We start from the raw sequence: 43,254 nt of genomic DNA, 5'->3' as shown, positions 1-43,254 counted from the left end.
GCCTGGCGGCGATAGCGCGGTGGTCCCACCTGACCCCATGCCGAACTCAGCAGTGAAACGCCGTAGCGCCGATGGTAGTGTGGGGTCTCCCCATGCGAGAGTAGGGAACTGCCAGGCATCAAATAAACGGAAAGCCTCTGGATAATACCAGAGGCTTTTTCGTATCTGAATACCTCAAATCACCCATAATTTTAACTTATTTGACCATCGTAATTAACGATAAATCATTAAGTGTATACATTATTCTTTGCCTGCAAACAGGATCCTGTTTTACTGTATATATGTTGGATAGTTATGTCCTACGAACAGGAGAGAAAAAAACGTATGACGGGAAATATAAATTTAAAAACATTAACGCCCGGAGAAAATGATTCTCGACAGAGGATCAAGGCAATTGTGGGAGCATCATCGGGAAACTTGGTAGAGTGGTTTGATTTCTACGTATATTCGTTCTGCTCTTTATATTTTGCTCACATCTTTTTCCCTTCTGAAAATCCGACTACACAGCTTCTACATACCGCGGGTGTATTCGCTGCGGGCTTCCTGATGCGTCCAATCGGGGGATGGTTGTTTGGATTCATAGCCGACAAGTACGGACGCAAAACGTCAATGCTTATCTCCGTCTGCATGATGTGCTTCGGGTCTTTGGTTATCGCCTGTCTGCCCGGTTATGACACTATCGGCACCTGGGCACCTATACTGCTCCTGTTTGCTCGTCTCTTTCAGGGATTGTCTGTTGGCGGGGAATATGGCACTAGCGCCACCTATATGAGCGAAGTTGCAATTGAAGGACGGAAGGGGTTTTTCGCGTCGTTCCAATACGTCACGTTGATCGGCGGTCAGCTACTGGCCCTGTTAGTGGTTGTCATATTGCAACACACAATGCCTTCTGAGAGCTTGTATGCTTGGGGATGGCGTATTCCATTCTTCATTGGTGCAATTCTGGCTGTTGTTGCCTTATTTTTACGCCGCTCGCTTAATGAAACCTCGGATAAAGCGTCGCGCTCACATAAGGACGCAGGCTCTTTGCGTGGACTATGGAATAATCGCAAAGCGTTCTTGATGGTCTTGGGATTTACGGCGGGCGGGTCTCTGGGGTTCTATACATTTACCACCTACATGCAGAAGTATCTCGTCAATACTTCTGGTATGGCACCTGAACTGGCGAGCGGTCTGATGACGGTGGCGCTTTTTGTATTCATGCTGTTGCAGCCTCTGTTCGGACATTTGTCCGACAAGATTGGACGTCGCAACTCCATGCTGTGCTTTGGTGCATTAATGGCGTTGTTGACGGTGCCTATTCTGACCCTTCTGCAGAGCGTGACCAACCCGATAATTGCCTTTGTGTTAGTTCTTCTTTCGCTGATTATCGTCAGTTTTTATACGGCAATCAGCGGGATTTTGAAGGCAGAAATGTTTCCTCCAGAAGTCAGAGCAATGGGCGTAGGGTTGTCCTATGCGGTAGCTAACGCACTGTTTGGAGGTTCCGCTGAATATGTGGCGCTTTCACTGAAATCATTGGGATCGGAAAACGCCTTTTTCTGGTATGTTTCGGCCATGGGCGCGATCTCATTCCTGGTCTCTCTGGGACTGCATCGCAAAGGGCAAGGCAAGACACTTTAACGCAGCGCGAGCCAAATGCGTCATAAGGCCTATAAACGAACATATAGGCCCTGTGTCCTGCGTCTTTCGGGCGCGGGACTTACCTACTCCTATTCAAGGTAGATAGATCTGCGAGCGATATCCTTGTCGATTTTAGGTGACAGGCATACCTATATTTGGGGCGCTGTAGCTGAATACTCTCTATTTATAAGGTAGCTAGCTGCGAAATAATAAAGCAGACGTTTCCTGAAAACAGGATTAATTAATGGGTTGCGTCAAAGTTTGTTAGCCGAGTTAATACATTCACATTACTCCGCTTGGAAACTTTGGCGCAACGGCTAAAAGTAAAGTACTTAATCAGATCAGTGAGAGAGATGAATAAAATTGATCGCTCATCGGCTGTCATCGAATATTTCATAAAAGACATCACAGAATACGGCTAATGAGCTTATCTATTCTCACCCTGCGTACACGGCGAATGAGCTTGCGAACTTTGACCGGATATTGTGCGATACTTTCCAGCTGCTGATAGCTGCTCAAAATATGTGTGTTTTCACGAATACAAGTCAGTTCTTTAATTCGCTGTTCCAACAACTGTTTTTGAGGATCGTGGATCAAAATAGCATTCTCGAGATCCAGTCGCCAGGCGCGAGGATTAAGATTATTGCCGGTCAATAGCTGCCATTTATTGTCTACCCACAGTCCTTTTAAGTGGAAACTATTATCGCCATCTTTCCATAGACGTACGACTAATTGCCCATTGTCGATATATTTTTGCAATCGACTGAGGAAACGGCGGAGGTTGATTTCATACAGGTAGGGAAGCGCGCCTATAATTTTGAATGGCTCTGTTTCCGGGATATAAAAATCATTAGCTGTCTTATCGCCAATAATAATTTCGATCTTTTTTCCATTACGCAGTAGGCTGACAACGTTTCTGACCAGCGGTGCAGGTAGATTAAAATAAGGTGTGCACATCACCAAATGTTGTTCAGTACAGCACATCAAATGATGAATGGTTTTATTTAATGGACTCTGTTTCCCTAATCCCACCAACGGCGTTATGGCTAGCTGATTATTATTACTTGGTACGTTTGGTAGGCGATAATTGAGGGTGCGTAGCATCTGACGGAATCGACGAATCGCATTTTTGATTTCAGCGGTCTTAGGTCTGTCTTTCATATCAAGACGCTGTATCGCCGATGCCGCCAGTAGCCTCTGTATGTAACCCGCCATCGAATCTGCCAGCGTCTTATTATCAATCAGCTGATATCGGTCATAACGGTATTTATCGTGTTGCTGTAAATAGACGTCATTCAGGCTGGCGCCGCTGTACAAGACGACATCATCGATAATAAAGCCTTTCAGATGGAGTACGCCCAGGGCTTCGCGTGTATTAACCGGAACCCCATAAACGGGAAACTCGATACCTTCACAACGCTCCTTCATTGCGTGATACCAGTCTGCATTGGTATTCGCTGCCGCAGCGCCAATACGACCGCGCTGTGCGCGGTGCCAGTCCACTAATACGCGAATATCCAACTCAGGGCGCTGGCGTTTCGCTTGGTAAAGTGCGGATAAAATCGTCTCACCGCCGTCATCGTGCTCTAGATACAGAGATACGATATAGATGCGTTGTTCTGCCTGGAGAATCCGTTCGACAAGCGTGCGACGGAATTCCTCTGGGCGATGGAGTGTTTGCACGGCGTCGGCTGACTGAGGAATTTTGGGCAGTTGTGCAAGGTGTTGTTGGTATTTAGTTCGCTTTAGTTTTGACAACATCACAGTGCGATTCTTCTCTTATCATGGTATGACCGGGCTGGTCATGGTGAACGTTAAATATGGCCGAATCGGGCAATAATAACATCACTTTCCCGCTGTTGTGAGCAGGTTTTGTCTTTTAGTCAGGACTCTTGACCTTAACGATGACTCGATTCGACATGGTACTCAAAAGGCTATTCGGTTCATATAATGTCTTTCCCCCGCCATACTGTCTAAGACATATTGGCTTAAAACGGATGCCGTTCTGCCTCGCCCGTGAATAAGTTCACGTCTGTTGCCTTAACCACTGAACACGTGAAAAATCAGCCTATTCCGATGCAAAAACATGTGACGTGTATATCCAAAGTGAGGGGATTAACGTGTGTTTTCGCTTCTGTCTGCTGGATGGTGAGGTTTTCCCGCGAGGTAACTTTTTCTGAAGTGTTCAAAGTGATGATTCAATGTTTGCGCCGCCACGTTATCCCCAGCCTGCTCCAAGAGCGCCACGGCGATCTCGGCAGTACACTGCTGACCCGCTAAACTCGCTTCACGCAATTGATAGCGAGATAAGGCCTCAATACTAAGCGACAAAATGGGCAGGCTATCCAGGTAGGGGCTTTTACGGAACATCTTGCGGGCTTCTGGCCAAGTGCCATCCAGCATAATAAAAAGTGGAGTTTTACCCGTATCAGGCAACTGGTGAAACACCTTTCGTTCCTTTTTTTCTTCTTCGGCCAGAAAAACCACATAAGGTTGATAGTGCGATGATTGAATAGCCGCTAAAAGCGCTGGATTGGGCATTGTGCGTGACCATTGAAAAGCTAATGTGTTCGGCAGAATATCCGCGATGAGGCGACCCGTATTGCTGGGTTTCATGGGTTCCGTATCGAACATGATCAGGCAAAAGCGGCTTCGTGCTTGCTGTGGAACGATGGTGTGACACAAGCAACGAATGGTGGGAAGCAGGCATCGTTGACACCGAACAACGCGACTTCCTCGAGCGTTAAACGGGCGAGTGGCGAGCGCTAAGCGCTGTTCGCGCAATTGAAGGACGGCGTTTTGTGTCATAGTGCCCCGCAAAAAGACGCCATTCTAATCGAGCCACGGCGGGACCAGAAGCCCCGCATAGTGAAATTGTCCTGCAAGCGGCGTCAGAGTGACTCTTCCAGCCAGCTTTCGAAAGGCGCTTTCGGCATGGCGCCATTGAGCATATCAACCATCTGCCCATTCTTGAAAATCATAATCGTCGGGATGGTGCGAATACGAAAACGCTCGCTCAGTTCGGGTTCGGCTTCTGTATTCACTTTCACAAAGCGAATTTTGCCGCCGTTTTCTTCTGCTACGCTGCTATAAACGGGCGCGAAATTAACGCACGGACCACACCATGGCGCCCAAAAATCAATGACGACGGGAAGATCGTCTTGAAGTATTTTATCGAGGGTTTTTGTCGTGGCGTTAATCACTTCTCCTTTGAATAGCGTCTCCCCGCAGCGTCCGCAGGTGGCGTTATCTTCAATGCGCGTTTCCGCTAGGCGGTTGGTAGTGTGGCATGATGCACAAACCGTATTCATAACAAGGCCTCAATAATCAAAGGACTAACATGGGTCAGTGAGATGTTGAAGGACACCGCCGCGAGTGCAACTGAAGACCAGCAAGCGGCGATTGTGAGTGTGACTTAAGTATCGTGACCGGAACCTTAAGGAACAACGTGGTTTACTCAATGGCTACAATAGTTCCTGACTTTTATGTGCCGGTCGGTAGCTAAGCGAGGGGACATAAGGTACTCTTCGCGGCGAGCGCGTAGGTGGAGAAAAAGATGAGCGATTCATTCAGTGGGAAAGGCGGCAAGGTCCGCGTTATGTACGTCCGCAGTAACGATGAGGACGATAAAAAGGATAAGAATTCACGTCCGTCGGACTCGCGACGCAATAATAGCAGCGACAATCGCGATAAAAAACCGCGCGATAAACGCGGCCCCGCGTCGCGGGATGGCGGCGGTCGTGACGAGGGTTCTAAGTGGCGTGGAGAGAAGCGTCAGGAAGAGCGCCCCGCTCGTCGAGAAACGACAGGTGATTACGACTCGCCCTGGAAAACGGTTTCACGTAGCCCAGATGCCGTTCCCGACCATGGCGGTATTGTCGGTAAAAGTCAGTTAGATCCTGCGCAGCTGCGCCGTCAGCGAGCTGAAGAAACTCGCGTATATGGTGAAAACGCCTGTCAGGCTCTCTTCAAGAGCCGTCCCGAATCGATCGTACGAGCCTGGTTTCTGCAAGAAGTCACTCCGCGTTTTCGCGATGCGCTGCGTTGGATGGCGGCAAACCGTAAGGCATACCACGTTGTCGATGATGAAGAGCTGACCAAAGCGTCCGGTACCGATCATCATGGCGGTGTCTGCTTCCTGATCAAGAAGCGCCGTGGCACCGAGGTAAAAGATTACCTGAGTGAAGCTGGCGAGAAAGACTGTGTTTTGGCGTTGGAAGAAGTGGGTAACCCGCATAACCTTGGTGGGATCATCCGTAGCTGCGCGCATTTCGGCGTGCGTGGCGTTCTAGTCCGTGACGCAGCGATACTGGAATCCGGCGCGGCAGTGCGTACGGCAGAAGGTGGCGCGGAACACGTAAAAGCCATCAGTACCGACCTGTTGACCGATGCGTTGGATGAGTTTCGACGTGCCGGCTACACCATCGTGACCACGTCCAGTCATAAAGGGACACCGCTTTCTGGCGCTAAATTACCTGCGAAATCGGTCATCGTTTTAGGTGAAGAGGGCGATGGTTTGACTGACGGAGCCTGGGAAAAAGGCGGCATGAAAGTTTCTATCGACGGGACTGGAAAGGTCGAAAGCCTGAATATTTCCGTAGCGACCGGTATTCTGCTGGCAGAATGGTGGCGCCAGAATCAAGGCTGACCGGTGACATCCGGTTTTTAAGCGTGATATAGTAAAGGCCAGTCAGTGTCAGCTGACTGGCCTTCTTCATTTGGCACCCTCGCCGGGCATGGCTAGGTGCCGGTCAACATTGAAGTGCTGAGTATGGCCCACATGAGTGGGTCATTCTTTACAGCGTTTTCACATCCAGTTCCGGCGGAATGTAGCCGTAATCCAGTTCTTCAACCACAAAGCTACGAGAACCAACGAATTTGATCTTCACGGTCGGCGCTTCAGTCCCACCGATACGGTACTCCATACCTGTTGTTTCAACGTCAGTAGGAATGCTATCGATGAAGGACGTTACCAGGCCGTTAGGCATGACATAGTGCGAGTATGTCTGGTAAGGCTGGCTGGACGGGTTACCTAACACCAGACCAGAACTGTTCATCGGCTGATATTGGCCGAACAGCTCGTTGCCCACAAAACCGTAAACACCATCCGGACCGGTCAAACCATCAGCATAGGTATACGTGTGGCTGATCGTCATCAGGTAGTACTTGTCGTCCTGGAATACGAAGTGAGGACGTTCAGTTTGATCGTTGACGCCAACAGCAGTAACCAGCGGCGGTAACAGTTCCCATTGATCGCCATCTTCATCCAGCGCAACAGCAATACCGATACAACCGGTCTGGTAGCGTGCGCCACCCACTTCTTCGTAACCTGGCGGTACATCGCCCAGTTCGTCATCACCGACGACATGAGAACCTCGTACACCCGCAACGTTACCTTCGAACAGCATGTACAGCTTGCCGTTTTTCGGGTCACGGAACGGCCATGGATCACGGAAGGCCCAGTACTGGTTTTGTTCTTCAGTCTGGTAAATCGCGCCATCGGCGTCGAACAGGCTGAACACTTTGTTGAAACCGACCATTTCTACACCGGTAGACGTCGTCACAACGCGGCCACGTACTTTGGAGACGGTCGAACCAGGGGTTACCGCAGTGTAGTAGAATGCGATATCGCCTTGTTCATTCAGCAGGATGGGCGAGCCGGCCCATTCGCGAGTGGTAGGTGAAACGCCTTCAGCCATCATGCGGCCACCGAAGGTCCAATCTTTGCTATTGCGAGAGAACCAGTAGCAGATCTTTGCACGACCATGACGGTCATTCCAGTCTAGAGTAATGTTGTAGTTGCCGTTTTCATCCAGGTAATCCGGGTTGTCTTCCTGACGATCCGCGGTAAGGGTGAAAATGACTGACCAACCATCGACTGACACAGTGTGACCGTTAATATCACGCAGCGGCATGGTATCCCAGATGAATACGTCTTCGCTCATGGTTTTAAAGTCGGCACTGACCACAGGCTGAGTCGTTGTGGGATCGTCAAACGTGACTTTCAACGCATCGGCACGAGTCCAGATTGTCGGTTTGTAAGCGGGGGTGGCTTTCAGCTCTTTACGAATGGCCATGAATGTATCTCCTATGAAAGTGATTTATTTAACTGTACATCTGTACAGTGCTGATACTATATACAGTATATTTATAGCATTCAATGGTGATTTGATAATTTTAACTAATTCGGGGTTATTGTTTTAATGTGGCAATTTTGTGGTTTATTATTTCAATTGTTGGTTTAAAAATGCGTTTTATTGTGGTTTTGTTCTGATGGTGTTTCGTTTTTGCGCATTTTGAAGTTTTAAGCCACGAAGGCGCGAAGTTGTTATAAAGAAGAAAATGCCGTAGGTGAAGGACATCTGAATGATGGCGTGACGTCAGAATTGAGGGTGAAAGCGTTCAGTAAAACCTGATGGAGAGCCTAGAACCGTATCCCCTTCGTCCATAGACAAAAAAGCCGTCCTCAAAGAGGACGGCACGGTGATAAGACGTCGCGGTGATTTAGTGGGCGCCGCCTCCGCTTCCAGAACTGGCAAAGGGCGGTCGAGCGAACCACACCAAAACAATCAGCGCTATAAATATTGCCGCCGCCGCCCAAAAAATTTCATTTGCAGCAATGATCAGCCCTTGCCCGGTGATCTGCTGGGCGAGATAAGAAGATACTTGCTGCTGGGTAAGCCCCAAGGCCTCCATTTGCTGATAGAACTGCTGTGCAATAGGGTTATAAGGTGAGATAGATTCCGTCAACTGTGCGTGATGCAGCGCTTCGCGTCGTTCCCAAAGCGTGGTTGTCAGCGATGTGCCTATGGAGCCAGCAAGGGTACGCGAGAAGTTGAACAAACTGGATGCCGCAGCCAGCCTCTCTGGTCCGAGTCCCGAAAGAGTAATCGTCGTCAGAGGCATGAAGAAGCATGCGACGGCAAATCCCTGCACGAACTGCGGCCACGCAGAGGCGGCGAAGTCCATTGAGGGTTCGAAGGTATAGGTCCGCCAATAGAAGCAGACGGCGTACATCACAAAACTGAAGCTGACCAGATAGCGCATGTCCAGGCGCGGCGCGAAGCGCCCAATAATAGGCGAAAGCAGCACTGGCATCAGTCCTACGGGGGCTGATGCCAATCCTGCCCAGGTGGCGGTGTAACCATAGACTTCCTGCAACAGCTGCGGCATAAGAACGATGGCGCCGAAATAGAACATAAACGCCAGGCTGGTGCACAGGCAGCCAATGGTGAAGTTGCGGGATTTGAATAAGGATAGGTCGACTACCGGATTATCGTCCGTCAGCTCCCATACGACCAGGAACACGAGTGCTATCACCGCGACGACGCAAAGCGTGATGATCTCTGTCGAGTTAAACCAGTCCAACTCCTTCCCGCGGTCGAGCATCATTTGCAGGCAACCCACTCCCAAGACCAGCAATACAAGTCCGATGGTATCGATTGGCCTGATCGTAACCGCAGTCTCACGTCCGCGCAGCAGCTGCAATGTCAGCAGGACCACCAGAGCGCCCAGCGGAATGTTGATGAAGAAAATCCATCCCCAATGATAGTTGTCGCTGATCCAGCCGCCGAGTATCGGACCGAAAATCGGTGCGACGACGACGGTCATCGACCATAGCGACAGTGCGATACTGCGTTTCGCTGGAGGATAGTTGTTCAACAGAAGGCTTTGCGAAAGCGGGATGATAGGGCCCGCGACCAGCCCTTGCAGGACGCGGAAGAAGATCAACATTTCAAGACTGTTGGAGATCCCGCACAGCCAGGACATAAGTGCAAACAGTCCCGTAGCCCAGACGAAAAGGCGCACTTCTCCAAAGCGTTTCGCCAGCCAGCCGGTAATTGGAATGGAAATGGCGTTCGCTACCCCGAAAGAGGTGATCACCCAGGTGCCCTGAGAGTTGGATGAACCCAGATTGCCGGCAATCGTCGGGATCGCCACATTGGCGATGGTGGAGTCCAGTACCTGCATGAAGGTGGCCAGCGCGAGCGCGATGGTCAACAAAGCCAGCTGTATTCCCTCTAGCGGTTTCTTCTGCACGTGTTTATCCCCCATAATCAGCCTGCGTTAGCATGGATAATCTCGTCGATGAGCTGATTGACCGGCGCCATGTCCAGTTCCAGCGCATTGCTTTGGTAGGCGGGTTCGCTACGCGGTATGTCAGATAAAACCTTGCCGTCCGCTTTGGCGGTATCGACATTGACCAGCATTGACAGACCGATGCGCAGGGGATGATCCGCCAATTCTTGCGGATCGAGCTCAATGCGAACGGGAAGGCGCTGGACGACTTTAATCCAGTTGCCGGTGGCATTCTGAGCGGGTAGGAGGGAAAAAGCGCTGCCGGTTCCCATATCAAGACCGACGACCTTGCCTTTATACACCACATCGTCTCCGTACAGATCGCTGACGATGGTGGCAGGCTGACCGATACGCATATTGGCCAGCTGCGTTTCCTTGAAATTGGCGTCTACCCACAGGCCTTTCGCGGGCACGACCACCATCAGAGCCGATGTCGAAGCAATACGGGCGCCGACTTGCACGCTGCGGCGCGACACATAACCGTCTACCGGGCTTACGATGTGCGTACGCTGCAAGGCCAGCCAGGCGTCACGTAAGTCGGCGGCACTCTGCTGTATCGCCGGCTGCTTTTCCAGAGGCGTGTTGAGAATGAGCGCCTGATTGGCGGCGAATTGCTGTTTAGCGGCGTCGAGCGACGCCTGAGCGCTGGCAACGGCATCGCGTGCGTGCTGCACGTCTTCGCGTCCGATGGCATTGACTTTGCCCAGAGCTTCTCGGCGGTTCAGATCGCTAACCGCCTGGTTTAGCGCCGTCTGCTGGAGTGCGATATTCGCCTGATACTGACGACCATTGATAATTAACTGATGAACCTGACGCACGCTATTCGCCAGCGCGGTTTGCGCGCGCTCGTAAGCCTGTTGGGCATCGGTCGGGTCGAGTTCGACCAGTACATCGCCTTTCCTGACGAAGTCCGTGCTGTCGACATTGACGCTGGTCACACTGCCGGCGACCTGCGACATAATCTGGATCTGATTACCCGCAACGTAAGCATCATCGGTCTCCTGATGATGACGTAAAACCAGGAACCAATAGGCGAGCCACAGGCAGCCTAGGAATAAAAAGAAAATAGTTAATAGCGTTAAGATGCGTTTCCTACGGGTTTTGTTTTTTTTGGCAGGTTGCGGTGCAGATGTTTCCACAGTGGAGCTCATGGTTTCCCCTAATGTACTTCTCATTATTGAATGGGTAATTGCCATACGGCGATGTAAGGATGGTGTCGCTAACGCTCTGGCTGCGATAAACAGACAGCTCGTGCCGGAGCCACACTGAGAACAACCCGTCATTCCTGGCACATAGGGGTGTGCAAGTCACAACAATGTCCGCCTGGTGTCGGTAAACGTCAGTGTGGTGCGGCATGGAGCTGACTGATGATGGTGAAACGCTATGACGTCATGTCTTTCTCAATTTCGTCAAGGCGGCCTAATAGCTTACGCATCAGTGTTTCCAACTCGAGCTGTTCTTCGTCATCCAAGACAGAGCATAGCCGATGCAGGCTGTAATGTTGCGGAGGAAGTAGCTCATTCAAAAAAGCCTTCCCTTTTTCTGTCATAAACAAATGCAGACACCGCCGGTCGCTTTCACTCTCTCTGCGCTCAATCCAGCCGCGTTTTTCGAGTTCATCCGCAATACGCGTGGCGTTGGTGCGTGATGAACCGAGCGCGGCGCTGAGCTCAGAAGGCTGAATGCTGTAAGACTCTTGAGATTCAAGCGTCAGCAATGCCATGAACAGCGTCTCATTGATGTTCTGCTCCTTCAGCATTCGGTTACGGTGTTCAAGTATTTTTGTCTGTAAATGTAGAAACAGACGGAGCATCGTCACTTCCTTATAAGGGAAGTCTGGATGACGAGTTGCGCGCATGCGCAGCATACTTTCAATTGGTGCAAACGAACTTTCCATTTATGTCAACCTCATTAATCACTTTCTGTATAGTAACGCAGGTTATTACTTAGGTAAATGACGGAAAGTACTAAAAGAGGAAAAAAACTGAGGCATGAAAGCACATAACTTAATATTTTGTTGATTTTTATGTGTTTTATTTTATTTCTCCCTGTTTTGTTTTGATAAAAAAAACAAAATTTCCGGAAGAAGAGATTTGAGGAAATCCTCTTTCGGGTCAAATGATTCGAAAGAGGGGGCTTGGAATTAGGAAACGTCGTTTCTATTGCACCACCAAACGACCAGGGCCGAGAGGCTGATTAGAAAACCCGCAATGGAAACGCCCAGCCAGCCAAAGTACTGAAACATCATGGCGGAGACCATCGAGCCTAGCGCCCCGCCGATGAAATAGGCGGTCATATATCCCGAAGTGATACGGTTGCGGGCTTCAGGCATATCGCGATAAATAATACTCTGATTCGTGACATGAACGCCCTGAACCGTGAGATCCAGCGCCAGAATCCCCAGCAGCAGCAGCAGGATCGAATGCATGCCAGCCGCGATAGGCAGCCACGACAGCGCTAGTACGATAAGGCCGGCGGTCGTGACCGTTTTAGCATGGCCGCGGTCCGCCAGGCGTCCAGCACGCGTGGCCGCCAGCGCGCCTGCCGCGCCGGCTAACCCAAACAGGCCGATAACCCCCTCGGAGTAACGATAGGGCGGTGAGGAGAGCAGAAACGCCATGGAGGTCCACAGGATGCTGAAGTTCGCGAACGTCAGCCCACCCAAAATGGAACGTATACGCAGCGGCTTGTACGTCATCATCAGATGGAAAATCGATGCCAGAAGCTGCGGATAGTTTAGCTGATTGTCTTGTTTGTAACGCGGCAGCGCCCGCCACAGCAGCAGGGACAGGACGATCATCAGAACGCTCGCGACCCAGAAAACCAGCCGCCATCCGCCCAGCGACGCCAGCGCGCCCGCCAGCGTTCGCGCCAGCAATATTCCCAGCAGCAGACCGCTCATGACGGTGCCTAGCACTTTACCGCGGGTTTCCGGCGAGGCCAGCGTCGCGGCCAGCGGCACCAGTACCTGTGCGGCGACGGAGAACATCCCGGTCAATGCGGTGCCGAATATCATCATCCACAGCGACGATGACGACGCGGTGATCAGCATGCCGGCGGCGGACAGCAGGCTCATGACCACAATCAGTCCTCGGCGCTCCAGCATATCTCCCAGTGGGACCAGCAAGAGCAGGCCCACGGCATAGCTGAGCTGGGCTGTGGTGACGATAAAGCCCGCCTGATTGGGAGAGAGCATGAACGCATTGGCGATGGCGTCCAGCAGGGGTTGTGCGTAGTAATTGCTGGCGACCATCAGGCCGGTTGCGGCCGACATTAAAAGGGTGAGCGCCGGGCTTAACGTTTGGGGGCGTGGTATGGCGGTATTCATGGCAGGGTTAACTATCTGTTAAGGCTACAGATAAATAGTATCGGACAGATCCCTCATTGATACCACCTTTTGAGTCAATTCAATGCGTCATAATTCCAGACTGAATTATCGTCGTCACTGTGACGTCAAGGGAAAGCAAGATAAGAGGGGCCAGTCAAAAGGATGGGGCGTCGTCGCGAAAAAGCGGGTAGGCGTATGGCGGAGGAAAGAGCGCCTGATGGCCAGGCGCTCCAAATAACGATTTACTTAGCCGCGTCGCGCGCGCTGTTGACCCATGCGTCAAACTGCTGCTGGTGGGCCTTAATCCAGCCGTCAACGTGACGTTCGATCGCGTCTTCAGACGACTCGCCTGCATGCATGCGCTGGTTCTGCGCATTCACATCGGCAACCGGCAGCCACATGCTGGAGAACAGTTTGGCTGCCGCCGGGTTTTTCTCTGCCCATGCCTTGTTGGCGGCGATACGAACGTTGTTCACCGGGAAACCATAGTCGGCGCCGTTAGGCAGCTTGGTGCTGACGCCTTTCATATCCCCAGGCTGGGAAGAGAAAGGAACCTGCAGCCAGACGACATCGCGTCCTGGCACCAGGACGTTGCTGACCCAGTATGGCGTCCAGGTGTAGTACAGGATCGGCTTGCCTTCGTGGAAACGAGTAATGGTATCGGCGATCATCGCCGCGTAGTTACCCTGATTATGCTCCACCGTCGGGGTCAGGCCGTAGGCTTTCATATGGTTGTTGATGGCCGCTTCGCAGCCCCAACCCGGGTTACAACCGGTCAGATCGGCTTTGCCGTCATCGTTGGTATCAAACAACTTGGCGATTTTAGGATCTTTCAACTGGGCGATGTTGGTGATCTTGTATTGTTCCGCTGTTTTCTTATCGATCAGGTAACCCTGTGCCGCACCCGAGATGTAGATGCCTTGACGAAAGAATTTAGCGTCGCCGCCTGCGGATTTATACTGGTCGTTCTGCAGCGGATCCCAGTTGACCGCCATGAAGGTCGCGTCGCCGGCTGCGATAGAGGTATAAGCGACGTTGTAGTCCACTTCACGTGTCGGTTGTACGGTGTAGCCCAGTTTTTCCAACGCTTTGTTCACCAGCTCCGTCTGGAACGTTTCTTCCGTCAGCGTACTCTGAATCGGCTGTACGGTAATGCCTTTGCCCGGAAGTTCGGCAGCCGCGAGAGAGGTACTAAGTACGGCGGTCAGGGCAAACGAAATTATGCCTGTTTTACGCATAACAATTCCTCTTGTTGATATCGGGGACACGTTGCTTCCCCTGTCATTATGATGATTTATCTTGATGTGACCGGCCGGAGCCGGTCACGAGAGTCAGGACTTGATGAAAGGACGGGCCAGTAGACCGATAGGACCGCTGTTGAACCAGCGCTGATTGTTACGGCTGCGTTTGTCGCGGCCCAGAGACTGAGTCAGTCGGTCAAGAATGATGGCCAGAATGACGATCCCGACCCCACCGATCGCAGCCTGTCCCATATCGAGCCGGCCGATGCCGCGCAGCACCATTTGTCCCAGACCACCGACGGCGATCATAGAGGCGATGACCACCATCGACAGAGCCAGCATCAGCGTTTGGTTGACCCCGGCCATAATGGTCGGCATCGCCAGCGGCAGCTGAACTTTGAACAGCAGCTGACGCGGGCTGGCACCGAAGGACTCTGCGGCTTCCAGCAGGTCGTCAGGGACCTGACGTATGCCCAGTATGGTCAGACGGACCATTGGCGGCAGCGCAAAGATAATGGTCACCACTACGCCCGGCACGTTGCCGATCCCGAACAGCATAACGATCGGCACCAGGTAGACGAACGCAGGCGTCGTTTGCATAGCATCCAGCAGGGGGCGGATAATCTTTGCAGCCCGCTCGCTGCGCGCCAGCCAAATTCCCATGGGGAGGCCGATGAGGACACAGAAGAACAAGGCGGTCAGCACCAGAGACAGCGTGACCATCGCCTGAGACCATGCGCCGATAGCGCCGATCACGATTAAGGAGATAAACGCCGCCATCCCCATGCCGAAGCTGGAGACCTGCCAGGCCAGCAGGGAGAACACGATGATGGCCACCGGTGCCGGCATTCCCATCAGCAGTTGCTGAAAGGCATTCAGGATAATATCGACCGGCACGCGCACGCCTTGGAATACTGGGCGGAAGTGCATGACTAGCCAGTCGATGCCGCGGGTCACCCAGCTATCCAGCGGGATTAGCGTATGTTTGAACGGATCGAGCAGGCTAAAATGCTCGGGTTCCGGCGCTGGCGCGCTGCTCAGCCAGTCGGTGCTCCCGGCGGGAACATCGGTGCCGCCGGCGGGTGGAGCGGCGTTGCCCCAGGCATCAGCTCCGCCGCCATCGGTCGGGGCGGGAGCTGCGCTCCAGGGATCGGCCTGCGGCGCGGCGGTCGGTTGCTGGGCGGCTTGTTCAGCGGTCGTGGTTGACTCCCACGGGTTAGTCGCATCAGTCATTCAGAGAGCCCTCTTTATCCAGTGCCTGCAGCAGCATCCCTTTGGAGATGATGCCCATGTACTCGTTGTTTTCGCCGACGACAGGTATAGCGCAGGGAGCCTGCGCCACGAGGGAAATCAGCTCGTTGAGCGGCATGTCGGCGGGAACCGGAGATGGTTCGGACAGTAACGCTTGGTCTAGCGGCAGTTGCGCCTTGTGGGCCGCTTTCAGTGATTCAATCGATACGATACCGATGAATTTCTGGCCTCGTTCCAGCACATAGCCGAACTCTCGGTCCTCTTCCTGCAAAATAGCCAGCGCGGAACGCGGGCCCACGCCGGCTGTTTTGCGGATGATGGCGACCGGACGGCGGCGCGCGATATCTTTGGCGCTGAACACCTGACTGATGTCGACGCCGCGGAAGAAGGTGCGCACATAGTCGTTGGCCGGGTTGTTCAGAATCTCATCCGGCGTTCCGACCTGAATGACTTCGCCGCTGCGCATGATAGCGATACGGTCGCCGATACGCATGGCCTCGTCGAGGTCATGGGAAATGAACACAATGGTACGCTGTTGACGAGATTGCAGCTTGACCAGCTCATCTTGCATTTCAGTACGAATAAGGGGGTCGAGCGCCGAAAACGCTTCATCCATCAGAAGGATGTCTGGGTCGTTCGCCAGTGCGCGAGCCAGGCCCACGCGCTGACGCATCCCGCCGGACAGCTCGTCAGGGTAGGATGCCGCGTAGGCTTCCAGCCCAACCTGTTGCAGGGCGTCGCGCGCTTTCTGCTCTCGTTCCGCTCTGGGGATGCCCGCCAGATCCATACCGAATGCGGTGTTGTCCAGGATGTTCAGATGGGGCATCAGCGCGAATGACTGAAACACCATACTGATTTTTTTGCGGCGAACTTCGCGCAGGGCGCTATCTGAGATTCGGGCGATATCCTCGCCGTCGATCAGCACCTGACCGCGCGTGGGTTCTATCAGACGATTGAGAAGGCGTACTAGCGTGGATTTTCCCGAGCCGGATAATCCCATGATGACAAATATCTCGCCTTCTTCAATGGCCAGATTGGCGTTTTCCACACCGACCGTAAGTCCGGTCTTTTCAAACACCTGATCTTTATTTAAGCCCTTGTCCATCAGCTTGAATGCACGGTCAGGATGTTCGCCGAATATTTTGTAGAGATTTTTTACTTCAAGTTTAATTGCCATGAAATTGGTTAGTTCCTATAGTGACGATATTGCTTTGATGTTATGCGCTATAGATCTGCCCTGTTAACTATAAAACAGCCGTACACCCTACCATAATAATCATTTGAGACAACCCCTAAAGCCGGATTGAGTAATTTCTCTCCCTTCTTATTTTCGGTTTTTTTACGTGTTTCTATACCTCAAATTTACAGGGCTAAATATCTAAATTCGAAAACCATTAATAATATTAAACAAATATAAAATGCATTAAAATCATTGTCTTGTGTTGTTTTTGGTCGTTTCTGTGTTGATTAATCGAAATATGTTTTCACTTCCCTGATTTTGTGGTTTTGCAATATTTAGATCGGCATGAATAAATAGGGTATTGGCAAGCAGCTTTCGGTGAAAAAAAAGGCCGGTCGCTGAAGGTGTTAGCCTAGTTTTGCTAAAATAACAACAGCGTATGGGTGGTTTTTCGCACGGGACGTTACCGGAACTCAGCGAACAGTAAATGTCGTTATCTTTCCGCGATGGATAATATCCCTTCGATACAACGGATATATTCCGCGTCCTTTACCGAATACAAGGCATTATTTTGCTCAGCGCCACACCTCCACACGTGAGGTCATCATCAAAAAGCGGACCTCATGAGCAGCGGATTCAGCGTTTTGCGAGAGGCGCGATGTTACCTCCGGTCTTCCAATCCGTGTTGACGCCCACTGTCGACTCGCGGCTTGTCCGTTGTGATGGGATTGAGCGGCGACGCCTCTTTGGAAAGAACGAACAAATAGGTGATTTTCGGCGTGCGGGAATGCGTTCTGCGTTGTGAATGCCCCCTCTGCCGCCAGTAACCGCATTTCGCCCAATATCCCCACTCCGTCGTGCTATGGCGGAGATATATCCCCCATCTTTGTCATCCTCCTCGCTGTTTTGTGCGACCTGACCTGTTGCGTGTCTGCAATATCGATACCCAGGCCGATATATCAAAACGAAAAAAAGTACTGAATTGAATATAAAGGAATTATGCACTCGAAGTGCGAAAAATAAATTAAATGCACTCAATTAAATTTACCTGAAAATAAAAATAAATTATGGATAACACTAAAAGTTTCAAATTTTATTGAATGCAAATTTAAAAACTTAAATAGAAATTACTTGGTGGGTATTTATTAATAAATAAAGTGATGTATGCATATTTTCATAATGCTACTCTCGGTCTTGCTTTTAATTTAAGCGAGGAAATATAAGTATTATGTATGGAAGTAACTCATTGGATATTAGAGGAAAAGGATATGACCATGTTGAAACTAACATCGCTTATGGCTATGAGCCTGAGTATTATTATTTCAAACGGCGTTGAGCCAGCGAAAGCCGAGAGTGCTCCAGCACCAGCTTCAATACAGCAATCCAATGATTATCCTTCATGGTGGAAGGAAGCTATTTTCTATCAGATATATCCACGTTCCTTTAAGGACACGAATGGAGATGGTATTGGGGATATCCCAGGTATTATTGAGAAACTGGACTATCTAAAAGGATTGGGTATCAATGCTATTTGGATGACGCCACATTATGATTCGCCGAATACCGATAGCGGTTATGACATTCGTGATTATAGAAAAATCATGAGTGAATATGGAACGATGGACGATTTTAACCGTTTGATGGCTGAAATGAAAAAACGCGACATGCGTTTGATGATTGACGTGGTGATTAACCACACCAGCGATCAAAATGAGTGGTTCAAGGAAAGTCGGTCGTCAAAAAGTAATCCTTATCGAGACTTTTATTTCTGGCAGGAAGGCAAGAATGGGGGGCCGCCAAACAACTATCACTCGTTCTTTGGCGGTTCAGCCTGGGAAAAAGATGCCAAGACCGGTCAATATTATCTCCATTACTTCAGCAAACATCAGCCGGACCTGAACTGGGACAACCCGAAAGTCCGGCACGATCTCTATGATATCGTCCGTTTCTGGCTCGACAAAGGGGTCTCCGGTCTACGCTTCGACACGGTCGGCACCTACTCCAAGTTCCCCGGTTTTCCCGATCTGACGCCTGAGGAACTCACCAACTATGCAGTAACCTACACGCAGGGGCCGAACCTGCATAAGTACATCCATGAGATCTACACTCAGGTCTTGTCTCAGTACCCCAACATCGTGACGGCGGGTGAAGTCTTCGGCGTACCGTTCAAACAGGTTCCTCTGTACGTCGATCAGCGTCGGGAAGAGCTGGATATGGTCTTCACATTCGATCTGATCCTGCTGTATCGCCACATGACTGAAAAATGGCACTACCGCGACTGGACGCTGAGCGAGTTCAAACAGGTGGTGCAGAAGATGAATGATGTCGTGGGAGATTATGGCTGGAACGCGTTCTTCCTAGGAAATCATGATAATCCACGCGCGGTTTCGGCTTTCGGCGACGATCGCGAGGAGTGGCGAAGCCTGTCCGCTCGGGCGTTGGCGACGCTTCAGATGACGCAGCGTGCGACGCCCTTCATCTATCAAGGGGAAGAGCTGGGCATGACCAACTATCCCTTCAAATCTATCTCGGAGTTTGATGACCTCGAAACCAAGGGCTCCTGGCAAGACGTGGTGGAGACCGGCAAGGTCAAGGCCACCTGGTTCTTGGAAAACGCTAAAAAAACGACCCGAGATAATGCTCGCACGCCGTTCCAATGGGATGCGCAGAAAAATGGCGGCTTCACCACGGGTACGCCGTGGATCAACGTGAATCCAAACTACAAAGTGATCAACGCCGCGAATGAGGTCGCACATGATGATTCCATTTACCACTACTACCGACAGCTGATCGCGCTGCGCCATCGAACGCCTGCGCTCACTTACGGTAAATACACCGATCTGGCGCCGAAGAGTGAGGACATCTATGCCTACACCCGGACCACCCAAGACGCTAAATATCTGGTCGTGATCAACTTCAAAGAAAAGGTGGTCAATTACTCGTTGCCGCAGGCGCTCACGATTGATAAAGCGCTCATCGAAAGCGGCGCGAAAGCCGCCCCGGCGCATAATGCGTCTTCGCTTACTCTCCAGCCCTGGCAGTCTGGCATCTACCAGTTGAACTGATTTGTTGATACAGGAGTACTGAACGCGTCTTCGCCACGGGCACAGCCTTTCGCTCACGTCGAGCCGGGCTGTGCCGCGTGGCGAAACGTATGGACGCATTGACGCAGTTGTCCCTCATGAAGCCGTTTATTCAGGCAGTTCCACCCGCCGTGTTTCTTTATATTCATTTCTTTCTGACGTCGCTCAGGTCATTAACTTATTGGAAGTGAGGAATAAGTTTTTTTGTTTAAATATGGTGGTGTGAATTATCGGTAAATAAGTGTAACGAAATGAATGGCTTTTCAACGCGTTATTCGCTTTGAGGCGCTGATGGCGAATAAATAAGATTAACGGAATGCGCTTTTTGTCGGTGATATTACAATGTTATTTGAAAAATAAAACATCTCGTTATCGATATGAATTTGTGAAAATCGAGGATGAAATAATTTTGGGCGTTATCCAATGGTGGTGATGAAGTTGCCGTGATGAGGTCAGGTTCTCTCAGTGTCGACGCTTTCAAAACGGGAGTGGTGGTTCTATTTGTTGATTTTTATTGGTTTTTGTCCCCCTCCGCCAAATGTGAATTCTCAATAATCACGCGAAGAGACGTTTTATTATCCAATCATAATAAGCTCAATGATTTTTAATGGTGAATATAAAAAAGAGGCTATTACTCTTCCAGTAATGTTTTTTTAGGTATTCTTTGTGTTTTTACTAATTCATGGGTATAGGGTTTTAAGGTATTAATTCAATATTAAAGTGATGTGTGCTTATTTTCATGGTGCTATTCTCGACCTCGCTGTATTTACATGCCTTCGCCATAACATCAGAAATAAAAACTGTATTTTTCTTATTGTTTCAAACAAGGAAAAAAAGGATATGAATAAACTGAGATTGGCATCGCTGATTGCGATAAGTCTAGGTATTGCCCTGTGCGGGAATGTCCCTCAGGTTCAGGCGGAGCCTGGGGAAGCCGCTTCTCCTCATGGCGCCGTTATTCAGCGTTCTGACGACTACCCGACCTGGTGGAAGCAGGCCGTCTTCTATGAGGTTTATCTCCGCTCCTTCAAGGATGGTAACGGAGATGGTATTGGTGATTTGAACGGCTTAATTGAGAAGCTGGATTATTTACATAATCTGGGCATCGACGCCATCTGGATCACGCCGCACTACGATTCCCCAAATCAGGACAGCGGATACGATGTGCGTGATTATAAAAAGGTCATGAAAGACTTCGGCACAATGGAAGATTTCAATCGGCTCGTCTCTGAAATGAAAAAACGCAATATGCGTCTGATGATCGACATCGTGTTTAACCACACGAGTGATCAACACCCGTGGTTTCTGAAAAGCAAAGAGTCTACCGATAACCCTTACCGCAGCTACTACTTTTGGCGTGATGGCAAAAACGGCGGCGAGCCTAACAACTATCCGTCCATCTTCAGCGGTCCGGCGTGGGAGAAAGATGCCAAGACCGATCAATACTATCTTCACTACTTCAGCGTACATCAGCCGGATCTCGATTGGGGAAACCCGAAAGTCAGAGCCGCGCTCTACGACATCATGGAGTTCTGGCTGTCTAAAGGGGTATCCGGCCTGCGATTCGACTCCATCAATACCATCTCCAAGCAGCCGGGATTCCCGGATCTGAATCAGCAGCAATTGGGACACGCCGCGGCCACTTATGGCACCGGTCCAGACGTGCACCGCTATATCAACGATATGAATCAGCACGTGATGTCACATCACAAGGATATGGCGTTTGCCGCTGAAGCCTTCGGTGTGCCGCAAGAGTCGCTGAAAGATTATGTCGACCAGCGTCGTCATGAAATGGACATGGCCTTTACCTTCGAGTCGGTGCTGTTCTACCGCTATCCGGGCGAAAAGTGGCATTACAAAGGCTGGGTGCTGCCGCAGTTGAAAGAGGTGGTGCAACACGCGAACGAATCCGGCGGCGAATATGGCTGGCTTGCGTTCTTCCTCGGCAATCACGATAACCCGCGCGTGGTCTCCACCCTCGGCGACGACCGCCCGGAATGGCGTGAACGCTCCGCGAAAGCGCTGGGCACGCTGCTGCTGACGCAGCACGCCACGCCGTTCATCTACCAGGGCGACGAACTGGGGATGGTCAATGCGCCGTTCAAGTCCATCGACGACTACAACGATATTCAAACCAAAGCGTTCTATAAAAACCTGGTGCTCAGCGGCAAAGTGAAGGAGGACGACTTCCTGAACAACATTCGCATCACCTCGCGCGAGCAGAGCAGAACGCCGCTGCAGTGGAACGCTGAAAAAAATGCGGGCTTCACCACCGGTACGCCTTGGTACACGGTCAACCCGACCTACAAAGAGATCAATGCGGCGAGCGAAGTGTCCAATCCGAATTCCGTCTACAACTACTATCGTGAACTGATCGCCCTGCGTCACCGCATCCCGGCGCTGGTTTACGGTAAATATGCCGATCTGGACGCGCAAAACCCCGACGTTTTCGCCTATACCCGCAGCTTGAAGGGCGAACGCTACCTGATGGTGATCAACTTCAAGGAAAAAGCGATCGACTACACGCTGCCGGATCATCTGGCGATAGGCGAAACGCTGCTGGAAAGCGGTGAAAAGGCAAAACCTGAAGCTAATGCGACGGTGCTTAATCTGCAACCGTGGCAGGCGGGGATCTACAAACTGAAATAACGCGCTACACGGGCATGGCCTTCATGCCCTGTATGACGTCGCCCTTACATCCCGGCTCAGGCCGGGATGTTTTTGTAGAGCGGGCGCGGTATTTCGGGTTACCCGGCAGCAAAACGTCTATTCCACACCGGACATAGACAGGCGGCGAAGCCGATAGCCTGGGCTGCGTTCATGGCGGGCCAGAAAGCGATAACCGCCCGCGCCCAGCGCCGCGCCGATAAACCAGTTGAAATTGGCGATCGCATGCCACGACGGCATAAAGCCGATAAAGAGACAAATGCCGACGGCGGGGAGCAGCGCCAGAACGGCGTTGGGATTAAAACCGCGGCGATACCAGTAACGCCCCTGTGGCGTCGCGTTAAACAGATCGTCGACGCACACGCGTCCGCCTTTGATCAGATAAAAGTCGGTCAGCAGGATCCCGAAGAGCGGGCCAATGAAAGCGGCCAGCACGTCCAGCGTGTAGTGGATCAGTTCGGGCGACTGGAAGAGGTTCCAAGGGGTTAGCAGGATCGACCCCACGGCGGCGATCATTCCGCCCGCGCGAAAACTGATCCGCTGTGGCGAACAGTTGGAGAAGTCGAAGGCCGGCGACACAAAGTTCGCCACGATATTGATGCCGATGGTCGCGATGATCATGGTCAGCAGGCCCAGCGCGACGGCAACGCCGCTGCCGATGTGACTCACGGTTTCGATCGGATCGGTGATCATCTTGCCGAACAGCGACTGCGTACCGGAAACGATCACCACCGTTACGATGGAGAACAGCAGGAAGTTGACCGGCAGCCCCCAGAAATTGCCGCGGCGCACGTCGCGCATCGTCTTGCCGTACCGGGAAAAGTCGCCGAAGTTCAGCAACGGCCCGGAGAAATAGGACACCACCAGCGCGATGGCGGTGATCATCTGCCACAACTGCTCGCCCGCGCTCAGGGAGTGACTGGACAGCGTGAAGGAGATGCCCTCCCAGCCGGTCTGGTAAACAATCCAACCGGCCAGCCCCAGCATCACTATATAGACCGCCGGACCGGCGAAATCGATAAAACGTTTGATGGCCGCCATGCCGTGCCAGAACACCATAGCCTGTAGCAGCCAGAGTATGCCGAAGCATATCCAGCCCAGCGCGGACAGGCCCAGCCAGTGAGGCTCGGTCAGCGGGATCAGTGAGGGGTAGAACTTCAGCAGCGCCAGCATCAGCGCGTTGGCGGCCAGATAGGTTTGTATGCCGTACCAGGCGAAGGCGATCAATCCGCGGATCACCGCCGGGATATTGGCGCCGAAAACCCCGAAGGCCTGACGACAAATCACGGCATAGGGAACGCCGCTCATCTGGCTGGGTCTGGCGATCAGATTGGCGCACAGTTGAACGATGCCAATACCGGCCAGCAGACAGACCAGCACCTGCCAGCTGGCCAGCCCCAGCGTAAAGAAACTGGCCGCGACGACGTAGCCGCCCATACTGTGCACGTCGGACATCCAGAAAGAAAAAATGTTATACCAGGACCAGTTCTGCGACCGCACCGGCGCGAGGTCCTCATTGCATAACCTGGGGCTGTAGTCTGTCCGCATGGCGCGGTTCGATGAGGTATTTTCTGGCATGGAATCTGCTCCTTTGGATAACCGAACGTCTTCTTCATACGATGGTGTATACAAAGGGTGTTTTGCAGGATTCGGGCCATAATCTATTTTTTGTATACAAAGCTTGAGGTTTGAAGTGTACGATTTAGCCATGAAATGGTGATGGAATAACGTGATGAACTATACCTATGGTCTTGAAGACGAAACGCTTTCTCAGCAAAAGGACGAAGTGATTTATCACGCTTTGCTGAATGCGATTGTGGAACACCAGCTGCTGCCGGGCACCAAATTGCCGGAAGAGGCGCTGGCGGAGGTCTTTGGCGTGAGCCGAACCGGCATCCGCAAAGTGCTGCAGCGTCTTGCCGCAGTGCAAATGATCAACCTGGCGCCCAAGCGTGGTGCACAGGTCGCCACCCCCTCGGTGGATGAAGCGCGGCAGATCTTTCATACCCGCAGTCTGTTGGAGTGCGCCAACCTCCCTCAGGTGGTGGCGCATTGCCGGGCAAGCCACTGTCAGGCGCTGGAAAAAGTGGTGCAGGCGGAAGACAACGCCCATCAGGATCAGAATGGCGCAGAGGCGATTCGCCTGTCCGCCGCGTTTCACATTCAACTGCAGGCCATCTCCGGTAATGCCGTATTGACCGGCATGGTGTCTCAGCTCACGCTGCGTTCTTCGCTGGTGATTGCCGCCTATGGCGCACCGTGGCCACAGGGGTGTCGTTATCACGATCATCAGCGGTTGGTCGCCCTGCTGAGAGACAAAAAGACGGCGGCGCTCACGTCGGAAATGCAGCGGCATTTCGACGACATCACCGCCCATCTGCGATTTGATCGCGACGACAGCGTCGCGCCGGATTTCTCCCGCCTGTTCGGTCATCTCAACAGGGAAGTGAAGGCATGAGCGGCTGTGTGATTCAGGTCATCAACCCGAACACCAGTCGGGAAATGACGGAGACCATCGGCTCCGCCGCCCGGCGAGCGGCCCACGCGGGCACCGAAATACGCGCCGTGTGCGCCTCTCACGGCGCGCCGTCGATAGAAGGGCACGTCGATGAGGCCATCGCCGCCCTCGGCGTGCTGGAGCAAATCCGGCAGGGCAAGGCGCAGGGCGTGCACGGTCACGTTATCGCCTGCTTCGGCGATCCGGGTCTGCTGGCCGCGCGGGAGCTGGCGGCCGCGCCGGTCGTCGGCATCGCCGAAGCCGCGATGCATATGGCGACGCTGGTGGCGACGCGTTTTTCTATCGTCACCACGTTGCCGCGCACGCTGGTCATCGCGCGGCACCTATTGCATCAGTATGGCTTTGAGCGCCACTGCGCCGCGCTGCACGCCATCGACCTACCGGTGCTGGCGCTGGAAGACGGGCAGGGAGTGGCGCAACAGAAAGTGCGCGAACAGTGTATACAAGCAAAACAACAGGATGGATCCGGCGCTATCGTGCTGGGCTGCGGCGGCATGGCGGATCTGGCCGGCGAGCTGACGCGGGAGCTGGAGATCCCGGTGATCGACGGCGTCAGCGCTGCGGTCAAACTGGTTGAATCCTTGGTCGGGATGGGGTTGACCACCAGCAAGCACGGCGACCTCGACTATCCGCTGCCCAAACCGCTGACCGGTCCGTTCAGCCAACTGCGCTGACATCGGTTTTATCTCCTCAGCCACAGAAAAGAGAACACAGCATGAAGACAGTGACGCAGGCGTTGCGGGAAGGGCGGGACTACCCGCGCGATCTGATGGGTTATGCGGGCCAGCCGCCGCACGCCCGTTGGCCGGGAGGCGCGCGCATCGCGGTGCAGTTTGTCCTCAACTATGAGGAAGGCGCGGAAAATAACGTGCTGCACGGCGACGCGGGCTCCGAGCAGTTTCTGTCCGACATCATCGGCGCGGCCAGTTACCCGGACCGCCATATGTCGATGGACTCGTTGTATGAGTACGGGGCTCGCGCGGGTTTCTGGCGCATTCACGCGGAGTTTCAGCGTCGCGGTCTGCCGCTGACGGTGTTCGGCGTGGCGATGGCGTTGGCGCGCAATCCCGCCGTCGTGGCGGCGATCCAGGCGGCGGACTACGACGTGGTCTGCCACGGCTGGCGCTGGATCCACTACCAGGACACGCCTGTGGCGGTTGAACGCCAGCATATGGCCCAGGCCGTGGAGACGATGACGGAGCTGTTCGGCCGCCCGCCGCTGGGCTGGTACACCGGCCGCGATAGCCCAAACACGCGTCGGCTGGTGGTGGAACACGGCGGCTTCCAGTATGACAGCGACTATTATGGCGACGATCTGCCGTTCTGGATGCCTGTGGCGGGGAATGACGGCGCGGCGCGGCCCCACCTCATCATTCCTTATACGCTGGAGGCCAACGACATGCGTTTCGCCTCGCCGCAGGGGTTCAACTGCGGGGAGCAGTTCCTGACTTACCTGAAGGACAGCTTCGATGTGCTGTATGCCGAAGGGGAAACCGCGCCGAAGATGATGTCTGTCGGCATGCACTGTCGGCTGCTGGGGCGGCCGGGTCGCTTCCGCGCGCTACAGTGTTTCCTCGACTACATTCAGCAGCATGATCGGGTGTGGATTTGCCGTCGGCAGGATATCGCCGACCACTGGCGTCAGCACCATCCTTATCGCGGTTGATACCGCCCTCGCCATGAAGTCAAAAAGGCCGCGCAGATCATCGCGGCCTGTCGTCATCACGCGGCTGCCCGGCGCGTTTACGTCATCAGGCTGACGTGGGCGGCCACAATGCGCCACCCCTGCTCGGTGCGGATCCAGGTTTGCATCTGGCGACCCACCTTCTCTGAATGCGCCCGACGAAACTCGGTGCTGGCGACGGCCATATCCCGGCCGTAGCTGGTGATCACCGTATTGTGCAACTGACGGTCGAGTCCGGCTGAGGAACGGGCGGCGCGAAACGCCCGGATTTGCTCAATCCCGTAGAGGTTCTCGGAAGCGCCATAGCGCACGGTGCGCGCATCGTGCCAGAACAGGGCGTCGAGTTCATCGACGTCGTTGCCGGTCAGCGCTTTTTCGTAGCGGGAGAAGGCGGCGGTGACCTCTTCCAGCACGTCGGGCAGGTTGATGTCGTTGAGCTGCAACATGTCGGTTTCCTTGCGTTTCAGGGCTGTAAGGGGATGACGGAATGCGTGATGCCTTGCTGCTCCAGACGACGGGCCGCGCGCAGCGCAATGTCCTCGCGCCACGGCGCGGCAATCAGCTGAACGCCGATGGGCAGCCCGCAGTCGGTGAGCAGCGGCACGGTGACCACCGGCAAACCGACGAACGAAATCGGCTGAGTCAGCATGCCCATGCTGGCGCGAATGGGCAGATCCGCCCCGTTAATGCTCATGGTTTCCTGACCGATCGGCGTCGCCGAGCAGGGCGTCGCCGGGGCGATCAACAAATCGGTGTGTTCGAACAGCGACAGGACTTTCCGCCGGAAGTGGTCGCGAAAGCGCTGTGCCTGAACGTACCACGTCGCCGGGATCATCGCGCCGGCCAGCAGACGTTCGCGTGAATGCGGTTCGATCTGTTCCGGCACGCTTCGCAGCGCGGGCAGGTACTGATTCCCGCCTTCGCTGGCGGAGATCAGGAACGCGGCCGTACGAGCCAGCGCGGCATCGTCGAACACCACGTTATCATCGGCCCCCAGCGCCCGGGCGACCCGCAGCACGGCGGTTTTCGCGTGTTCGTCGCACCAGTCGGCGAAATAGCCCGCCAGAATTCTGGCGCGTATTGGCTGCGCGTCATCGTCCAGCGTGGCCGAGCAGTCCAGCGACGCATGCGGCGTTTGAAAACGATCGTGGGCGTCGACGCCTTGCAGCAGATCGAATACCTGCGCCAGATCCTCCGTGTTACGCGCCATCGGGCCGATGTGATCGAGGCTGGCGACGAAGGGCTGCGTGCCGCGGCGGGACAGACGGCCAAAGGTCGGCTTAAGGCCGAAAATGCCGCATAGCGACGAAGGGACGCGAATGGAGCCGTTGGTGTCGCTGCCGAGCGCGAAAGTCACCAGCCCGGCCGCGACCGCCGCCGCCGAACCGCCAGAGGAGCCGCCCGCGATGCGCGTCAGGTCATGCGGGTTGCGGGTCGCGCCATAGTGGGTATTCTCCGTCGTGAAGCCATAGGCGTAGGCGTCCATGTTTAACAGCCCCGACAGCAGCGCGCCCTGAGCGCTCAGCCGACAGACGGCGTAGGCATCCTGCGTGGCGGGGGGACGCTGGCTGAACAGTTTGGCTCCCGCCAGCGTGGTTTCTCCCGCCACGTCGAACAGGTTTTTGACCGCATACGGCACGCCGGTCAGCACGGGCAGCGCGCAGCCGTCGCGGCGTTGTCGGTCGAGTTGCGCGGCCTCTGCCAGCATGCGCGTCTCGGTGACGCGGGTGTAAGCATTGAGCTGAGGATTGCGCTCGGCAATGTGCGCGAGCGTCTGTCGGGCGATATCCTGCGCGGACAACTCGCCGCGCTCTTGCAGCGCATGAAGCTCATCAATGGAATAGCTGCCGGGGTGGCGTGTCGCACTCATAACTGATAAACCCCCGCAATTTCTTCACGTTCGTCCAGCGGAAAGGCCATCAGCGGCAGCGCCATATCGGCGATGCGGCTGAACTGTCGCTGTAATTCCTGGCGGCGGGCCGGATCTAACTCCAGCGCCAGCAATGTTTCCATTTGCCGCAGATAGTCGGCCAGTGCGGCGTCATCAATTTTCATCTCACTCATGGTTCCCTCTGTGATCATCGTTGTTGTCGCGATCTTGCAGATTTAAAAGCCGAGGGCGCTGCCGTTGCTGCGTGGGTCGAACGCCCCTTCGAGCATACCGTTAGTATGGCGTACGATAGCCCCGGCGTGTCCGACGCTCTCGCTGAAATCGGGCAGCATCTCCACCTCATGGCCCAGCGTGCGCAGCGTATCGACGGTGGCGGCCGTGAAGCGGTCCTCCAGCTTGAGACTGTCGGAGGTTTGTCCCCAGGTGCGGCCCAGCAGCCAGCGGGGCGCGGCGATGGCCTGTTGAAGCGGCAGTCCCTGCACCACGTGGCGGATAAACAGCGCCGCCTGCGTTTGCGGCTGGCCGTCGCCGCCCATCGATCCATAGACCATCGTCCGTCCGTCGGACAGCCGTGCGGCGGCGGGATTCAGGGTGTGAAACGGCTGTTTGCCCGGTTCCAGCGCCAGCAGATGCTGCGGATCGAGGCTGAACGAGGCTCCCCGGTTCTGCCAGACGATGCCGGTCTTCGGCAGCACCACACCGCTGCCGAATTCGTGATAAATGCTCTGAATAAACGAAACCGACAGCCCGTCGCTGTCGCACACGCCCATCCACACGGTGTCGCCGGGGCCTTTGCCTTCCCCCCACGGCGCGGCGGCGTCAATATTCACGCGGGTGCTCAACGCCTCCAGCGCCTCGGCGCTGAGCAGGGCCGGGATATCTTGCGTGACGAGCCTGGGATCGGTGATGTAGGCATCGCGCAGTTCGAATGCCAGCTTGGTGGCTTCGACAACGCGGTGGATCGTTTGTGCCTCGTTGAGATCGGCCATGTCGAGCCGGTCGGCGATCCCGAGGATCGCTAACGACACCAGCCCTTGCGTCGGCGGCGCCAGGTTGAAGATCTCGCCCTGACTGTGGGCCAGCCTCAAGGGCGCGACGCGTTTGGCGCGATAGTTCGCCAGATCATTCCGGGTCACCGGCATACCCACCTGCGTCATGGCCGCCGCCAAGGTATCGGCCAGCGGGCCGCGATAAAAACTGTCGAGACCGTCTTGCGCCAGTTGCGTTAGCGTGCGGGCGAGATCGGGCTGAGTGAAGCGGCTGCCGGGGAGAGGGGGTGTACCGTCTGGCAAGAAGACGCGGCGAAATTCGGCATGGGCGCTGAGTGCCTCACCCTGTTGCGTCAGCGCGTCCGACTGCGAAGACGTGACGGGCATACCGTGTTCGGCGTAGCGGATCGCGTCGGCCAGCAGCCGCTTCAGCGGCAGCGATGTTCCGCGCAGTTCGGCGGCATAGCGCAGCGCTTCCTGCCATCCGCCGACGGTGCCTGCCACAGTGATGGCGGCTTTAGGGCCGCGATGCGGAATGCGGTCCAGACCGTCGTATATCGCGCGGTTGGCCAGCGAGCCTGCCGGTCCGCTCGCGTCGATGGCGATGGGATCGCCCTGCGGCGGCACGATAAGCCAGAAACCGTCTCCGCCCAGACTGTTCATGTGCGGATAGACGACGGCGATGGTGGATGCGGCGGCGACCATCGCTTCAATCGCATTCCCGCCCTCCCGCAACACCGCCTGAGCGGAGGCGCTGGCCAGGTGATGGGGCGTCACCACCATGCCGGCGGGCGCACTATTACTGTACATCATAAAAAAGATTCCCAACGCTAGGGGACAAGGCTCCGGCGCTCAACGCTGGCGAGCGATAAATCGGAGGTCATACGTCGCGCCGTGAGGGTGCCCATGGATAATCGACTCAAGACAAAAGCAAGAAGCATTCCACTCTTTTTCCTCTTACTGTCCCCGACGAGAGGTGTGCTAAGGTGCAGCGATACCGTGAAGGGATGAAACGAAAGTTACAGAGGCAGGCATGAAGCAGATTGATGAACGGCTACGCAGCCACTTTAATGCGCTCTCCCCCCAGGAGCGGCGAGTCGCGGAGTTTATTTTCGATCACCTCAACGACCTGATCAGCTACAACAGCGCGGAGCTGTCGCGACTGTGCGGCGTCTCCAAAGCGACCGTCAGCCGGTTGTTCCGCCGTCTCGGCTATCCCAGCTACCGGGAAATGCGCGACGAGCTGCGCACGCTGCGTCAAAGCGGCATGCCGCTGGCCGACAACCGCGACGCGGTGCAGGGCAATACGCTGCTGGCGCGACACTATAAGCAGGAGATGGCGAATCTGACCCAGTGGGTCAATCAGATCGACCCGGTGCAGTTCGGCGCGGTGATCGCCGCGCTACGGCAGGCCCGGCGCGTCTGCCTGATTGGGCTGCGCAACAGTTATCCGGTGGCGCTGCATCTGCGCCAGCAGCTATTGCAGGTGCGGCCGCAGGTCTGCCTTTTGGCGCAGCCGGGGCAGACGTTGGCGGAAGAGCTGGCCGACCTGAATCCGCAGGATGTCGTGATCGTAGCCGCGTTTCGCCGTCGTCCTCGACTGATCCCGTCTCTGCTCGCCCAACTGAAGGAGAAACAGGTCCCGGTGCTGTTGCTGTGCGAGCCGCAGGCCCACACTCTGCAACCGCTGGCGACCTGGACGCTGAGCGCGCCGCTGGACAGCGTCTCCGCCTTCGACAGCTACGCCTCTGCGATGGGGCTGGTCAACCTGCTGAGCAACGCGTTGCTGCATGAAATGTTGCAGGACGGGCGTCAGCGCATCCACCACATTGCCGATCTGTACCAACAGCTGGATGAGCTGGAGCAGCGTTAGGCGGAGTTTCGCCCGGCGTGTGAGCGCCGCATGACTGGCTCGACATCATGGGCAACCTACGTCGAAATGTCAGGTACTCGGTCCACAGGCGTCATTCCGCATGCCTATCGCCATAACGTCCCCTGACGTCAATGCCCTGGAACTTCGGTGATGCGTTGAATAACCCATGATGGCGGCCATGCCGTCATGCCAAAGGACGTGTCGATAGCGCTCAGCGATAAGCCGGTTTTCAGCACCAGAAGAGTGCCATTGCTCTTTTATGGTGCGTTATTTCAGGGCGAGCGTCGTCGTCTTTTCTTCGCCGTCCCCGCAATGCTACTTCCCGCTCACTCTGACAGAAAGCTTATCTACAGGAAGGCCTGCGCTTTTTTTTGCTGTTCATCTCACCCCGCCGACAACCTCATTATTGGCATATATCTTGCTCACTAGTTTGTAACGATAGTTTCATCATTGTTTATTGAGAATCTTTTGTTTCACATTGGCGAACCAGGAGCAGAGCGATGGATATCAGAAAAGGTTTCTTGGCCGTGGTCAGCGCGGCGCTGTTTTTTGTACAGTCTGGGCATGCTCTGGCAGATCAGCTGCAAGACATTGAAAAGCGCGGCGTACTGCGCGTCGCCGTGCCGCAGGACTTCCCGCCGTTCGGCTCGGTCGGCACGGACCTGCAGCCGCAGGGCTACGATATCGACATGGCCCGTTATCTGGCGAGTGAGATGAAACTAAAGTTGCAGCTGGTGCCCGTCACCAGCGCCAACCGGGTGCCTTACCTGCAAACCAACAAGGTGGATCTGGTGATCTCCAGCCTGGGTAAAAACGCCGAGCGCGAAAAGGTGATCGACTTTAGCCGCGCCTACGCGCCGTTCTTCCTGGGCGTGTTCGGACCGAAAGACGGCGATCTCGCCAATCCTCAAGCGCTGGCGGGCAAAAGCGTGGGCGTCACCCGCGGCGCGGTAGAGGATATGGTTCTGACCGACATCGCGCCGAAAGAGGCGCAGTTGAAGCGCTATGAGGACAACAACACGACGCTGTCCGCCTACTTGTCCGGACAGGTGCAGTACATCGCGACCGGCAACCTGGTGGTCGCGGCCATCGCCGCCCAGAACCCCACGAAAGCGCCGGTGGCGAAATTCATGCTGAAGGATTCGCCGTGCTTTATCGGCCTGAAAAAAGACGAGCCCGCTCTGAAGGCGAAGGTCGATGCGCTGATCGACAAGGCGGTGCAGGACAACACGCTGAACGGCCTGTCGCAGAAGTGGCTCAAGGCGCCGCTACCCGCCAATCTGGGCGCGTGACATGACCTATCAGCTTGATTTCGCGGCGCTGTGGCCTTACTGGCCTGAGATGCTGGCCGGTCTGTGGGTCACCCTGCAACTGACGGTGCTGGCCACGGTCGGCGGCATTGCCATCGGCATCGGCGGCGCCGCGCTGCGCAGCGGAAAGCCGAACGTGTTGAGCGGATTGTGGGGCGTTTACGTGGAGGTTATACGCAACACCCCCTTCGTCGTGCAGCTGTTCTTTATCGTGTTCGGACTGCCGAGTCTGGGGCTGAAGTTGACCGCGGGGGAGGCGGCGCTGATCGCCATGCTGGTGAACCTCGGGGCCTACAGCACCGAGATCATCCGCGCGGGCATTCAGGTGACGCCGAAAGGCCAATGGGAGGCCTGCCGGGTGCTGGGGCTGACGCGTACGCAGACGTTTCTGCGGGTGATCCTGCCGCCGGCGCTACAGCGAATTTATCCGGCGCTGGTCAGCCAGTGCATCATCGTGATGCTCGGCTCCTCGGTGGTGTCGCAGGTGTCGTACGAAGAGCTGACCTTCGCCGCCAATCTGATCCAATCGCGCACCTTCCTGAGCTTTGAGGTGTATCTGGTCACCACGCTTCTGTATCTGGCGTTGTCGCTGCTCATGCGCCAACTGCTGATGATGTTGGGGCGACGTTTTCTGGGAACGCAGGGCGCATGATGAACTTTACCGACTGGGATATCGTACGCAACCTGCTGCTGGCGGGACGCTGGACGGTGCTGCTGTCGCTGACCGCGTTCTTCGGCGGCGCGCTGGTGACGCTGCCTTTGCTGCTGCTGCGTTTGACCCGCCGTCCCTGGCCGCTGCGCCTGACCCGCGCTTACGCCAACCTGTTTCAGGGCACGCCGCTGCTGATGCAGCTGTTCCTCGCCTTCTTTGGTCTGGGCCTGTTCGGCATCGACGTCAGTCCGTGGGTGGCCGCCGCGCTGGCGCTGACGCTCTTCACCAGCGCGTTTCTGGTGGATATCTGGCACGGCAGCGTACTGGCGCTGCCGCGCGGTCAGTGGGAAGCCTCGCGCTGTCTGGGGCTGAGCTTCTGGCAGACCTTGAGCCGAGTCGTCGCGCCGCAGGCGATGCGCATCGCCATCGCCCCGACGGTGGGCTTCTCCGTGCAGGTGATCAAAGGCACGGCGCTGGCGTCCATCATCGGCTTCGTCGAACTGACCAAGGCCGGAACCATGCTGAACAATGTCACCTATCAGCCTTTCAAGGTGTTCGGGCTGGTGGCGCTCGGCTACTTCCTGCTGTGTTATCCGCTGTCTTACTACAGCCGCTATTTGGAGAAGAAATTCAATGCCGCTCATCACCCTTAATCAGGTGCATAAGTTTTACGGTCAAAACCACGTGTTAAAGGGCGTGGACCTGGACGTCGAGATGGGCGAGGTGATCTCCATCATCGGACGCAGCGGTTCGGGTAAAAGTACGCTGCTGCGTTGCATCAACGGACTGGAAGGCTATCAGGAAGGTAGCATCAAGCTGGGCGGAATCACCATCACCGACCGGGAGTCTCAGGCGCGTGAAATCAGCCGTTCCGTCGGGATGATCTTCCAAAATTTCAATTTGTTCCCGCATATGACCGCGCTGGAAAACGTGATGCTGGCGCCCCGGTTGGTGCTGGGCAAAAGCGCGACGGAGTGTCGCCGTCTCGGCGAACAGATGCTGGACAAAGTCGGGCTGGGCGAACGGCGGGACTACTATCCCGCCAATCTCTCCGGCGGACAGCAGCAGCGTGTGGCTATCGCCCGCGCATTGGCGATGAATCCGAAGGTGCTGTTGTGCGACGAAATCACCTCGGCGCTGGATCCGGAGCTGGTGGGTGAGGTGCTCAAAGTGCTGGAACAGCTGGCGGCGGAGGGCATGACGCTGATTCTGGTCACCCACGAAATGAATTTTGCCCGCGAGGTCGGCGACCGCGTGGTGTTTATGCATCAGGGCACCGTGTGGGAGCAGGGCGAAGGGAGCCGCCTGTTCGCCCAGCCGCAGACCCCGGAACTGAAACAGTTTATCGCCTCCGTGCGCGGGCTGACCGAAGCCTGACACGCGGCGCAACCGGTACGCCTTTCTGCGTCCGGCGCGGCTACGCACACCATGAATTAAGGACATCAGGAGTTCACCACTATGCAAAGCGAACTGTTCGCTCAAATTAATCCGCCTCATCGTCTGCTGATGGGGCCAGGTCCCATTAACGCCGATCCGCGCGTTCTCCGGGCGATGTCCAGTCAGTTGATTGGCCAGTACGACCCGGTGATGACCGGCTACATGAATCAGGTCATGGCGCTGTATCGCCAGCTGTTTCGTACCGAAAACCGTTGGACGATGCTGGTGGACGGCACCTCGCGATCGGGCATCGAAGCCGTGCTGGTTTCGGCCATCCGTCCCGGCGATCGGGTGCTGGTGCCGGTTTTTGGCCGCTTCGGCCATTTGTTGTGTGAGATTGCCCGTCGCTGCCGCGCCGAGGTGCATACGATTGAAGCGCCGTGGGGCGAAGTCTTTACGCCCGACCGCATTGAGGACGCCGTGAAACGCGTCAAACCGCGTCTGCTGCTGACTGTTCAGGGCGACACGTCGACGACGATGCTGCAACCGCTGGACCAGCTTGGCGACATCTGCCGCCGTCACGGCGCGCTGTTGTACACCGACGCCACCGCGTCCTTTGGCGGGAACCCGCTGGAAACCGATGCCTGGGGGCTGGATGCCGTATCCGCCGGTTTGCAGAAGTGCCTTGGCGGGCCGTCCGGCAGTTCGCCGGTGACGATCAGCGAACGGATGGCTGCGACGATCCGCCGGCGCCAATGCGTGGAGCAGGGGATCCGCACCGACGATCATCAGGATGGCGACGAGGAGAGGGTGTATTCCAACTACTTCGATCTGGGCATGATCATGGACTACTGGGGACCGGAGCGGCTAAACCACCACACCGAAGCGACCAGTATGCTGTTCGCCGCCCGCGAGTGCGCCCGCATTATTCTGGAAGAGGGGCTGGACGCCTGCATCGCCCGCCATGCGTTGCACGGGCAGGCGCTGTTGGCCGGGATCGAAGGTATGGGCCTACAGGCTTATGGCGATCCGGCGCATCGCATGAACAACGTTTTAGGCGTGACGATCCCCGAGGGGATCCACGGGGAAGCCGTACGTAAGCTGCTGCTGGACGATTTCGCCATCGAGATCGGCACCTCTTTCGGCCCGTTGCAGGGCAAGATCTGGCGGATCGGCACGATGGGCTACAACGCGCGCAAAGACTGCGTCATGCAGACGCTGACCGCGTTGGAAGCCGTACTGAATCGGCTGGGCTTCCGCTCGGTGCAGGGCGCGGCGTTGCAGGCCGCGTGGGATGTCTACGCCAGTCAGCAGGCATCGGCATGAGCAACGTGGCGATGACGGCTGCCGAGGCGCTCGACGCCGCGCGGCAGGTCATGGATCGCTGCGATGCGCTGGCGCAGATTTCCGAAAGCGCAGGCCAACTGACGCGGGTCTACCTGTCACAAGAACATCTGCGCGCCAATCAGGTGGTCGGCGAGTGGATGCGTGCGGCGGGGATGCGCGTCTGGCAGGACAGCGTGGGCAATATCTGCGGCCGCTATGAGGGCGAAACGGCCCATGCCCCGGCGCTGCTACTCGGTTCGCATCTGGACACGGTGCGTAACGCCGGTCGTTACGACGGCATGTTGGGCGTACTTTGCGCGCTGGAAACCGTCCGCTACCTGCATCAGCGTCACATTCGGCTGCCGGTGGCGCTGGAGATCGTGGGTTTCGGCGATGAGGAGGGCACGCGGTTCGGCATCACCCTGCTGGGCAGCCGCGGACTGACCGGCACCTGGCCGGCGGAGTGGCTGGCGTGCCGGGATGCCGACGGCGTTTCCGTGGCGCAGGCGCTGACGCAGGCCAAATTGTCTAGCGACGCCATCGGGGAGGCGGCGCGCGCGCCGAGCGAGATTCTGGCCTATCTGGAACTGCATATCGAACAGGGGCCGTGTCTGGAGCAGGCCGGGCTGGCGCTGGGCGTGGTGACGGCGATCAACGGCGCACGGCGGTTGAACTGCGCTTTTTTGGGCCACGCCGGCCACGCGGGCACGGTGCCGATGGGCCAGCGACAGGATGCGCTGGCGGCGGCGGCGTCCTGGATGACGCAGATGGAAGCGCTGACGCAATCGGGCGATCCGCATCGGGTCGCGACCGTGGGAGCGTTGCAGTGTTTGCCGGGGGCGGCCAACGTTATCCCCGGCGAAGTCAGGCTGACGCTGGATATCCGCGGACCGGAAGACGCGGCGCTGGAGGCCTTGCTAAGCCAGTTGCTGCATGCGGCGGAGGAGACAGCGGCGCGGCGCGGATGTCACTTCAGCGCGGAGGAGTATTATCGGATTCCCGCCACGCGCTGCGACGCCAGGCTGCAGGCGATGTTGTCCGACGCCGTGACGACGGTGCAGGGAACGGGCCTGTCGCTGCCGAGCGGCGCGGGGCATGACGCGATAGCCATCGCCGAACGTTGGCCGGTAGGGATGCTGTTCGTGCGCTGTCGCGGCGGCATTAGCCATCATCCCGATGAGTCAGTGCTGACTAACGACGTGGCGCAGGCGGTGCAGGCGTTGCTGCTGACGGTGCAAAGCGTCGCACGCAACGGTCTGAGGTGAGTGTGGAGAATCTCGGGCGCGCCCGTGCGGTTGCGACAAAGGGGGCGAAATAGGGCAGGCTGTATCACCGTCGCTGGAACGATAAGGTGTAAATCGGTTCTGATTGTGGCGCGTGAGGTTTTCGTGAATGGCGGCTCGCGCCACACCGTCTATCCCACCGTCTCTTTATGGACGAAAGAGCATGGCGCATTCGACGCCACGCCTGATAGCCGAAAAGTTAGCGCTGACTCACTTTGTCGGGAACAAGGCGAGAGGCGCGTGCTACAGGTCGAACTTGTCCGCGTCGCGCCAGGCCGGGAAAGCTTCCCGATAGGCCTGTAACGCTTCCAGCGACAGCTCCGCATCCAGACGCGCGGGCTGATTTTCCGGGGCGCTGGCCAGCGTCTGACCCCGCGGGTCGAGGATCACGCTGTCACCCTGATAACGGTGGCCGTTGGCATCGGTGCCGACGCGGTTGCAGCCCGCCACATAGCTCTGATTTTCAATCGCACGGGCCGTGAGCAGCGTCTTCCAGTGATGCGCGCGCGGCGTCGGCCAGTTAGCGACGTACAGCAACAGGTCGTAATCTTGCTGGTTGCGCGCCCAGACTGGGAAGCGCAGGTCGTAGCAGATCAGCGGCATAATGCGCCAACCGCGCCACTCCACCACCAGCTTTTTCTCCCCCGCCTGATAAAACTGATGTTCGTCCGCCATGCGGAACAGATGCCGCTTGTCGTAGCGATACAGCGCGCCGTGCGGATCGGCGAACAGAAAACGGTTCGCCGCGCCTTTCGGCGTTTGCACCGCCACGCTGCCCCCGATGAGCGCGTTAGCGCGCTGCGCCCACTGGCAAAGCCATGCTTCCACCACCGACTGTTCCAGACTGTGTTCGGCGGCTTCCATCGCGAATCCGGTGGTGAACATTTCCGGCAGCAGAATCAGATCGCGCCCCGTGATGTTCTCCAGCAACGCGTCGAAGTGACTCAGGTTGGCTGGGCCATCCATCCATGCCAGGGGTTGCTGCAATAGGGTGATTTTCAAAGTCGACATAGGCGCTCCGCAGCGGCATCCAACGTGGATTCCTGTTTAGCAAAACATAACCGAATCAAAGTATGGGGGAAAGGGTCTGCGCAGAAAACCGACAGCGGAATGGCGGCGACGCCGACGTGTTCGGTCATCCAGCGGCAGAAACTCACGTCATCCTGCGTCGAAATCGCTTTGTAGTCCGCCAGCAGGAAGTAGGTGCCCTGACACGGCAGCAGTTCGAAGCGGCTGGCGGACAGGGCTTTGACGAAGCGGTCTCGCCGCGCTTGGTAAAAGTCAGGCAGTTCGCGCCAGTGTTCCGGATGTTCCCGCAGCATATCGGCAATCGCCAGCTGTGCGGGCGTGTTGACGGCGAACGTCAGGTACTGGTGGATTTTGCGCAGTTCGGCGCTGATAGGCGCGGGCGCCACGCAGTAACCTACTTTCCAGCCGGTCATATGAAACGTTTTGCCGAAGGACGAGACGGCGACCGCCCGCTGACGAAGCTCGGGATGCGCCAGGACGCTGGCATGGCCTTGCGGGTCGAAGCAGATATGCTCGTACACTTCATCGCTCAGCACGTAAATTTCGCGTTCTGCAATCGCCTGCCAAAGGGCATTAAAATCCGACGTTTGCCAGACGGTGGCGGATGGGTTGTGCGGCGTATTGAGGATCACCAGACGGGTTCTATCGCTCAGCAGTTCGGCGAACTTCGCCCAGTCCACCTGGAAGGCGGGCGGCTGTAGCGCCAGACGCTTCACCACGCCGCCGGCCAATTCGATGGCTGGCGCATAGCAGTCATAGCTGGGGTCGAAGCAAATCACCTCGTCGCCCTGGCGCACCAGCGCGCTAATGGCGGCGAACAGGGCTTCCGTCGCGCCAGCCGTGACCGTGATTTCATGATCGACATCCGGTTCCCAGCCATACAGCTGCCCGGTTTTTTCAGCGATGGCCTGTCTCAGCGGCGCGACGCCGGTCATCGGCGCGTATTGATTGGCTCCCTGACTGACGTGAAAGGCCAGACGTTCTTGCAGATAGGAGGGACCATCGAAATCAGGAAAGCCCTGCGACAGATTGATCGCCTGATGTTTCTGCGCCAGCGCGCTCATCTGACTGAAGATCGTCGTGCCGAGGGAAGGAAGTTTACTTTGGGGGATTAGCGCCGCGCTCATGACTGAAAACAACTCCTGCAAACTTGTATAGCTAGCCAATATATCACGCTGTCAACAATTGGCAATCAAGACGCTTGAACGTCTATATGGCTAAACAAATTGCCGCTTGAAAACAGCAAAGCAGACTTATCGTATTGATATGTGGCGCTAATACTGTTTGAAATCGTTTTTAAACTAGTGAGCGATAAAGGAGGGCAGCAACCAGGCATAAACAATCCTGAGGAACAGGAACGCCAGTGCGAACGCTGGCTATTTGGAAGTTAAACCACATAAGGACATATTTGTTTATGAATACCGTAATGAAGAATGTAGATACGATCGATTTTGGCAAGCGTCAATCCATTCGAAATCTCGACGTGTTATCTGGCCCATTGGTGCCGTATGGACCGGCCATTTTCAGGGTGAAACGATTACCCGAATATTTATTGGCTCATCTCCCTCTCCCTTTTGATTCGACGTCCTGTCGGGCCGTCAACGATTTATCTTCAGCGCTACAGGCGGGTCTGCGCGCGATGCTGGCCGCGACTCTTCCGCGCAATTTTCTCCAGTCCGTGTTGCCGATGACGGCGCAGGGGTATGGAACCTCGACGACGGAACCGACCACCTGCGCCTGCGGTCGTGATATTACGCTGGGCGAGCTGCGTAAAATCGCGCCAAAGGCCGATGAAGACAAACTGATGACCTACCTGAAGGCCTTCAATGATGGCTTCGCCAAATATGGGATGACGACATGCAGGGAGAAAGCGCATTTTCTCGCACAGTGTTGCCACGAAAGCCTTGGGTTGGTGTACACCTCGGAGATTAACGGGAGCCAAAAAAGTTATGCGCCGTGGTACGGACGCGGACTGATTCAATTGACCTTTGAAAAGAACTATCGCGCTTACGGCAGCGCCGTGGGGGAGGATGTTTATTCTAATGAAGACAACCGGAATAAACTGACCGTCTATCCGCACTGTGTGCAATCGGCTTTTTGGTTTTATATGGATTATGGCAACCAGAATCTGAATAGTTACGCCAAAAAAGATGATTTCAATATGATCACGGCTCGAATCAACGGCGGTTTCAATGGTTATGACGACCGCTTGCGCTATTTCGATAAGGCCACTGAAGTGCTGAAGTGTGCGCATCTCAACCAATTAAGAAAGTCGAACGGATTCACTTTCGAGGAGAGCGGCATTTATAACAACAAGGTGTATGCGTACAGCTGGGCGCGTTATCACGATCCTCTGAGTAAGGAACAGGGAACGCGTAAAGACAAGGCCGAAGCGCTGGTGGCTTATAAAAGGGCGTTGGCGTTATACCAGGCCGCGAAGGACGCCACCAAGGTCAGCGCGATTCAAACGCGAATAGATAATTTGAGTTAACAGGCAGGGGCTGATTCAGCCCCTTTTTTTATGCCCGGCTCTTCCGAACGCAACAGGCGAATACCGTGACGTCTGCGATGTTGTCAGGAAGCGCGACGGGTTATTTCGCCAGCCTGGAGAGATTATTGATGTCTTCACCAAACGAGCAGAGTTGGTCGGGCATTCGATTTTTATCGGAAGAGTAAGAGAAAAACTGACCGGCAGGTTCAGCTTGAGTCGCGAGATTCTTGAACGAACCCATGCTGTATTCGACACCGTTGATATGGAAGCTGACCACATTGTATTCGGGCGATCTTTCGATGTTTCGACGATAGGTTTGGCTAATTTCCTGCACGGTTTCATCCGCAACATGGCTTTCCCCGTTGAGGATTAATACCAATTTCCCTGCCTGATTTTCCAGCGAGATGCGATCGCCCTTGTCCGTCGGACAATAAAACAGCAGCGTGTCGTCAGGCGACGGCGCGGACTGAGCGGGCGGACAGAAAACGATAAAACAGCACAAAGAAAGAGGGATTTTAACCATCCTTTTCACGGTTTTCTCCTTGGCGGGAAGGGCTGATGATCTTCTTGAGATCCCCGTTTTCTCCGGGTAATCTCTCGCTTTAACGTCCTGCCTGTCATCAGGCGAAGGCGCAGCGGTCAGAGGGCCGACACGGTGAACGTGAAGGGCCGCGAGGCAGACACATCACTGATGTACCAGTGTAGACGCTGTCGGGCGCGGACCTCAACACCGGCCGAACGCCTCCTCATCGAACCCGCGGATTTCTCGCTGCCGGTCAGGCGTGCGGCGCGAGCCAGGCACTTCGCCGTCAGCGCTAAAAGCCTACATCAGCGCTTGAGTCAGAGGTTGTCGTCGCGGGCAGGGTGAGACCGGCACGTTGACCTGTATTCTCTCTGATCTTTATAAAAAATCATGCTCACTGAGCGGCAATAACAACACTGAACGCCGACGGTTGCGTCGGAACGTTTGGGGATTCACCTGCACTGGGAATAGACAATGAGCGATAACGTATATTTGGCCGACCTGCTGGCGGCCTGCCACTGGATCGGCGAAAAAGGCTGGTGTCCCGCCACCGGCGGCAATATGTCCGTCCGTCTTGATGGGGCGCGCAGCCTGATCACGGCATCGGGCAAAGACAAGGGCAACCTGAAACCTGAAGACTTTTTGCAGGTCGACATTGCCACCAACCATGTTCCCTGCGGCCGCACGCCGTCTGCGGAAACCGGTTTGCACACCCTGCTGTATCGTCTCGACGCGCGCATCGGCGCCGTGCTGCATACGCACTCGGTAAACGCCACGGTGTTGTCCCGTGCGGAGAAAAACGACGCCCTGTTGCTGGAAGGCTACGAGATGCAGAAGTCGCTGGCCGGCCAGCGTTCGCATCTGGACCGCGTCACCATCCCCATTTTCGATAACGATCAGGACATTCCTGCGCTGGCCGAACGTGTCGCGGCTCGCCATCGGTCTTCGCCGCTGCGCTATGGTTTTCTGGTGCGGGGCCACGGCCTTTACTGTTGGGGGGAGAGCGTACAAGAGGCGCGCCGCCATCTCGAAGGGCTGGAGTTTCTGTTCCAGTGCGAACTGCAACGACGTGTGCTGGAGGCGCAATGATCAAGGCCATCGTGACTGATATTGAAGGCACCACCAGCGACATTCGCTTTGTCCACAACGTGCTGTTTCCCTATGCCCGCGCTCGACTGGCGCAGGTGGTGGCTCAGGCGGAAGAACGGCCGGATGTCGCCGAGGCGCTGGACGCGCTGCGTATCGAATTAGGGCAGCCAAAAGCCAGCCAAACTGAGCTGGTGGACGCATTGGCGCAATTTATGGATCAGGATCGCAAGTCGACGGCGCTGAAAGCATTACAGGGCATTATCTGGCGCACGGGCTATCAGCAGGGCGATTTTCACGGCCATATTTACGACGACGTGACGCCGCAGCTGCATGCGTGGTTAGAGCAGGGCATTAAGCTGTATGTCTACTCTTCCGGCTCGGTCGAGGCGCAGCAGTTGCTCTTCGGCTACAGCGAGGTGGGCGATTTACGGCCGCTGTTCAGCGGGTATTTCGACACGCGCGTCGGCGCCAAGCGTGAAGTCACGTCCTACCGGAATATCGCCGACGCTATCGCGTTGCCGGCGGCGGAGATCCTGTTCCTCTCCGATATTCATCAGGAGCTGGACGCGGCGCGAAGCGCCGGATGGCAGACCTGTCAGCTGGTGCGCGCCGAGGCAGACCCCCACAGCGATCACCCGCAGGTGAGCCGCTTCGATCACATCGACGTACAGGAGATTTCCTTATGAGCGCACTCACTATTTTCAGCGATCAAGACGCATCCCAGCCGGTCTGGGAGAGCCGGGACGCGGAGGCCATCCGTCAGCGTC

Annotated in this window: 37 protein-coding genes and 1 rRNA gene (1 of these 38 cut by a window edge); 19 read left to right on the top strand and 19 right to left on the bottom strand. The window is 55.7% G+C overall.

Annotated elements, in window-relative coordinates; all coding sequences use genetic code 11:
* Position 1 precedes the first annotated feature (1 nt).
* Positions 2-117: ribosomal RNA gene (gene rrf / locus BLU64_RS15500) — 5S ribosomal RNA — on the top strand.
* A 207-nt stretch (positions 118-324) separates the two neighbouring features.
* On the top strand, positions 325-1,623 hold the full coding sequence (locus BLU64_RS15495) for an MFS family transporter (RefSeq protein WP_051625553.1): 1,299 nt from the start codon (positions 325-327) through the stop codon (positions 1,621-1,623).
* Positions 1,624-2,028: 405 nt separating this feature from the next.
* Here BLU64_RS15495 and pssA read toward each other — a convergent pair whose 3' ends face one another.
* The 3 genes from pssA to trxC all read right to left on the bottom strand — a co-directional run bounded on the left by pssA (position 2,029) and on the right by trxC (position 4,934).
* Positions 2,029-3,384 (bottom strand): CDP-diacylglycerol--serine O-phosphatidyltransferase, encoded by a 1,356-nt coding sequence (gene pssA / locus BLU64_RS15490; protein ID WP_074729333.1) that lies wholly within the window; start codon positions 3,382-3,384, stop codon positions 2,029-2,031.
* Between the two features lie 354 nt (positions 3,385-3,738).
* Positions 3,739-4,431: a tRNA-uridine aminocarboxypropyltransferase gene (locus tag BLU64_RS15485; protein WP_074729331.1), complete on the bottom strand. Its 693-nt coding sequence runs from the start codon at positions 4,429-4,431 to the stop codon at positions 3,739-3,741.
* 83 nt (positions 4,432-4,514) lie between these two features.
* Complete coding sequence (gene trxC, locus BLU64_RS15480; RefSeq protein ID WP_026743285.1) at positions 4,515-4,934, bottom strand: thioredoxin TrxC; 420 nt, start codon at positions 4,932-4,934, stop codon at positions 4,515-4,517.
* A 245-nt stretch (positions 4,935-5,179) separates the two neighbouring features.
* On the opposite strand from trxC, the gene BLU64_RS15475 reads away from it, so the two are divergent.
* Positions 5,180-6,271: a tRNA/rRNA methyltransferase gene (locus BLU64_RS15475; RefSeq protein ID WP_026743284.1), complete on the top strand. Its 1,092-nt coding sequence runs from the start codon at positions 5,180-5,182 to the stop codon at positions 6,269-6,271.
* Positions 6,272-6,419: 148 nt separating this feature from the next.
* On the opposite strand, the gene BLU64_RS15470 is transcribed toward BLU64_RS15475, so the two are convergent.
* The 8 genes from BLU64_RS15470 to proV all read right to left on the bottom strand — a co-directional run bounded on the left by BLU64_RS15470 (position 6,420) and on the right by proV (position 16,699).
* Positions 6,420-7,700, bottom strand: coding sequence for a glycoside hydrolase family 68 protein (locus BLU64_RS15470; protein WP_051625551.1), 1,281 nt, complete (start codon positions 7,698-7,700; stop codon positions 6,420-6,422).
* Positions 7,701-8,127: 427 nt separating this feature from the next.
* Positions 8,128-9,663 carry a multidrug efflux MFS transporter permease subunit EmrB gene (gene emrB / locus BLU64_RS15465; protein WP_026743282.1) on the bottom strand — a complete coding sequence of 512 codons (1,536 nt, stop codon included), beginning with the start codon at positions 9,661-9,663 and terminating at the stop codon, positions 8,128-8,130.
* 17 nt (positions 9,664-9,680) lie between these two features.
* On the bottom strand, positions 9,681-10,853 hold the full coding sequence (gene emrA / locus BLU64_RS15460; RefSeq protein ID WP_026743281.1) for a multidrug efflux MFS transporter periplasmic adaptor subunit EmrA: 1,173 nt from the start codon (positions 10,851-10,853) through the stop codon (positions 9,681-9,683).
* Positions 10,854-11,083: 230 nt separating this feature from the next.
* Entirely contained in the window at positions 11,084-11,599 is a 516-nt protein-coding gene (mprA, locus tag BLU64_RS15455; protein WP_026743280.1) for a transcriptional repressor MprA, read from the bottom strand.
* Between the two features lie 246 nt (positions 11,600-11,845).
* Entirely contained in the window at positions 11,846-13,030 is a 1,185-nt protein-coding gene (locus BLU64_RS15450) for an MFS transporter (protein WP_026743279.1), read from the bottom strand.
* Positions 13,031-13,272: 242 nt separating this feature from the next.
* Positions 13,273-14,268 carry a glycine betaine/L-proline ABC transporter substrate-binding protein ProX gene (proX, locus tag BLU64_RS15445; RefSeq protein ID WP_074729329.1) on the bottom strand — a complete coding sequence of 332 codons (996 nt, stop codon included), beginning with the start codon at positions 14,266-14,268 and terminating at the stop codon, positions 13,273-13,275.
* Positions 14,269-14,361: 93 nt separating this feature from the next.
* Positions 14,362-15,504: a glycine betaine/L-proline ABC transporter permease ProW gene (gene proW / locus BLU64_RS15440; protein WP_074729327.1), complete on the bottom strand. Its 1,143-nt coding sequence runs from the start codon at positions 15,502-15,504 to the stop codon at positions 14,362-14,364.
* Entirely contained in the window at positions 15,497-16,699 is a 1,203-nt protein-coding gene (gene proV / locus BLU64_RS15435) for a glycine betaine/L-proline ABC transporter ATP-binding protein ProV (RefSeq protein ID WP_026743276.1), read from the bottom strand. Before proV ends, proW begins: the two co-directional genes overlap by 8 nt.
* Before the next feature lie 1,271 nt (positions 16,700-17,970).
* On the opposite strand from proV, the gene BLU64_RS15430 reads away from it, so the two are divergent.
* Positions 17,971-19,767, top strand: coding sequence for a glycoside hydrolase family 13 protein (locus BLU64_RS15430; RefSeq protein WP_074729325.1), 1,797 nt, complete (start codon positions 17,971-17,973; stop codon positions 19,765-19,767).
* An 858-nt stretch (positions 19,768-20,625) separates the two neighbouring features.
* The gene (locus BLU64_RS15425; RefSeq protein WP_074729323.1) at positions 20,626-22,434 is read left to right on the top strand and encodes a glycoside hydrolase family 13 protein; all 1,809 of its coding nucleotides are present in this window, start codon (positions 20,626-20,628) and stop codon (positions 22,432-22,434) included.
* A gap of 117 nt (positions 22,435-22,551) precedes the next feature.
* On the opposite strand, the gene BLU64_RS15420 is transcribed toward BLU64_RS15425, so the two are convergent.
* A complete protein-coding gene (locus BLU64_RS15420; RefSeq protein ID WP_074729321.1) occupies positions 22,552-24,030 on the bottom strand; it encodes an NCS1 family nucleobase:cation symporter-1 in 1,479 nt (492 codons plus the stop codon).
* Between the two features lie 154 nt (positions 24,031-24,184).
* Between BLU64_RS15420 and BLU64_RS15415 the strand changes: the two genes are divergently transcribed.
* The 3 genes from BLU64_RS15415 to puuE are packed head-to-tail and all read left to right on the top strand — an operon-like array spanning position 24,185 to position 26,636.
* A complete protein-coding gene (locus tag BLU64_RS15415) occupies positions 24,185-24,910 on the top strand; it encodes a GntR family transcriptional regulator (protein WP_074729319.1) in 726 nt (241 codons plus the stop codon).
* Positions 24,907-25,644, top strand: coding sequence for an aspartate/glutamate racemase family protein (locus tag BLU64_RS15410; protein WP_074729317.1), 738 nt, complete (start codon positions 24,907-24,909; stop codon positions 25,642-25,644). Before BLU64_RS15415 ends, BLU64_RS15410 begins: the two co-directional genes overlap by 4 nt.
* A gap of 41 nt (positions 25,645-25,685) precedes the next feature.
* Positions 25,686-26,636 carry an allantoinase PuuE gene (puuE, locus tag BLU64_RS15405; protein WP_051625550.1) on the top strand — a complete coding sequence of 317 codons (951 nt, stop codon included), beginning with the start codon at positions 25,686-25,688 and terminating at the stop codon, positions 26,634-26,636.
* A gap of 77 nt (positions 26,637-26,713) precedes the next feature.
* Here the strand turns inward: puuE and hpxZ are convergent, their stop codons facing one another.
* The 4 genes from hpxZ to BLU64_RS15385 are packed head-to-tail and all read right to left on the bottom strand — an operon-like array spanning position 26,714 to position 30,347.
* Entirely contained in the window at positions 26,714-27,100 is a 387-nt protein-coding gene (gene hpxZ, locus BLU64_RS15400) for an oxalurate catabolism protein HpxZ (protein WP_036153194.1), read from the bottom strand.
* Between the two features lie 17 nt (positions 27,101-27,117).
* Complete coding sequence (locus BLU64_RS15395) at positions 27,118-28,524, bottom strand: AtzE family amidohydrolase (protein WP_074729315.1); 1,407 nt, start codon at positions 28,522-28,524, stop codon at positions 27,118-27,120.
* Complete coding sequence (gene hpxX, locus BLU64_RS15390; RefSeq protein WP_099049265.1) at positions 28,521-28,718, bottom strand: oxalurate catabolism protein HpxX; 198 nt, start codon at positions 28,716-28,718, stop codon at positions 28,521-28,523. The genes BLU64_RS15395 and hpxX overlap by 4 nt, the downstream gene beginning before the upstream one ends.
* Before the next feature lie 42 nt (positions 28,719-28,760).
* The gene (locus BLU64_RS15385) at positions 28,761-30,347 is read right to left on the bottom strand and encodes a gamma-glutamyltransferase family protein (protein ID WP_074729313.1); all 1,587 of its coding nucleotides are present in this window, start codon (positions 30,345-30,347) and stop codon (positions 28,761-28,763) included.
* Between the two features lie 220 nt (positions 30,348-30,567).
* Here BLU64_RS15385 and BLU64_RS15380 point away from each other — a divergent pair, with 220 nt between their 5' ends.
* The 7 genes from BLU64_RS15380 (at position 30,568) to hpxK (ending at position 37,337) form a co-directional block, all read left to right on the top strand.
* Complete coding sequence (locus BLU64_RS15380; protein WP_026743265.1) at positions 30,568-31,407, top strand: MurR/RpiR family transcriptional regulator; 840 nt, start codon at positions 30,568-30,570, stop codon at positions 31,405-31,407.
* A gap of 500 nt (positions 31,408-31,907) precedes the next feature.
* Entirely contained in the window at positions 31,908-32,699 is a 792-nt protein-coding gene (locus BLU64_RS15375) for a transporter substrate-binding domain-containing protein (RefSeq protein ID WP_099049264.1), read from the top strand.
* A 1-nt stretch (position 32,700) separates the two neighbouring features.
* Positions 32,701-33,369, top strand: coding sequence for an amino acid ABC transporter permease (locus tag BLU64_RS15370; RefSeq protein WP_026743263.1), 669 nt, complete (start codon positions 32,701-32,703; stop codon positions 33,367-33,369).
* Positions 33,369-34,022, top strand: coding sequence for an amino acid ABC transporter permease (locus BLU64_RS15365; protein WP_327062231.1), 654 nt, complete (start codon positions 33,369-33,371; stop codon positions 34,020-34,022). Before BLU64_RS15370 ends, BLU64_RS15365 begins: the two co-directional genes overlap by 1 nt.
* Positions 34,003-34,746, top strand: coding sequence for an amino acid ABC transporter ATP-binding protein (locus tag BLU64_RS15360; RefSeq protein WP_026743261.1), 744 nt, complete (start codon positions 34,003-34,005; stop codon positions 34,744-34,746). The genes BLU64_RS15365 and BLU64_RS15360 overlap by 20 nt, the downstream gene beginning before the upstream one ends.
* 81 nt (positions 34,747-34,827) lie before the next feature.
* A complete protein-coding gene (locus BLU64_RS15355; RefSeq protein ID WP_074729311.1) occupies positions 34,828-36,072 on the top strand; it encodes a pyridoxal-phosphate-dependent aminotransferase family protein in 1,245 nt (414 codons plus the stop codon).
* Positions 36,069-37,337, top strand: a complete 1,269-nt coding sequence (gene hpxK, locus BLU64_RS15350; protein ID WP_026743259.1) for an allantoate amidohydrolase — start codon at positions 36,069-36,071, stop codon at positions 37,335-37,337. Before BLU64_RS15355 ends, hpxK begins: the two co-directional genes overlap by 4 nt.
* Positions 37,338-37,598: 261 nt before the next feature.
* On the opposite strand, the gene BLU64_RS15345 is transcribed toward hpxK, so the two are convergent.
* Positions 37,599-38,366 carry an amidohydrolase gene (locus BLU64_RS15345; protein WP_074729309.1) on the bottom strand — a complete coding sequence of 256 codons (768 nt, stop codon included), beginning with the start codon at positions 38,364-38,366 and terminating at the stop codon, positions 37,599-37,601.
* Positions 38,354-39,511: a pyridoxal phosphate-dependent aminotransferase gene (locus tag BLU64_RS15340; protein ID WP_074729307.1), complete on the bottom strand. Its 1,158-nt coding sequence runs from the start codon at positions 39,509-39,511 to the stop codon at positions 38,354-38,356. The genes BLU64_RS15345 and BLU64_RS15340 overlap by 13 nt, the downstream gene beginning before the upstream one ends.
* Positions 39,512-39,810: 299 nt before the next feature.
* On the opposite strand from BLU64_RS15340, the gene BLU64_RS15335 reads away from it, so the two are divergent.
* The gene (locus BLU64_RS15335) at positions 39,811-40,875 is read left to right on the top strand and encodes a glycoside hydrolase family 19 protein (RefSeq protein ID WP_175527822.1); all 1,065 of its coding nucleotides are present in this window, start codon (positions 39,811-39,813) and stop codon (positions 40,873-40,875) included.
* A gap of 100 nt (positions 40,876-40,975) precedes the next feature.
* Here the strand turns inward: BLU64_RS15335 and BLU64_RS15330 are convergent, their stop codons facing one another.
* A complete protein-coding gene (locus tag BLU64_RS15330; protein ID WP_139171522.1) occupies positions 40,976-41,407 on the bottom strand; it encodes a hypothetical protein in 432 nt (143 codons plus the stop codon).
* A 465-nt stretch (positions 41,408-41,872) separates the two neighbouring features.
* On the opposite strand from BLU64_RS15330, the gene BLU64_RS15325 reads away from it, so the two are divergent.
* The 3 genes in view from BLU64_RS15325 to BLU64_RS15315 are tightly spaced (each overlapping or abutting the next) and all read left to right on the top strand, a layout consistent with a single transcriptional unit that may run on beyond the window.
* Positions 41,873-42,487 (top strand): methylthioribulose 1-phosphate dehydratase, encoded by a 615-nt coding sequence (locus BLU64_RS15325; protein ID WP_026743255.1) that lies wholly within the window; start codon positions 41,873-41,875, stop codon positions 42,485-42,487.
* Complete coding sequence (gene mtnC, locus BLU64_RS15320; protein WP_074729306.1) at positions 42,484-43,173, top strand: acireductone synthase; 690 nt, start codon at positions 42,484-42,486, stop codon at positions 43,171-43,173. Before BLU64_RS15325 ends, mtnC begins: the two co-directional genes overlap by 4 nt.
* Positions 43,170-43,254, top strand: the 5' end (the start) of a protein-coding gene (locus BLU64_RS15315) for a 1,2-dihydroxy-3-keto-5-methylthiopentene dioxygenase (RefSeq protein ID WP_026743253.1). 458 nt of this gene lie beyond the right edge of the window; only the first 85 of its 543 coding nucleotides appear in the window; it begins with the start codon at positions 43,170-43,172; its stop codon lies off the right edge, out of view. Before mtnC ends, BLU64_RS15315 begins: the two co-directional genes overlap by 4 nt.

Origin of the sequence: Lonsdalea quercina, assembly GCF_900107885.1 — a bacterium.
GTDB classification, from domain to species: domain Bacteria; phylum Pseudomonadota; class Gammaproteobacteria; order Enterobacterales; family Enterobacteriaceae; genus Lonsdalea; species Lonsdalea quercina.
This window is presented reverse-complemented; position numbering and strand designations above follow the sequence as displayed.

What these genes read in the sequence shown, in the direction of transcription:
- BLU64_RS15495 (WP_051625553.1), top strand. Translation starts at nt 325, where the DNA reads ATGACGGGAAATATAAATTTAAAAACATTAACGCCCGGAGAAAATGAT.
- pssA (WP_074729333.1), bottom strand. Translation starts at nt 3,384, where the DNA reads ATGTTGTCAAAACTAAAGCGAACTAAATACCAACAACACCTTGCACAA.
- BLU64_RS15485 (WP_074729331.1), bottom strand. Translation starts at nt 4,431, where the DNA reads ATGACACAAAACGCCGTCCTTCAATTGCGCGAACAGCGCTTAGCGCTC.
- trxC (WP_026743285.1), bottom strand. Translation starts at nt 4,934, where the DNA reads ATGAATACGGTTTGTGCATCATGCCACACTACCAACCGCCTAGCGGAA.
- BLU64_RS15475 (WP_026743284.1), top strand. Translation starts at nt 5,180, where the DNA reads ATGAGCGATTCATTCAGTGGGAAAGGCGGCAAGGTCCGCGTTATGTAC.
- BLU64_RS15470 (WP_051625551.1), bottom strand. Translation starts at nt 7,700, where the DNA reads ATGGCCATTCGTAAAGAGCTGAAAGCCACCCCCGCTTACAAACCGACA.
- emrA (WP_026743281.1), bottom strand. Translation starts at nt 10,853, where the DNA reads ATGAGCTCCACTGTGGAAACATCTGCACCGCAACCTGCCAAAAAAAAC.
- mprA (WP_026743280.1), bottom strand. Translation starts at nt 11,599, where the DNA reads ATGGAAAGTTCGTTTGCACCAATTGAAAGTATGCTGCGCATGCGCGCA.
- BLU64_RS15450 (WP_026743279.1), bottom strand. Translation starts at nt 13,030, where the DNA reads ATGAATACCGCCATACCACGCCCCCAAACGTTAAGCCCGGCGCTCACC.
- proX (WP_074729329.1), bottom strand. Translation starts at nt 14,268, where the DNA reads ATGCGTAAAACAGGCATAATTTCGTTTGCCCTGACCGCCGTACTTAGT.
- proW (WP_074729327.1), bottom strand. Translation starts at nt 15,504, where the DNA reads ATGACTGATGCGACTAACCCGTGGGAGTCAACCACGACCGCTGAACAA.
- proV (WP_026743276.1), bottom strand. Translation starts at nt 16,699, where the DNA reads ATGGCAATTAAACTTGAAGTAAAAAATCTCTACAAAATATTCGGCGAA.
- BLU64_RS15430 (WP_074729325.1), top strand. Translation starts at nt 17,971, where the DNA reads ATGACCATGTTGAAACTAACATCGCTTATGGCTATGAGCCTGAGTATT.
- BLU64_RS15425 (WP_074729323.1), top strand. Translation starts at nt 20,626, where the DNA reads ATGAATAAACTGAGATTGGCATCGCTGATTGCGATAAGTCTAGGTATT.
- BLU64_RS15420 (WP_074729321.1), bottom strand. Translation starts at nt 24,030, where the DNA reads ATGCCAGAAAATACCTCATCGAACCGCGCCATGCGGACAGACTACAGC.
- BLU64_RS15415 (WP_074729319.1), top strand. Translation starts at nt 24,185, where the DNA reads ATGAACTATACCTATGGTCTTGAAGACGAAACGCTTTCTCAGCAAAAG.
- BLU64_RS15410 (WP_074729317.1), top strand. Translation starts at nt 24,907, where the DNA reads ATGAGCGGCTGTGTGATTCAGGTCATCAACCCGAACACCAGTCGGGAA.
- puuE (WP_051625550.1), top strand. Translation starts at nt 25,686, where the DNA reads ATGAAGACAGTGACGCAGGCGTTGCGGGAAGGGCGGGACTACCCGCGC.
- hpxZ (WP_036153194.1), bottom strand. Translation starts at nt 27,100, where the DNA reads ATGTTGCAGCTCAACGACATCAACCTGCCCGACGTGCTGGAAGAGGTC.
- BLU64_RS15395 (WP_074729315.1), bottom strand. Translation starts at nt 28,524, where the DNA reads ATGAGTGCGACACGCCACCCCGGCAGCTATTCCATTGATGAGCTTCAT.
- hpxX (WP_099049265.1), bottom strand. Translation starts at nt 28,718, where the DNA reads ATGAGTGAGATGAAAATTGATGACGCCGCACTGGCCGACTATCTGCGG.
- BLU64_RS15385 (WP_074729313.1), bottom strand. Translation starts at nt 30,347, where the DNA reads ATGATGTACAGTAATAGTGCGCCCGCCGGCATGGTGGTGACGCCCCAT.
- BLU64_RS15380 (WP_026743265.1), top strand. Translation starts at nt 30,568, where the DNA reads ATGAAGCAGATTGATGAACGGCTACGCAGCCACTTTAATGCGCTCTCC.
- BLU64_RS15375 (WP_099049264.1), top strand. Translation starts at nt 31,908, where the DNA reads ATGGATATCAGAAAAGGTTTCTTGGCCGTGGTCAGCGCGGCGCTGTTT.
- BLU64_RS15370 (WP_026743263.1), top strand. Translation starts at nt 32,701, where the DNA reads ATGACCTATCAGCTTGATTTCGCGGCGCTGTGGCCTTACTGGCCTGAG.
- BLU64_RS15365 (WP_327062231.1), top strand. Translation starts at nt 33,369, where the DNA reads ATGAACTTTACCGACTGGGATATCGTACGCAACCTGCTGCTGGCGGGA.
- BLU64_RS15360 (WP_026743261.1), top strand. Translation starts at nt 34,003, where the DNA reads ATGCCGCTCATCACCCTTAATCAGGTGCATAAGTTTTACGGTCAAAAC.
- BLU64_RS15355 (WP_074729311.1), top strand. Translation starts at nt 34,828, where the DNA reads ATGCAAAGCGAACTGTTCGCTCAAATTAATCCGCCTCATCGTCTGCTG.
- hpxK (WP_026743259.1), top strand. Translation starts at nt 36,069, where the DNA reads ATGAGCAACGTGGCGATGACGGCTGCCGAGGCGCTCGACGCCGCGCGG.
- BLU64_RS15345 (WP_074729309.1), bottom strand. Translation starts at nt 38,366, where the DNA reads ATGTCGACTTTGAAAATCACCCTATTGCAGCAACCCCTGGCATGGATG.
- BLU64_RS15340 (WP_074729307.1), bottom strand. Translation starts at nt 39,511, where the DNA reads ATGAGCGCGGCGCTAATCCCCCAAAGTAAACTTCCTTCCCTCGGCACG.
- BLU64_RS15335 (WP_175527822.1), top strand. Translation starts at nt 39,811, where the DNA reads ATGAAGAATGTAGATACGATCGATTTTGGCAAGCGTCAATCCATTCGA.
- BLU64_RS15325 (WP_026743255.1), top strand. Translation starts at nt 41,873, where the DNA reads ATGAGCGATAACGTATATTTGGCCGACCTGCTGGCGGCCTGCCACTGG.
- mtnC (WP_074729306.1), top strand. Translation starts at nt 42,484, where the DNA reads ATGATCAAGGCCATCGTGACTGATATTGAAGGCACCACCAGCGACATT.